A 57671-nucleotide genomic window follows, 5' to 3' on the forward strand; every position below is an offset into this window, starting at 1 on the left:
ACCAAATATGCTGAGGCAACAGGTACTCCGGTAACAAGCACTGCTGCTCAAGTACCTGATAAATATAAAAATGATCCATCTTTCTCTGTAGCTGAGCAGAAAAAAGGCTTGAATCCGGATTGGTCAGCCATGGCCCAAGGAGCTTCGGAGTGGAAAGACCTGTGGGATCGTCTGGTCAAAACAAAACTGCAATAATATCAGGCCATAGTTATAGGGAGGCTATTTGTGGCTAACCCACTAGGAGGGAATCTATCCATGTCCGGAGTTGAACACCAGATTGCGATTGAAGTACGGGATGTCGTGAAGAGGTTCGGCGATCATGCGGCCGTCAATCAGGTATCCTTTCGTGTGAGACAGGGGGAGTTCATTTCTTTGCTCGGTCCCAGCGGCTGCGGGAAAACAACGTTGTTGCGGATGTTGGGAGGACTTGAGATGCCCGATCAGGGTACTATTCTTCTCTCTGGAGCAGATGTGACCCGAATTCCGGCGTATGGACGAAATACGAACATGATTTTTCAGCAGCTTGCACTGTTTCCGCATATGGACGTATATAAAAACATTGCCTACGGCTTGAAAATGAAAGGAACATCAAAAGGTGAAATTCGGAAAAGTGTGGAGCGAGTTCTGGAATTAGTTCAGCTTCCCGGCTTCGGCACCCGCAAGGTTTCACAACTGTCCGGGGGGCAGGCCCAGCGTATAGCGATTGCACGCGCCTTGATCAACCAGCCCCAAGTGCTGCTGCTGGACGAGCCTCTGTCTGCGCTGGATGCGCAGCTACGACTGGACATGCAACGGGAGCTAAAGCGGATTCAGCGGGAGTCAGGGACCACCTTTATATTCGTGACCCACGATCAGGAGGAAGCCATGAACGTATCGGACCGGATCGGTGTTATGCGTGACGGGGTCATGCTGCAATATGGCACGCCGGACGAGATTTATGAGCGCCCCGCTGACCGATTTGTCGCTAAATTTATCGGTGATACCAATTTGTTGCCGTCCCGTGTGCTGGCGCATGAAGGAGACCTGACGATTGTTGAAACGGCAGGGGAAGCCATTACCGTCCACATCGGGCAGGGTCAACAACCGTCGTCGTTACGCGACCAGGGCCATATCTCGATCCGCTATGAATATGTGCGGATTGGTTCAGAGGCTGAGGGTCTGCGCAATCGGCTTACAGGCGTGATTCGGGATGTGCGTTATGGCGGCACGATGCTGCGCTACACTATAGAGCCGGACGGTGTGAGCGAATTCCCGCAATTAACAGCGCATGTCCCTCATTTTCCGGGAAAACCACGATTTTCTCCCGGTGAAACGGTAACTATCGGGTGGGAGCCGCAGGACGCTGTCTTTTTATCTGACCGGGGGGAGGGAGGCGTGTGAACCGACTGGCTCACCGTGTAGTCGACTGGATTTCGCCCAAGGGCAAATCATGGGTCACACCCCTATTGCTACTGCTGCCGTCCCTCCTGCTGATGGGATTCATATTTATCGGCTCGTTACTTATATTTGCCCGCTACAGCCTGGATTCATTTGAAGGTGGGCGGTTGCAATCCGCTTTTCAATGGACAGCGTATCGCACATTTTTAACCGATCCTTACTATTGGAAGGTCATCAGGGACACCTTTTGGTTGACGATCAGGGTGACACTCATAAGCCTGCTGCTTGCATATCCGCTGGCGTATTATACAGCACGTATTCGCAGTAGTGCCTGGAGGCAAACTGTGCTAATGATTATGTTCCTTCCCCTGCTGGTCAGTGCGGTGGTCAAGTCTTATGCGTGGCTTGTTCTTTTGTCCAGACAAGGGCTTTTGAACTGGTTGCTGATACGGACAGGCATTACAGAAACAGGGCTGGAAATGACCTTTAATGAGACAGGCGTCATCATTGCGCTCGTTCATATTTTTCTTCCTTTTATGGTTATACCGATTTTGAGTGTGCTGGTGCAACAGGATAGTATGCTCAAGGCAGCAGCTCATGATCTTGGCGCTGGAAGCTTGCGCACATTCCTGACGATTACGCTACCTTTGTCGGTACGTGGAATCGTATCCGGTGTGCAGATCGTATTTACGTTGTGTCTGACCGCTTTTACGACGCCGGCACTAATTGGAGGCGGGAGAGTAATGACCTTGCCTACCTTTATTTATCAGCGGACGCTGGATACTAATTGGCCGATTGCCGCAGTAGCAAGTCTGTTTCTGATTATCGCTTCGACTTTGGTTGTATGGCTGCTGAATCGGCTCGGAGACTTTCTTACGTTTCAACGCTCCGTAAAAGGAGGTGCTGCGGATGCGCCTTAAAGGTTTATCCTCACGCGGATATCATCTGATTCTGTTCGTCGTTGCAATGATCGTTTGCCTGTTTCTCGTGCTACCGCTCGTCATTGTGGTGATTACTTCACTCAATTCTACTGCCTACAGCGCTTTTCCGCCCAAAGGCTTGTCGTTGCGTTGGTATGAAAATTTGCTCTCGCAGCCCCAGTTTCTTCGTGCGTTCGGTAATAGTGTTTTTTCTTCCGCTTGCGCCACATTGCTTGCCTTAGTAGCGGGTACGCTGGCTGCTCTGGCCATTCAGCGCTTTGAGTTTCCCGGACGCAATCTGTTGCGGGCCTTATTCATGTCGCCGATGGTAGTGCCTAAAATCGCGCTGGGCGTTGCCTACTTGATTTTGTTTTCAAAGCTTCGGATTGCAGGCGGCTTGTTTGCCCTTATTTTAGGAGAAGCGGTCACGATTATGCCATTTGTATTGAGTATCATAGGCAGCACGCTGGCTAATGTACGCCGGGAGCATGAGGAGGCTGCCTCAGATTTGGGCGCGGGTCCGCTGCGCGTATTTTTTACGGTAACCTTGCCACAAATACGACTAGGGCTGCTAATGAGTGGGGCTATCGCTTTTATATTTACATTTGATCAGGTAGAGACGGCACTGCTCATTTTGCGACCTGAAAATAGTACCTTGCCCATTGAACTCTTCCTCTACATGGAAAAATGGCAGGACCCAACCATCGCGGTTGTTTCAACCCTCATGCTGTTAATTGCGCTGGCGCTGTTTTTTGGCTTAAAGCTAATTCTGCGCTCTGTGCCTGAGGTACAGCGGGTGCTGGAACGGAAAGAAAATTGAGTAACAGACGTATTATTCATATCTAAAATGAATTCCAAAGGAGGAAAAACGATGACCCACACGAACACGGTCAACCGTGAACGGGCCCAGCAGATTATGAAGCGGGAAGGTTTACAAGCCCTCGTGGCTACCACCCCTGAAAATATCTCCTACGTAATCGGCTCCCAACTGCGAACCACCAATTGGACTATGCAAATTTATGCTGTTTTACCACAACAGACGTCCGCCCGGGCACGTCTTATTTTGCCGACCAACCGACTGGGTGTGATCGCCCAAATGGGCTTGCCAGATGCGGATTTATACCTGTACAGTGATTTTTTTCTGGAAGGATCACCGGAAGGCAAAGCTTCGACCCCTGACATTGATCTATTTTACAATCTTCTCGGTCGTACACAGACTTATGCAGGACCTATTGAAGCGCTACAGGCAGCTTTGCATGATCTGGACATTTCCCAAGGCCCGTTGGGAGTGGATGAAATGCGTATTGCACCAGCGCTTTATGCACGTTTGAAGGAAGAACTGCCAAATGGGGTGATCAAGCCGGCCTATGCGCTGTTCAGAGAGGTTCGGCAAGTGAAAACAGCAGAAGAAATCAGACGGCTACGCCGGGTAGCTGAGCTGAACGAGCGTGTTGAGCTTGAAATGATCCGCAAAATCGCCGAAAATGTGCATGAAGAGGAACTGGCCGACTATTATCGTTTGGAGACGGTAAAAGCGGGTGCGATTCCGGCGATGGTTGCTGTGGGAGCTGGTCCACGCAGCGCGTTGCCATTAATAGAACGTTACTTTCACCGCGTACAGCCTGGAGAGCAGGTACGGTTTGATCTATGCTGTCACCTGGACGGCTATTGGGCGGATACCGGGCGCACAACTGTGCTGGGAGAACCGACAGACTGGCAGAAGCGTCATTTTTCAGCTATTCATAGCGGTTGGGAGCGAGCGTTGGAACGGGTACGTCCCGGAGCCAAAGCATCGGATATTTTCCAGGCTGCGGTTCAAGCCGTCCAACAAGAAGGTATTCCGCACTATCGTCGTCAGCATGTGGGACATGCCATCGGTTTGGAGCTGTATGATGATATTGTATTGGCTCCCGGAGATCACCGAACGATGGAGGAAGGCATGGTATTTTGTGTTGAGGTGCCTTATTATGAGCTAGGAGCAGGTGGTTTTCAAATCGAAGATACGGTAGTTGTAACCAAGGACGGGTATGAATTTTTAACTCATATGGAACGGAAACTATATCGGCAATAAAGAGGGATTCTTATGACATATATTCAAAAAGGGTCCCGTTCGTTTCACAAAACGAGCTTGGCTATGTTCGCGGGAGGATTCAGCACATTTGCCTTGTTATATTGCATGCAGCCGCTGATGCCCGAGTTTTCCAAAGATTTTGGTATTTCCCCCGCCACCGCCAGTTTGTCGCTGTCCATGTCAACTATCGCCATGGCGATAACGATGCTGTTCGTTGGTGTTTTATCGGATCAAAAAGGACGGAAAATCATCATGTGCTGCTCCTTAGTCGGAGCATCTGCTGTGGGGTTGCTGTTAGCGATTAGTCCGGGCTTTCTAACGCTGCTTATTCTGCGGATGATCCAAGGCATGATTCTCGCGGGTCTTCCCGCCATCGCCATGACCTACCTCAGTGAGGAAATAGATCCTGCCCATCTGGGCTATGCTATGGGATTGTACATCAGCGGGAATTCCATTGGCGGGATGGGCGGACGAATTCTGACCAGCACCTTAACGGATTTGGTGAACTGGAGAACTGCTTTGGGAATATTGGCCTTGCTTAGCATCGTATCCTCGGTACTGTTTTGGCAATGGCTTCCGGCTTCGCGTAACTTCAAGCGTCGAAAGGTCCGTTTTTCAGATACCATTCGTACACTTTTTGTTCCCTGTAAAGACCCGGCGCTACTGTGTCTGTATGGGCTGGGCTTTGTGTTTATGGGCAGCTTTGTTACGCTGTTTAACTACATTGGATATCGTCTTACTGCACCTCCTTATCTGCTTGGCTCCGGCCTGATTGGCTGGATTTTTGTTGTGTACATCATGGGAACGGTCAGCTCCACCTGGATGGGGAGACAGGCTGACAGATACGGCAGATATGCGGTTATGGGGGTTGCTATTGGAATTCTGCTGTTGGGTGCCTTGCTGACATTATCGGGCAGTCTGTGGGTGATGACTATCGGTATTGCGTTGTTTACGTTTGGTTTTTTCGGGGGACACTCGATTGCAAGCAGTTGGGTAGGCCTTCTGGCGGTTGAGCACAGGGCGCAGTCGTCTGCGCTCTATCTGTTTTTTTATTATGCCGGTTCCAGTATTAGCGGTACCTTGGGCGGTATATTTTATGCAAGTTTCGGATGGAACGGTGTTATTCTGATGATTACGGGATATATGACGGTTGGTTTGATACTGAATGTTGTTTTAAAACGCCGGGGAGCATCCAGAAATACAACAGGTAAACAGACCGATGCTAGGCATACAATATAAAAATGAACAAAGGCTGCCTGTCGAAGGTAGCTTTTGTTTTATATCATTTTATATATGAGAAGGGAAGACTCCTGACATCAAGGCCTGGGTTCAAAATGGATTTCAAGGGTCAGGCTGATCGGCAGCTTGACCCGCTAGATGGCATCAGGGATGTCCTCATGGGCAATACCATGTTTGTCCTACCCAGGGGAAACGTCGCGTAGGCTTTTTTTTCATGATGAGCTCACCTTTTCAATGAAAGTTTTTTGGTATTGCTGGACAGCATGCCCGATGGCATCAGCACGGATAATGGCAGCGGCGACTTGTTCAGCGGTAACTGCAAAAGACAAGTGATCCGCTGCGCCCTCACGTAAGGTCAGACCTTGAGCAATCCGAATGGCTGCCTTCTCTGGTTCACTTTGTCAAAGGTTCTATGCAACAATGCTCTATTTTGAGCGCGATTCTGCTGAGACAGGAATCATTGCTTCGTATAATATGGAAGTTTTTAATTTTAGTGTTGTAAGAAGTGGTGGTAAAAGATAGAATAACAAATGTATGATAATGAGAATCACTATCATTTTTAGATATATATACTTAAGGAGGACATCATCGTGCAACAAAGTAACAGGATAAAATGGGGCACCACACTGTGTCTCGTGGTTCTACTGACGGTTGTACTGGGGGCTTGTGGAAACGCAGATACTGGCAATCAGAACAATGGAAAGACCAGCATTAACAACTCTAACGGGCAATCCCAAACGGTTGCCATGCGTGAATATACAGATGCCACTGGCAACAAGATCAATATCCCTGTAAATCCGCATCGAGTTATTACGACGCAATATTTGGATGCCATACTGGCCTTGGGAGTTAAGCCGGTAGGTGCTGCTTCCCATTTGTTGGAGGGCGAATATTTAAAAGGTAAGATTGACGGAATTGCAGATATTGGGAACCCGACGAATGTAGAAAAGGTGCTGGAGCTACAGCCAGACCTGATCATAACAACAGAAGATACCACTCCCGAAGTGAAGGAGCAGCTGGAGAAAATTGCTCCAACCGTAGTCGTTTCTTTTGGAGCAGGGGATGTGTTCAAGCAATTTCGGGATGTTTCCGCTGTACTCGGTAAGGACAAGGAAGCTGAGCAGTGGATTGCTAACCTGGATAAAAAGGCTGCTGAAGGCCGGAAGAAGCTGGCTGGAAAATTTAAGAAAGGTGAAACGGTCACGATTTACATGACTTACGGTAAGGATGTGCTAAGAGTGTACGGGGCGCGGAATGTAGGACATGCCATTTACCGTTCACTGGAATTGAATCCTCCTGAGTACATACGCCAAAAGCTGGCGAAGGACCCGAACTTTAATTTCGTTTACGATAGCATTTCGATGGAAAAGCTGCCTGAACTGTCAGGGGACCGAATTATTATGCTGGTTTATGATGAAGAGACCAAGGATGGAATCCTCAAGGAAATCGAGCAAAGCGCACTGTGGAGAAATCTTCCTGCGGTTAAAAACCACAAAGTATATTTCATCAAAGCTGACCCATGGTTTACGTACTCACCGCTTGCGATTGACAAATCGCTGGATGAAGCGGTTAACATGCTTTCCTTCGATCCTAAATAATCACTTGAAATAAGAAAGGAGAAGTCATATACATGTTAAAACGTTTTTTTGAATATTACCGTCCTTACCGGACTTTGTTTATCATTGATTTCTCTTGCGCCTTGCTGGCTGCACTGCTGGAGCTGGCTTTCCCACTTGCCGTCAACCGGGTGGTCGATGATTTGCTGCCTAGCGGGAACTGGAAGTGGATTTTATATGCTTGTCTAGGACTGCTTGGTATTTATGTAGTCAGTGCCGGATTAAATTACGTGGTTACCTATTGGGGCCATAAGCTGGGGATTAACATTGAATCGGATATGCGTAAAAAGCTGTTTGATCGAATTCAAAAGCAATCCTTCCGTTTTTTTGATAATAACAAAACAGGGCATCTCGTCTCCCGTATGACCAACGATCTGATGGATATCGGGGAAATCGCCCACCACGGACCTGAAGATTTGTTTATCGCGTTGATGACACTGGGAGGGGCCTTCGGCATCATGCTCGGCATTAACTGGAAGCTGGCAGTGCTGACGTTCATTATTGTGCCGCTTATGATTTACTTGTCTTTGTATTTTAGCCGTAAAATGAATGCTGCTTTCCATCGCATGTTTTCGGATATCGCAGATTACAACGCACGCATCGAAAATAACGTCAGTGGTATCCGCGTCGTACAAGCATTTTCGAACGAAGAGCATGAAATGGAACGTTTTGCTGAAAACAACGGACGATTCCGTAAAACCAAGCTAATTGCTTACCGTATTATGGCTTGGAATTCTTCGATTAGTTTTGTTCTGATGAAACTGGTTTCGCTGTTTGTACTCGTGTGCGGTACATGGTTTGTGATTGAAGGGCAAATGACGTACGGGGAATTTATCGCGTTTGTGATGCTGTCCAACGTATTTCTCGCACCAATCAAGCAGATTAACTCCGTTATTGAAACGTATCCCAAAGGCATTGCCGGCTTCCGCCGATACCTAGATTTGTTGGAAAGTGAATCGGATGTAGAAGATCTGCCAGGGGCCAAGACCGTTACCCATCTCAATGGAGAGATCCAATTTGCAGGTGTAACATTTGGCTATGAAAACAAAGACAAGGTATTGCGTAAAGTGGACCTTTCCATTCATGCTGGAGAAACTGTAGCACTGGTCGGCCCTTCAGGAGCAGGTAAAACGACGCTTTGCAGTTTATTGCCACGCTTCTATGATGTGGAGGAAGGCAGCATTACCATTGATGGTATGGATATCCGTGAAATGAAGCTGGAATCGTTGCGCTCCATGATTGGGATCGTACAGCAGGATGTGTTCCTGTTCGATGGAACGGTTCGTGAAAATATTGCATATGGCAAGCTCGATGCTTCAGAAGAAGAAATTTGGGATGCCGCCCGACGGGCTCAGATTGAAGACCTTGTTCGTTCCTATCCGGAAGGTTTGGATACGATGATTGGTGAACGGGGCGTGAAGCTGTCCGGGGGCCAAAAGCAACGTTTGTCTATTGCTCGGATGTTCCTCAAAAATCCGCCTATTCTCATCTTGGATGAAGCGACATCCGCACTGGATACGGAGACGGAAGCCGCGATTCAGCAGGCGTTGACGGAGTTGTCGCAAGGACGCACAACGCTCGTTATTGCGCATCGTCTGGCAACGATCAAAAACGCCGACCGCATTATCGTAGTTGCCGATCAGGGCATCGCCGAGCAAGGTAGACATGAAGAATTGCTGGCGGTAAAAGGTCCATATAGCCGTCTGCATCAAGCCCAGTACGGTACCTAAATAGAATAGTATGAAAGGTAAGTAGAGAGAGGAATGAATGTTTTGAAAAAGAAAATGTGGATTGCAATGATGCTCCTGTCACTCATCCTGGTTCTGAACGCTTGTGGGGGAAAGACGGAGCAGGCTGACGGAAAGCAGAATCAAACTTCTACCGAGCAGAAGCCGGCGGCAACGAAAACAGTCAAAACGATTCACGGTGATATTACGATCCCAACTCATCCTCAACGGATCGTCGTAGATATGTATCAGAATAATTTATTAGCTCTTGGTATTAAACCTGTGGGGAGTGTGAAGTATTATTTGGACAATCCGTTTTCCAGGGATCTTGTACAAGGCATTACAAGCATTGGAGATCGCGATAGCGTGTCCTTTGAAAAGGTACTTACTCTGGAGCCGGATTTGATTCTGATTGGTTCCAAAGATGCTTCTCAATATGAGAATTACAGTAAGATTGCCCCGACCGTCGCTATTCCTTATGGCACGTATAAGGATGTGCATGAGGAATTAACTGCTTTTGGAGAGCTTCTTGGTAAAGAGCAGGAGGCTAAAGCGTGGCTAGCCCAATACGATCAGCGGATGCAGGCAGCACGCGACAAGTTAAAGGGAATCATTCAACCTGAGGATACCTTCACTGTCATGGAGGCTTCAACGAAGGAATATTATGTATATGGCGATAACTTTGGCAGAGGAGGACAGGCGGTATACAGAGGACTGGGTTTGACGCCCCCACCTTTTGTCCAAAAAGAACTATTAGGTGATACTCAATGGAAATCGGTATCGAAAGAAGTTATTAATCAGTATGCTGGCTCTTATATTTTTCTGACGGTTAACAAGGAAACCGCCGGTTATACAGGGGACAGTATATGGAAGTCACTGGATGCCGTTCGAAATGACAGGGTCTTTGAGTTACAGGAGGATCGCTATTGGTACTTTGACCCGATTGCCATTGTAGGACAAGCAGAAGAAATCGCAGACATGCTCGTCGAGCGGAATAAAGAGAAGGCTTCACAGAAGTAGTTACTCAGGTGTTGCTGGCAGCCCTTTGGTATTTATTTATGCCAAAGGGCTTTATTTTTTCACAAAATTGCAGGGCTTCACGGGTTCGTCGAAATTTACTATTGAAGCCATTGTCGCATTAATTTACAATAGTAAAGATTGCATGATAATAATTCTCATTATCAAATGCCTTCATGAGCACAGGTTTGTGTGATAGCCTACATACTATTCAACAAGTAAGGGTGAAAAATAGTCATGAAATTATCAGAATCATCGGAGAGTCCCGCCCAGAGTAACCATAGCCAGCCGCCGATTTCATTCCACTCACGGCCATGGGCGGCTTCACTCATCTTAACAGCCGGACTAGCCCTTTTGGCGTTCGGTATCGCTTTATCCCTATCTTTTGGTGCAGCTCCTATTAGGCTGTTTGAGGTATGGAATGCAGTCTTTCATTTTAATCCTGAAATACAAAATCATCAAATTATTTGGGAAATCAGACTACCACGGATTTTGGGTGGTGTGTTGATCGGAGTCTGCTTCGCTGTGGCGGGGGCGATTATGCAGGGGATGACCCGCAATCCGCTTGCTGACTCGGGTTTGCTTGGATTGAATTCGGGAGCCAGTTTGGCGATGGCGATTTGTTTTGCTCTTTTTCCCGGGTCATCCTTTTTACAACTGATGCTGTACTCCTTTGTTGGCGCGGCCTTAGCTGTTGTGATGGTATATGGTACAAGCTCCATATCCAAGGGTGGACTTACGCCAGTACGCCTTGTATTGGCGGGTGCAGCTGTAACGGCATTGCTGTCTGCCTTGGGTGACGCGATCAGCTTGTATTTTAATGTCGGACAGGATCTGGCCTTCTGGTATGCAGGGGGACTTAGCGGAACCAAGTGGGTGCAACTGGGGATTGTCTTGCCTTGGGTTGTGGCAGCCTTTATCGGCGCGCTTATGCTATCACGGTCTATTACGTTGCTCAGCCTCGGGGATGAAATTGCGCTCAGTCTCGGTCAGCGCACTGGCATTGTAAAGGTGCTTGGGATGATCCTGGTACTTATTCTGGCGGGGGCGGCAGTGTCGCTGGTAGGATCTATCGGCTTTGTAGGGCTGATTATTCCTCATATGACCCGCAAGCTGGTAGGTGTCGATTATCGCTGGATCATTCCTTGCTCGGCCATTATGGGGGCTTTACTCATCGTGTTTGCCGATCTGGCGGCTCGCATGATTAATGCACCGGAGGAAACACCAGTAGGCGTGCTTATTGCCCTGATTGGGGTGCCATTCTTCCTTTATCTGGCTCGTAAAGAAAGGAGAGCACTGTAAGATGAATAACATCACGACTGGAGCTATTGCCAAAGCAGGTCACCGTAAAAAAATCCATGATTGGATCGTTGTTATCGTTCTGCTCATTCTGCTCATTGTTGCATTCACCATTAGTGCGAATACAGGAACCATTCGACTTTCGCCAATGGAGCTTTTTAGAACCTTATTTGGGCAAGGGACTCCACAGCAGGAATTAATCTTGTTTGAATTCCGATTGCCACGAATGGTTATTTCCATTTTGATTGGTGCAGGTCTGGCGGTTTCTGGCTGTATCATGCAGGGAGTTTCACGTAATGGTTTGGCGGACCCTGGTATTTTGGGGATTAATGCCGGAGCCGGGCTGATGGTTATGCTGTTTGTATTGCTTTTCCCAACGATGCAAACAACGAATTCATTGTTTTTACTACCTGGCCTTGCACTGATTGGATCAGGAGCGGCTGCTATTCTGATCTACGCGCTTTCTTACAAAAAGGGTGAAGGGATTTCTCCGACAAGGTTACTGCTAAGCGGGATTGGTGTAGCGGCGGGGGTCAGTGCTGCGATGATCATCTTGACTCTCAAGCTTACGCCTGAAAGTTATACGTTTGTTGCCAGTTGGTTGGCAGGAAGTATATGGGGGTCCAACTGGAAATTTGTAATGGCACTGTTACCTTGGCTTGTGGTGTTGCTGCCTTTCGCATACTACAAGGCCAATGTGATGAATGTGCTTAATTTGGGAGATCAGACGGCATCCGGGTTAGGTACATCTATTGAAAAGGAACGCATCCTTCTGCTCGCTGCTGCGGTTGGATTGGCCAGTTCCAGCGTATCGGTTAGCGGTGGAATCGGCTTCGTCGGTTTAGTTGCTCCGCATTTGGCAAGAAAACTGGTGGGGCCAAAGCATAAGATGCTGTTAGTGGCCTGTGCATTGGTTGGGGCACTGTTAGTGCTTGTGGCGGATACAATTACACGATCCTTACCTTTACAGAAAGAAATCCCGACAGGTTTGATCGTGGCGATCATTGGTGCTCCATACTTCCTGTATCTGCTGAGTCGCTCCAAGGGATAACATCGCAAAGAAAACATAACTTATTCATTAAAAGCTATACACGACAAAATAACCTTCAACACCACTAAGGAAGTGGGGCTGAAGGTTATTTTGCATTTAAAAATTTAAGCATTCGTATTTTTTCATATCAACGGGAAGTATTCAAGGCGTGAGAAGTTTGATGAAGCTCTCTGATCATTTTGTGCAAAGTGTAATTTTCTTGACGCGTCACGCCGTGTTGATTTTCCTGAACCAGCAACTGATGGATGTTCCGTTTTAGAATTTCACTTCGACGTTCCAGCATTTCGGTACTCATAAATAAATGAACACTCCCTTTGTCATGAATAACTTACATTTTTGAAATGAACATAAGCTGAAAATAAGTTTGCCTTTCGACTTCTTTAAGTATAGCGTGCTGAAAGATGAAGGGAAAATGGAGCGAGACAGCAAAATTCTTTTTCACATCACCCATGTCCCGCCGACGGCTACTCACCCCATGGGTTCTTAGATATGCTTCCTAATGCTGGTGATAACAGGTGCTTAGGCGTAATTAGCTAAACGAATAGAATTTGACTGCCTATTATTTTTTTGATATGAACGGATTAAATACGTTAATCCATTTAAAATATTGATCCGTAAGGAGCGTCTATACATGAGTCCCTTATTGTCCCGGGAGAATTATTTCTTAAGTGTTATCAATCAATTGTATCAACATCAAGTTAAAATAGGAAGTCTGGAGCAGCAACTGCAAGAACTTATATTGGATACCGCTCAGGCTGTTCAGAACAAGCTAGTTCTTAACACCAAGTTAATACAAAGAATCAATCGTGTATTCAAAGAATATCAATCCATGCGGTTAAAAGTTGGTTTTGTTTCAGAAGACCAGCACATTTTGTTACATACAGAGTTTATAGATGAACCACACCAGTTAAGGCGAATGTAAATGGAATCACTCATAAGTTTGCTTGAAGCTATGGAGAGAGGCCCACTGGATTTGCAAAGGTGTATTCAATGCAATAATTGGTTTATTCCATATCAGCGTACTCAGGTTACCAAATTTTGCAGTTCTACATGTGGCGTCCTTCCTGTTGCTGGCGGACAGGATATGTCGCAAAAAAGAACCGCAAAAATGCGGTTCTTTTATTTGAAGATATAGAATTTTGAATTGCGCGCTAGACAAGGCTAAGGGCTTTATTTATACTTGAAAAGTGCCTAAAATAACTGCGTATAATATAAATTATACGCAGTTTAGGTTTAAATCGACTTTCATTAGCCCTCACGCACAAGATGTCGATCGAATTGTCGATAAAAAGTAGGCGAAAATGGACGTTTTACAGTATATTGGGAAGATGAATCGGAGCGGAGGTAAGCGGGATGAAAAAAGGGGTACGGCAAATGGAGCCGGATATGATAGATGATATTGATGAAGTGTATGCTGAGGAGCTGGAAGCTTTTTTGATCTGGATGAAAGATGCAGGTTATACGATACATACGCAAAAAAACTATACAGGGGATGTGAAGCAGTTCTTACGTACGCTGCGTGAAAAGCCACTTGATCAGGTGAAGAAAATTCATGTGATGTCGTATCTGTCTAAAGCGCGGGAAAGTGGGGCCGGAGATAGTACGCGGAACCGGAAGCATGCGGCGGTAAGTAGCTTTTACAAAGCGTTGCAGGAATTTGAATTGTGCAGCACAAATCCGGCATCTGGAATTAAAAAAGCAAAGACCGAGAAGAATCGTATGCCCGTCTATTTGGATGAAAAGGAAATTCAGCCGTTTTTGCTCGCAATAGAGGGGAAATATGCCAATCGCAACATGACTATTTTTCTGCTCATGGTATATATGGGATTGCGGGTGGGAGAGGTTCATTCTTTGAATGTCTCGGATTACAGCCGGGAGCGACGCACCTTAGATGTGTTCGGTAAAGGACGCAAGTGGCGTACGCTTCCGGTGCCGGAGGGTGTGTGTGATATTGTGGAACGTGCGTTGGAGGAAAGATTAACCCCGTGGAGGGGGAAGGAGGACGCGATGTTCGTGTCGCAAAAAGGCCGCCGTTTGGCGGTGCGCTCTATTCAGCAGATTGCTACGGAAACATTCGAGCGATTCCAGCAGGATAAGAATGCGGAACGTCGGGTATCTTACTCCAGCCATAAGCTGCGGCATACGTTTGCAACGATGCTTTTACGTAAGGGGGCTGATCTGCGTACTGTGCAGGAACTGCTAGGACACTCATCCATCCAGACGACCACTGTATATACGCATGTCACCGATCGAGAAAAAGAAAAAGCGATGGATAAGCTGGATATTCAGATACCAATAACGGGATTGTAAGTATATATCACGGGTTCATTTTGAAAATAAATACGTTTAGTTTACATAATAATTATTATGTAAACTAAAAAAGGAATTGCACCCTGACTTGGAAATCGCATCAACGACTTTGTATCATCAATATTGTGAACATTGTATCCTTTATCATAGTGCTTAGTCTTGTTTTTGATTGATTTGCTCCAAATGATGTTGCAAATGCTGAGTATAATCGTCAACTAGCCACTATAATGTTTCGGTAGACTGGTCATCTTTTTGAAATTTTTTTCTCAAAATCGAGTGATGTACATGAGTTTAACACATTTATGATTTGCTTATTTAATAGTTTCCATAGATGAATGACATCCACTTGGGAGAACGCTTCCTGATACTGATTAGCTGCAACCCAATCATTTTGCGCATATGCTTCAATTTTAACTGGGGATCTTGAATGCTTAATCATTATAAATCTTCGATGATTATTAGAAGCAGAGTCGCACAGATGCCCTAGTATTTCTTTTTTAGACCATTTTTCTGGAAAAGGTTTGGCATTAAATTCATGTTCTGAGATCGAAAAGAATTCTTTTTCATGATCCTCGATGAGCCTGGCGAGTTCTTCAACAGCATTCTTAATAGTTGAGCCTCCTTATTTTAGCGATTGTCATATGATAAACCTTAGAATAATTCAGAATAAGTTGGAAAGCAATGGTGAATTAAAAGCCAGTAAGGTATTGCCTTGACAAAGGTAATATTTTGCTGCAAAATTAGTGAAACCACTTTATAAATATGGTTTATGAAGTGGTTTCATGATTTTATAAAAGGAAGGTGCTATGTATGGAAAAAGCTAATACAAATTTAATTAAAGAAATAAATCTGAACCTGGTTCGCAAAGTATTGAAGCAGATCGGCAAGGCAACAAAACCCCAACTAGCCGCATTGACTGATTTAAGTGTGGTAACTATCAATACTCTTATGCAGGAATTGCTTAATAATGGAGAGATTTTTGAAGATGAAATCGTCCCTTCAAACGGAGGCAGACATGCGTTAACCTATCGTTTTAATTATGAGTTTAGTCTGGCACTGGTTATACATATTAATGAAAAACAAGGGATGGATGTAGTGTGTACCACGGTAGTTAATTTAAATGAGGACGTTCTGATGAAAGAAGAGCATCCCTTTCAAATTTTTAATGCTACACAATTTTATTCCACGATTCAAGACATCATTTCTCTCTATCCTTCCATTAAAGTTATTGGTATTGGAATCCCGGGACAATCTGTAGATGGAGAAATTACAGTTAGCAGCTATGAAAGGTTAAATGGAATTCGATTGGCAGAGGATGTGCAAAGCAAATTTGGTTTGCCGGTTATTCTGGAGAATGACGTAAATGCCGCAGTATGTGGATACGTCTATAGAGAACAGATAGATGAAGATCAATGTGTGCTGGCTATTTATTTTCCTGAGAATTCCCCCCCAGGGATGGGGATTTATTTACGGGATGGGGTTTTAAAGGGCAAACATGGATTGGCTGGTGAAATCAAATTCCTTCCGTCTATAGTTTGGGATGAAAGCAAAGGAACAGAAGTTTTTTTCAATAGTATATGTGAAATTATTCAAATATTACAATCCGTATTTGATCCTGATCAGATTGTAGTCTATAGAGAGAACATAGAAGAAGAGTCTTTCTTTCATTTTTTAGAATCCTACAAATCTAAGCATACGATGCCTTTGTATCCTGAAATTATTCTCTCGGATTTATTTTATGAAGATTTTAAAACAGGGTTGAGAGGGTTAACACTAAAAGAATTAGAACGCCCGATTATTGTCTTTAAATAATGTATATAGGTGTAACCTGCTTTTCTATAAATTATAACTTGACCTGAAACGCGTTTCATCAGCTAAAGTACATGTATAACCTAAAAGAGAAAGCGAGGGCACTCTATGATCTCACTGATTATACTTTGCTCAGTTATATGGGGTGGTACTTATTCGTGCTTAGTATTATCCGGGCAGCCTATGGAAGTAAAACCTTACCGCTCCTTTGATGATTTTTTTGAATGACTTTGTATATCCACTTAATAAAGGAACTTTTTTTACTCGCTTTATTAATATGTTTAATTAAATGATTTAATAGAAGATTTTAATAGAGACTTTGATGTTGATCCATGGAAAGAAAATAAAAAGACATAAATTAAACTTGACAGCTAAAGATTTTTATATATAAAGGGAGGATTTATTTATGTTTAAACTGGTGGTAAGTGATCTAGATGGTACTTTTCTGAATAATAGTAGCACTTTCGATGTCGAATTATTTAATCAGGTTTATGGAGAAATGCAAAAAAATAATATTTCCTTTGTTGCTTGTACAGGTAAACAGTGTGAAAGAGTAGAAGAATTATTTGGTGAGCATGGAAAAGGGATCTGGATCTTAGGGGACAGTGCTACTCGTATTAAAAAGGATGGAGTCGTCGTCAAAGAGTTTACGTTTGAACACAATTTAGCATTACAAGCGATAAGAGAAATTGAAGGTTTTTCCAATGATTTCATTATCATAGCATGTACAACGGAAGCAGCATTTGTCCATTCTCATATTCAAGAGGAATATTATAAAATTGTAAAAGGATCCTATAAGGAAGTTATTAAAATTGACTCATTTGATCAAATAAACAGCAGCTTTCTTAAAATAACCGTTTATGATCCATCTGGAAGAAGTTCCTTATTAAGAAAGCATGTTGAAAAGACTCTGCTGGATCAAATTTATATTGTTGATTCTGAAGCGAATTGGCTGGATATTACAGCACTTCATACCCATAAAGGGGAGACGGTAAGAAAACTCCAGGAGATATTGGGTGTTACTGAGGATGAAACCATGTCTTTTGGAGATGGAGAAAATGACGTGGAACTTATGAGTATAGCAAAATACAGTTTTGCTGTAAAAAATGCTTGTGAGAACACTAAAAATGCAGCTAGCTTTATCACCAAATCCAACGAAGAGAACGGTGTCTTACTAACGATAAAGAAAATGATGGATTTACAAAACCAATAAAATTAATTATCGTTATTGAGAGAACTACTCAAAACTGCTCAATGAAAGGACTATAGTAGTATGAAAAAGAAAATACTGGTTTTTGATATTGGCGGCTCTTTTATAAAATTCAGTTTGTATTTTCAAGGTGAATTTATCAGCAAGGGGAAAGTTAAAACTCCATTGGACTCACTTGAGAATCTGCTTGTAGCTTTAAAGCAAATTCATAATCAGTTTATAGATGATTGTGAAGGTATAGCCGTCAGCATGCCAGGCATTGTGAATTCAGCAAGCGGCCATATGGTGCATGGTGGTTCATTAAGATATATAAATGATATAAATATGATAGAAGTTTTTAAAAAATCGTTTCACAAACCCGTAGCGATTGAAAATGATGGAAAGTGTGCTGCTCTTGGAGAAGCATGGCGTGGTTCATTACAAGGAATTACCGATGGTGTTGTTCTGGTAGTTGGAACAGGGATGGGTGGTGGAATCATCTCTCAAGGGAAATTGCTGAAAGGCCACCATTTATCGGCTGGAGAATTCTCCTTCATCAGAACTAACAACGAGTATGCAGACAATAATGATTATCTGCTTGGTATGCAAGGGAGCAGTTTTGTTTTAACTAAAACCGTTGCGAAAGCTAAAGGACTTCCTGCAGATTCTATAACAGGTGAAAAAGTATTCAAGTTTATTGAAGAAGGTGATCGCACGGTCCAAACGATTTTTCAAGAATACTGTAGGAACATCGCAACACAAATCATTAATTTGCAATCAATTCTTGACCCTGAAAAGTTTGTTATTGGGGGAGGCATATCTGAAAATCCTTTACTGGTAATTACGATTAGGGAAGAGTTAGAGAAGCTTTATATGGATTCTATCTATAATTTTGTGCGTGCAGATATTGAACAAAGTAAATTAGGCAATGAAGCGAATTTGCTAGGTGCTATATATAACTACAAACAATCGTATCATCTTGAATGATGACACAAGTTATATTTCGACGAGTGCGGGATTGAGTAATACAAACCAATAAAATACCAACAAAAGAGCGTGCCTTTAACTTTGGACACGCCTTTTTTTGCATTACAGACGTTTGATATAGGAGGTTTATATGAAAAACATGGTTTTGGAATATATAGGAAATTTGGAGTGGAGAAATCAACAGGATTACATAATATATATTACGTTAATAAACTAGATTTATGAGTCCTATTAATGCATTCAAATGACAACAAGTAGAATCTGCAAGTGGATCACTCTTATCAAAGTGTCCGCTTGCAGATTAAAGTTTCACTGACATTCAAAAAAATCTTATTTTTCGATTGAGATAATGCATGTGCGTCTACATTTCTTTTTCTGGAGGAGATTCAATGATCAGACCTTGGATATGCTTGCGTCCCATAAGCTTCCGTTTTTTGCGGTTTTCCTTGGTTTCTAAAACAATATCCAGATCATAGTCGTCAGGATACAATTCAGTAGCAGCTATGTGAAGGACGAGCCTCTTTTTGTTCATGGTCAGCCTTTGGCCTTGGATCAAAATCCCCACATCCCCGCGTTCATCCTCGGTTTTATATATAATTCCAGTCCGATTCAGGTAGCCTACATAAACACTATCGCCAAGGGCAAACGGCGTCACTGAAGGGTCTAAAACTGCTCTTTTGGGGGAAGTTTTACTTGCAGCAACAGGCTTTTCATCATAAAGAGCAGGGGGGATAACAAATGAATCCTGTGTATTCCGAGATGCTCTACTTGCAGAAATGGCCTGAGAACGCTCGATAATACGATTCCACATCCCCAGCTTCAAGGCGATGGCGTATGCATAGCTTTCTCCTGCCTCACCAATTCGGAGACGGTATAATGGTTGCAGTGTTTCAGTATCAAATTCCATTCGAGCATTCTGGAATCCTGGCGTATTTTCGGCAAAATGCTTAATCTCACTAAAGTGTGTGGTAGCTACAACGGTTGTCTGGCGGCGGTGGAATTCTTCCAGCAGAGCGATAGAGAGGCCCACGCCTTCGCCCGGATCGGTTCCAGATGCCATTTCATCAATCAGGATCAGAGTGGAGTTTCCTGCTGTTTCCAAAATGCCGATCATGTTGCGGATATGTGCAGAAAAGGTGCTCAAGGCATGCTCAATGCTTTGTCCGTCCCCGATGTCCACCTCAATTCCCTCAAATACAGCCATTCGGCTGCCTTTCAAAACGGGTACCAGTAGTCCGGATTGCATCATCAGGGTTAACAGGCCGACACTTTTGAGGGCCATCGTTTTTCCACCTGTATTGGGTCCAGTAATGATGAGCGAGGAGTAGACTTCACCGATTGAGAAATCAAGTGGAACCATGGAATTTGCCATCAACGGGTGACGTGCACCTCGGATGTCTATAATCCCGTTAAGGTTAAGCTCCACAGGGACAGCATCTATAGTCATGGCATATTTGGCTTTTGCTAATAAAAAGTCGAGTATACCTACCGTCTCTGTGTTGATGCTCAGCTCCCGGTTGTATGACTCAGTGAGTGCCGTCAGGTCTCCCAGCACTTTCATTTCTTCTTTGGATTCTTCCGCCATGTTCGCACTCTGATCGAATTGCAGACTTACGATCTCGGCAGGCTCGATGTAAACCGTTTGACCGCTGCCCGATTCATCCAGCACATTGCCTTTCACCTGTTTTCGGAACTCTTTTTTGATTGGAAGCACATAACGTCCACCACGCTGACTAATCATATTTTCCTGCATGATGGATCGGTGACGGCTGGTGAGAGAATCAAGTTTCCTTTTGATCCGCTCTTCCGTGACCGCTATTTTTTTGCGGATTTTAGCCAGTTCTTTACTGGCGGTGTCCGTAACTTTTCCTGAATAAATACATCTTTCAATTTCAGACAGAAGGGGTTCCATACCATACATGGAAGAAGCATAGGCACTGACGCTTGAAGCGGCATTCGACTTGGAACCCATATATTTTATCAGTTGACCGCAACTTCTGATAAATTGGGCAATGTGAGAAAAATCGCGCTCGCTGAACAAATATCCGGTTCCCAGCAAGTGAAGAATGTGTTCCATCCCTTCCAGCGAGGGGATAGGAACACTTGCACCGTGGCGAATGAGCTGCAAGGCTTCGGTCGCTTCGTCAAGGCGGATCCTGATCGTACGGATATCTGTAATTGGTTGCATGGAAGCGGCATGGCGCTTACCAAGGTAAGAAAAAGCACATTCGGAAACTCTTGTTTTGATCCGGTCATATTCCAAACGCTGCATTGTGGTTTCATTCATGAATAAATCTCTCCTTTATTTGTATAGTGCCAGGATTTTTTGAACCTTTTCTGTAAAACAAAAAAAGAGCGGAGAATGAACAAATCGTTCATTCTCCGCCCTGAAGGAAAGAGGGAATTTATCGTCAAATAAGCCTATAATCCAGCTTTTGCAGCTCCAATTTATGCGTCCCCAAATCATCCATGAGTAAACCAATTTGTAAGCTAATTAGCCCATGAATAGGAGGTGTATAAAGGAAGTTCACAAAATCTGAAAACAAAAAAACCGCGCTGAACACAGCACGGAATAAGGCCTAGAAGAAAATAATCCCTGAGGCGATTTATGATATCCGCATGTTCTTAACTAATGTCAGGGTAAAAACATAGTAGCAAACAAACCTGTCCCCGGAGGGCGCAAGCGCCTGAATGGTCTTCCCTGAATATGAAGTTGCTTAGTTAAGAACGTTCACCGACATCAAAATCTCTCCCTTGATTACAGATATATCCACACTATACGATCAGTCAGCACCGAAGTCAAGCCAAGATCACTCGAAATCTTCAAAGCGGACAAAAGATAAACGGACATCATGGGGCTTCTTAATTCTGGTACAGCAGTGATAATAAGAAAATGTGGAATGTGAGCCACTTGGAAGAAATAAATCGTGTTACTTAAAAAGAGGATATATAGATTACGTAATATATATTATGTTAACCATAACATCTCCTAGTGAGTGAATGTAATCATATGGAATTTTAACTGGATTGGAGCCATCTATATAATCGAAGTATGGAAAGGAATCAAAAAGGTGGTCCGAAGTTGGCTACGCAAGACCACTTTGAAATAGAGGGCATTTTTTTGTCTTTCAAATGAGAATGATAATCATTATACTTGTGATTAAGAATAAAACACGCATGCACTGCGAATCCAGCTAAAGGGGGAAGCTATAACAAGATGAAAATACATACCTCTACGTCTACTTTTAATGATTACTACAATGAAATAGCCGATGCAAACTTTATGAGCTATGAAAAAGATCCCATTCAGGCGTCCGCGAAGCATGAGCAGATTTATCATATACCTGAGCAGTGGGGAGAGGGAGTGCATCATACGCATTTTTTGCGCCAAGGCTTCGAGCTTTCCCATAGTAACATGCTATTTCATGAGCCAGTCCAAATTGCAAGAAGGTTTGACACTCCTTATCTGGAGCTGGCGTTGAACCTCAACTATTCGGCTACCTGGTCCGTAGATGGTTTCCGTTCAGAGCGTGAGCATGGAGGGCATGTGCAGCTCATTTATATGAACGAAGTGAAGATCCATGCGGAAATGCCGGGAAGTAAAGCGATGAATCATATGGAGCTGCGTTTTAATCCTTCGCTGTGGGGCGAGCTGTTACAGGAGTTGGGTATCCGTCTGGAGCAACCGTTTGCTTGTATGGAGACAGTGATTACGCCCGGTATGCGAGCGATCGCTCAGGAACTGTTGTTTCATCCTTATCAGGGCATGACCCGACAGCTTTTTTTGGAGAGCAAGGCGCTGGAGCTAATGGCACTTTTTCTGCAAGAAATACGCAACCCAAAGCCTAAATCAACCATGACGATCAAACCCAATGATGTACAGTGTATTCACGAGGCGAAAGATATTTTGCTGCGTACACTGGTTCAGCCTCCGAGTCTGATTCGGCTGGCACAGATGGTACATATTAATGAACAAAAGCTCAAAAACGGCTTTAAAGAGCTATTCGGCACGACGGTATTTGGCTTTGTACGCGAACAAAGATTGGAAAGAGCGAAGCAACTGCTGGAAAAGGAGCAGATCACTGTCAGTGAAGCGTCAGCGATGGTGGGTTATAGCAACTTTAGTCATTTTGCCGCATTATTCCGTAAAACATATGGCTATAACCCGAGTGCCTACCGAAAAAATAACAATTTGTCTTCGTTATAAAATCCTCCATTTTAAAAAACTTCTCCCTCCAGTGTTGGTGATTCTCCGGGAATCGGCGGCGGAAAGCAGGACGAGAGCCGTACAATAGAACCAGGCTCAAAGCATTCTGCAACTGTCGTGATTTGAAAGGAGAAATGATTCATGCAACAAAAGGCGGGCATTGCCCGATTAGTGCAAATCGCCGGGGAAAAGCGTGGACTATTAGCTTTCTCTACGTTTTTTTCCGGTTTAAGCGCCATTCTGATGCTGGTGCCTTATGCATCTGTGTATTTTGTGCTCAAGGAGCTGCTCGAACACGCTGCACAGCCGACAACAGCGGATGGGCCGTTTATGATTCGCTGGGGGCTGATCGCGCTCGCAGGTTTATTGGCCAGCCTCATTACGATGTACATCGGTGGACTCATCTCCCATATCGCAGCCTTCCGTATTTTATACGGTCTGCGTGTCAAGCTGTCAGCTCATATTGGTAAGCTTCCATTGGGCTGGCTTAATGGTACTTCCACGGGTGCGGTTAAAAAGACACTGGAGCAGAACGTGGAAAAAGTAGAGACATTTGTCGCTCACCAGCTGCCGGATCTGGTGCAGGTCATCGTGACGGCGGTGGTGATGATTGTCGCTATGTTTAGCTTGAACGTGTGGCTGGCACTTGCTTGTGTTGTGCCCATTTTACTCGCTTTTACCGTCCAGATGACGCTGATAGGCGGCTCCAAGACGTGGGATAACGTCAGAGAGTATTACAATTCACTGGAGCGTCTGAACGGATCGGCTGTGCAATATGTACGGGGGATGCCTGCGATCAAGATATTCGGTCAGACGGTGCATTCGTTCCGTAAGTTTTACTCCGATATGGTGCATTACCGCGAGTATTGCGTGAAATTCACTGATCAATTCCAAACCGGCTTTCTCGTGTTTAAGGTAATTATTAGCTCATTCGCCGCTTTTGTACTGCCTGTGGGTGTTTATTTGCTGAGTGGTAATCCGGGGAATGTTGCTTTTGCCTCGGTTCTGCTGTTTTTCCTGGTGATGGCTCCCGGGGTTTCAGCTCCGATGTTTAAAATTATGCACCTCATGTCGTCCATGCGAGATATTAATGAAGGTGTTGATCGGATCGATCGTATTTTTAATGAGCCTGCAATGCAGGAGCCTGCACATCCGCAGAAGCCGACTACCTATGATGTGCAGTTTGAGCAGGTTTCCTTTTCCTATGGCAGCACAGAAGAGGTTAAGGAGCCTCAAGACGGCGGGGACGCTCAACCGACTCGCGTATTGTTCGATATTTCTTTTACTGCAAGACAGGGGGAAATGACCGCATTAGTGGGACCTTCCGGCTCTGGGAAATCCACGATCGCCAATCTGGTGCCACGCTTTTGGGATGTGCAGGAGGGGGCGATTCGTATTGGTGGCGCAGATATCCGACAGATGAGTACGTCCAACCTGATGGATACGGTCGCTTTTGTATTTCAGGAAACCTTTTTGTTCTTTGACTCTGTGTTCAACAATATTGCAGTTGGCGATACAGGTGCTTCCATGGAGCAGGTTATTGCGGCGGCAAAGGCGACGCAGTGCCATGAGTTCATCTCCAAACTGCCGAACGGGTATGATACGCTCATCGGGGAAGGCGGAGTGTATTTATCGGGTGGTGAAGAGCAGCGGCTTGCGGTAGCACGCGCCATTCTCAAAAATGCGCCTATTCTGGTGCTGGATGAAGCCACGGCATTTGCTGACCCTGAAAATGAATACGAGATGCAGCTAGCCTTGATGGAGCTGATGAAGAATAAGACGGTGATCGTTATCGCACACCGGTTGTCCACTATTCAGCATGCAAATCAAATTCTGGTGCTTCAGGAAGGTCATATTGCTGAGCGGGGACAGCATAGAGAGCTACTTCGTGCAGATGGTCTGTATGCCCGCTTGTGGCAAGCGTATACGGATGCGGGACAATGGCAGATTGGGGCGCCGGGAGAGGAGGCGGCTAAACGATGAGTATGCTGCAAAATATAACGGCGGGTAATCCGCGGGTACTGTTAAAGCCGGTATTGTACACAACTCTGGCTAATGTTGCGGGGCTGATTCCATTTGCGTTGCTGGTAGGGGCGGCCCGTCTTATTTTCGAGCCTTTCATTCATCCGGGAGCTTCGCTCCAATCGGCTGGCTTGTGGTGGATAAGTGGAGGGCTGCTAATATCGTTGATCCTGCTCTACCTGTGTGAAGTTCCGGCTTATCGTTCCCAGTACCGGGGAGCCTATGACGCTTCGGTAACCGGGAGATCGCGTTTGGCTGAGCATTTGCGCAAGCTGTCGCTCGGTTTTCTGAACAAGCGTGATCCGGGTGATTTGGCGAATATGATGATGGGTGATTTCACAATGGTGGAGCATGGGATTTCCCATTTGGTCCCGCAAATGATCGGGGCGGTGACGATGCCGCTGCTGGCGTTGATTGGCTTATCCTTTTTGGATTGGCGCATGGCGCTGGCACTGTTCGCCGCTTTTCCGGTAGCGATTTTGCTGGTATTGCTCACTTCCCGTATACAGCGGCGGCTGGGAGCTAATCACATGCGGGCTAAAATTAACGCGGCTAATCGCCTACAGGAGTATTTGAACGGTATTCGGGTAATTAAGGCTTATCAGCTAACCGGAGAGCGCTTTGTGCGTCTGGAGTTTGCGTTCAAGGAGCTGATGTGTCACAGTATCCGAATTGAAGGGCTGTTGGGGCCGATTGTATTAGCTGCTATTGCTTTTATACGCTCTGGCTTGACGTGGATGGTTATGATCGGGGTATATCTATTATTGGCTGGGCAGTTGGATGTGATCGCTTTTGTCTCCTTTTTAATCGTAGGAACACGTATTTATGACCCTCTGACCACTGCGCTTGTTAATTTCGCCGAGTTTCGTTATCACGAGCAGGCAGGGGAGCGTATTGTCCAGTTGCTGAACGAGCCTGTCATGCCCGGGGATCAGATACCTTCGCAAAGGCATGATATCGAGTTGAGACACGTAAGCTTCCGCTATGGTGAGCAACCCGTACTTGAGGATGTAAGTATGTCTATGCCGTTCCGTTCCTTTACGGCGCTCGTAGGGCCTTCTGGTAGCGGGAAAAGTACGGTATTGCGTATGATCGCACGTTTTTATGACCCGAATCAGGGCAGTGTACTGCTGGGTGGCGATGATATGCGGCAGATGGACCCTGAGGCGCTGCTGCGCAAGGTATCTATGGTGTTTCAGGACGTGTATCTGTTTCAGGATAGCATTGGGAACAATATTCGATTCGGTAAAAGTGATGCGACGCAGGCAGAGATCGAAGCTGCCGCTCGTCAAGCTTGCTGTCACGATTTTATCTCCAAGCTGCCGAACGGGTATGACACCTGGGTAGGCGAGGGCGGCAGTACATTGTCGGGTGGGGAAAAGCAACGAATTTCTATCGCCCGTGCTATTCTCAAGGATTCGCCGATCGTATTGCTGGATGAGGCCACCTCTTCGCTTGATCCTGAGAATGAAAAGGATATTCAGCAGGCGATTGATCGCCTTGTACAAGGCCGAACCGTTATCGCGATTGCTCATCGACTCAAAACAGTACGAAATGCGGACCGCATCGTTGTACTGGACAAAGGCAGGGTTGTAGAGCAGGGACGACATGATGAACTGCTGGATGACAACGGTCTGTATGCACGATTGTGGAAAAGACAGCATGAAGGAAGAGAGTCTTAGGACGCATGAAATTATGAAATAATGATGAGATCATAAAAAAACTGATCCTTAGCGGATGGCAGGATACACCTCCATTCCAATAAGGATCGGTTTTTTGCGTTATTTAGATTCCCCGGATACAACAGCTTGCACAAAATATTACATAATAAATATTATGTTAACTAAAATGTATATCTGAACGATGAGGATTTGTATCCGATGTACGTTTTAAATCCATAGTGATATAATTACGCGTACATGCCTGAAAAGGAGCGTATGGAACACAAATGAACTTTCAAGTGGACTTTTTATCTTTTTTTGTAATTCAGGTAGACGGAAAAGAAGGACAGGGTGGTAAGTCCTACAAGCATTACGCTACGATGGATGACTATGATTATGACGAAAGCGATGTTAAAAAATTTCTGGATGGGGAATTTGCCCGCATTAGCAAGCGGAAGGTCGAGAAAAATCCGAGCACAGAGCAGGCACCGACCAAAATTGGCCGCTTTATCGTTGAACCGGAGCATGAACTGAGCAGTAATCCGAATTTCAATATGTTCGCCCGGCTGCGGGGAGCAGAGGATAAGGAAGATTTTAAAAATGCCTGCGACGATCTGGTGCGGATGTATCTGGATACGAGCGCGGTACGCGGCGGAGCGTTGATCATTGTACAGGCTACCTTGAATACACACTCCGATGATCCGTTTATTTTTGTGCTCAAATGTGATTTTGAACCTAAAATTGCTCGGATTACCGAAAGCAGTCTGGTCAGTGAGGTCGAAATGGCCATTTCAGCCCGTAATATGAAATCCATCATGTATCCTTACATGCTGGAGGAGGGGATGAACGATGAGTGGGAGCTTAAAATTCACCAGTCCTCGCATGCCCGGTATTTTGAGGATTTTCTGAAATTTGTGACCTACGAGCAATCCATGCCAGAAATCGTTAATGAGCATGTCATGGGCTTCGTCCAGAACTATGTAGAGACGAAATGGCCAGATGCTTCCAATGAGGAAAGACAGCAAGAGGAACGTGATCTGGAGCTGTGGGCGGCCAGTGAAAAACGGGATTTGCAAGGAAAATGGGAACCCCTTCAGGTCGTAGAGGCTGCACAGCATATTGTTGAGCTAAAACCGGAAATTGAAGTTCGCTTCAAGCTGGATGATACGGCTGTGCGTGGACTGCTGTCCGACTTTGGGGCCAAGCTGCATATTACGAAGCTGCATGATAGATACGCGCTTATCATTGAAGGCGACGCATTTACGTTTGAAAAAGGTTTTTCACCGATTGAGCTGCTTCAACCTGAATCGTTCGAAACGGTGGCTGAGCGCTTGAAAGAGAAACGCCAGCAAGAAGACGAGTTTGCCGATGGCGATACACCGCCTTGGTAATCTGAATAAACTGTTTACGATAAGCCGAACTCCTTATATAAAATAATCAAAGGGCCTCTCAACGGTATTTTCGCCGCTGTGGAGGCCCTTTTTGTCTACAATTTCAGTTTGTTCATCTACAAGTTGAGTTTACTGATTTGATCTTTCAGCTTGTTCGCAGATTGATGCAGCCCTTGACGTTCCTTGTCATTCAGTGGAAGATCTAAAATTTCGCGTACCCCGTTGTGATCTACGATACTCGGGACACCCAGATAAACGTCAGACACTCCGTTATAATCTTCCAGCAAAGTGGACACATTAAGTACCGACCCTTCGTCCCCCAGAATGGCTGCTACGATCCGGTCGAGAGCCAGCCCGATGGCGTAAGAGGTCGCGCCTTTGGCATCTATAATTTCATAGGCTGCATTTTTGGTACTTTCAAAAATCTCATTTTTCGTTTCTTCGCCCAGCTCCAATGGAGTTCCTGCGATGTTGGCCGTGCTCCATACAGGCAGCTCGGAATCGCCATGTTCTCCAATAATATGGGCGTGGATGCTGCGAGGATCAATGCCCTTTTGCTTACCGATCAAATAACGGAAGCGTGCGCTGTCCAGCAGCGTACCCGAACCGATAACTCTGCTCGAAGGCCAGCCACTACGTTTCCAGGAGATGTAGGAGAGAATGTCCACTGGATTGGTTGCGATCAGCAAAATGCCGTGTGTGTTTACCTTGACGATATTATCAATAATGCTTTCAAAAATTTCGGCATTACGCTTGAGCAGATCAATGCGTGTTTCTCCCGGTTTTTGTGATGCGCCCGCTGTAACAATGATGATATCCGCATCACGGCAGTCTTCATAATCACCCGCCCACACTTTGACACCGCCGAGAAAGGGAAGCCCGTGATTCATGTCGAGCATTTCCCCCTGCGCCTTTTTGACATTAACATCAATAAAGACAAGTTCTGACATGCGTTGGCGTAGCAGGAGGGTGTAACCGGTCGTTGTACCGACCGCTCCCATGCCGACAATGGCCACTCTGCTTCGTTTGTAAGGTTTTAAGCTCATAAAATCCTCATCTCCTTTTCGGGTTGAATACCTTTTCATTTTTTAATAATACAAAATTTATCTTTCCTACTTAGTTTACCGTATATGTGCCCTCCACTGCAAAGAAATATGACATTTCTCCTTGACTTCAAACAGGGACTCGCCAATAATTAATCGAATGACAGAAACACACACTAAAGCGTTGCAGTAGCAATATTGGCGTAGGACATTATGGAAAGAGGATTATGATTATGGACTTATTTCGAAAAAAGACAGGGATGCTCCCGCATGGGGAAAACGGAACGACGGGTCATTTGAAGAGAACGATGGGCGCCTTCGATCTGACTATGCTGGGTGTAGGATGTATCATCGGTACCGGGATTTTTGTGATCACAGGCAAGGCAGCAGCGGAAAATGCGGGTCCTGGCCTGATGATCTCCTTTGTTATTGCAGGAATTGCCTGCGTGCTGGCAGCCTTGTGCTATGCAGAGCTTTCATCTACGGTTCCCGCTGCCGGCAGCGCTTATGCGTATAGCTATATTGTGTTTGGGGAAATTCTGGCCTGGGTGCTGGGTTGGGACTTAATTCTGGAATACGGGGTGGCGGCCGCCTCAGTGAGCAGTGGCTGGTCTGCTTATTTTCAAGGCTTGCTGGCCGGCTTCGATATACATTTACCACTGGCTTTAACCGCAGCCTTTGATTCAGCCAAGGGAACCATTATTGACCTGCCTGCTGTGTGTATTATTATGTTGATCACACTGTTGCTGAGTCTCGGAGCCAAGGAAACGGTCCGATTTAATTTCATTATGGTTTGTGTCAAAGTGGGCGTTGTGCTGCTGTTTATCGGAATCGGAATTTTTTATGTTAAGCCTGCGAACTGGACACCGTTTCTCCCCTATGGTTTTTCCGGTGTTTTGAGTGCCGCGGCAATCGTATTTTTTGCTTACTTGGGTTTCGATGCCATTTCAACGGCAGCAGAGGAGGTACGTAATCCGCAGCGAAATATGCCAATTGGTATTATTTCCTCGCTTGCGATTTGTACGGTGCTGTATATAGCGGTTTCGGTTGTACTTACCGGAATGGTGCCTTATACGCAGTTAGGGGTAAATGATCCTGTTGCGTTTGCTTTGCGCTTTATCCATCAGGATTTTGCGGCAGGATTGATTTCTGTCGGTGCGATTGCCGGGATGACCACGGTTTTACTCGTACTGTTGTATGGTCAAACACGGTTAATTTTCTCGATGTCGCGTGACGGTTTGTTACCGGTATTTTTATCTAAAATCAATCCCAAAACTCAAACACCAATCCGAAGCACTTGGCTGGTCGGAAGCATCATCGCATCGGCTAGTGGATTTTTTCCATTACATGCTCTGACGAACCTGACGAGTATCGGAACCCTGTTCGCTTTTGCCGTTGTATCGGTTGGGGTGATCGTTCTGCGTAAGAAACGTCCCGATCTGAAAAGAGGCTTTACCGTTCCTTGGGTCCCGTTACTCCCGCTTTTGAGTGCCCTGGTTTGCGTCGGTTTGATGCTTCAGCTTCATATCAGCACGTGGATTGGATTTATCGTTTGGCTTCTGCTGGGTCTACTGATTTATTTCTTCTATGGATATCACAAAAGTTTGTTAAACCGTAAATCCTAATTTGTCTGAATGTTAAAAAGCCGGCATCCTGCACTTATGTGGAGGGTGCCGGTTTTTTTGTATGAGTGCGCGAAAAGTGTCACATAAGGTCGTTTATGGTATAATTCTGTTTCAGATAAGCTTGTGGCACGGGATTACCGCATGCCATCTAGGGAGGATCTTTATATGAAACTGCGCTGGCGTGCGCTCCTGGGGGGAGTATTGCTGCTGACAGGTATCCTGCTGGCTGGCTGTTCTTCCGAACCCGCAGAAACCGTAACCAAACCTCCGGTTGAGGAACCGGATGACCAGGGACAAACGATAACTATTAATCCACCATTGACGCCGAAGGTGGGCGATCCCGATGCCAAATATGTAGTTCAGACACGAATAGCTGATTTCCATCTGATTGATAATACCAAAGGTTTCGTTTGGGGAGTTACTCGTAATGAGCTTCGGCTCTATTATACGCATGATGGTGGAAATACCTGGAATAATATTTCTCCTTCCGAAAACGTTCAATTTCAAGACAAGCTTGAATATGGGAAGGATATTAGCTTTACCGATTCCCGGCATGGATGGGTTGTCCGTCAAAATCTGGACAAAACCGCAACCGTCATCCTCAGAACCGCTGATGGGGGACAAAGCTGGGATATTTCAGCGCTCCCAAGCGGGGAGCATGTGAGCGCGATACAATATGTAAATCCGTCTACCGGATGGATTATGGCGTCTACAAACCTGAATGAGCAGGATCAACAAAAGTTGTTGTATCATACCACTGATGGAGGGGCTACATGGAAGAAGGTTGCGCAAAGTTCTGGCATGTCATCCAATGAGTCAAGCTCGGGCCTGCCCGATCAGGGCAGCATGGCGGGAATGAGCTTTGATGGCAACAAGCAGGGTTTTGTTGCGATTAATTTGGATAGCAGTGTTAAGCTTTATAAGACTTCGAATCAAGGGAAGACTTGGACGCCGGTAGCCAGCAAGATGCAGGGTTGTCCTCAAGCCGAAGCCGAAGCTCCGCAGTCTTTTAAAGGAAATAGTTCCTCGTATTGGATTCCTGTTCTCTGTTATTTAGACAGCGGTACAAAGTATAGCGGACTGTTTACTGCTGATGCAGGCATGCAATGGAACCATGTGTCTTTGGGGCTGACCAGTAAAAGAAACTCCGTTATTCCCGGCCGCACTTTTCTAAATGATAAGGAAGGGTGGATCGTAACCCCAACCAGAATGAAGCGAACGATGGACGGGGGCAAGACATGGACAACCCTTACTGGCAGCAAAGTATTGCCATCGAAGCTTAAGGATTACCCGCGATCGGTCAAGCTCCGTTTCGCTTCTTCTACGGTAGCGTGGCTGCTTCTGGAACGATTGGACGACAAGAAATCACTGTTACTTAAAACGACGGATGGCGGTGCCAGCTGGAGGATCCTATAACCTTTCATCAGAGCGATTGCCCTGTGCTTTTCCCCCTCATTTTGCACGTCCTCAAAAGGCCATGCAGATACAGGGAAGAGGCACAGGGCGTTTTATTTTTAAAAAACTTAAATTTTATACGACAATATGTGAAAAAAATCACAATCTATCGGATGAGCCGCTGTTATACTGAACCTGTAAACAACGATAGGAGTGATAATCATGAGAGCGAATCAGGATCATATGTTAACCCAATACTACCTTCAATTTTGTTACACTTGCCAAGATGCCTACGGTTGCACGACTGAAGAGGATTGTAAGCAGTGTGCAGAACGTTACGCCGAAACAGAAGAAAATGAAGTTCTGGATGAGACACAACGTTATCTCCAGCTTGTACATGTATAAACAGATGCATCATTCTGATATCGCCATATGTTGAGCCTCCCGGATCATTCCGTGGAGGCTCTTGGCGTTCTTGAGGGTTGCTATCAAATTTGGGCAGGAACGTACATATACTATTACAGAAAGCTTAGGTCATGTGAGGATGCCCGGCCGTTTCCCTGTGGAATGCCTGGCGGAGAGGAGTGCGGTGCATGGGATTTGAGTCATTATGGATGTTCGATTGGCTGGGTACGGTACTGCCCGTATTTTTCGTAGTCGTGTTGGGTATTGTCGTACTGTCTGCGGGCAAGGAAGTCATGGAATGGAGCCGGAATAAAAGGCAGCCTGTATTGACGGTCGGTTCCCGAATTACGGCCAGAAGGACACATCTCCAACAGAGGCGGCAGGAGGAACAAGGGACTCGTACCTATACTTTCTATTATGTAACCTTCGAGGTGGAGAGTGGCGACCGGATGGAGTTTAAGGTGAGCGGGGAAGAATATGGTCAATGTGCCGAGGGAGATGAGGGGCGGCTTACCTTTCAGGGTACACGGTACATCGGGTTCCAGCGTCTCAATCGCTATAGCTTGGAACAGGTAAAAATGTAGACAGCAGCTTATTCTCCCATTCATTCATGGGCAGCCTCCTGCGGTGAAACAGGCCAGGGGGCTGTTCTTGTTTCTTGTGCAGCACATTTTGGTACATATATACTAGGGAAGTGTATAGAGGAGGAATAAGCCATGTCATTTGAGGGACAAGTTGTTATCGTAACAGGAGCGGCACATGGAATCGGAAGAGAGGTCGCTTTGGCCTACGCTGGCAAGGGTGCCAAGGTCGTATTTGCCGATCACAATGAGGAAAAAGGGGCTGCTGTTGCGGCTGCGGCACGGAATGAAGGACATCAGGCGATCTTTGTTCCCTGTGATGTGCGTAAGGAAGAAGATATTGTTGCGCTGATCCGTGCTACGGAAGAGGAATATGGCACCATTCATACGCTGATTAACAATGCGGGCGTGTCCAAATGGAAATCTCCATATGAGTTAACGGTTGCGGAATGGGATGACATTTTGAATACGAATGTACGCAGCTGCTTTATTGCAACACGAGAAGCGGCCAAGGTAATGAAACGCAATCCGGAAGGCGGTTCGGTGGTCAACATGACTTCGACACGGGCTTTCATGTCAGAACCGGATACAGAAGCCTATGCGGCGTCCAAAGGAGCCATTGCAGCCCTTACACACGCGATGGCCATATCGCTAGGAAAGGATGGAATCCGGGTCAACTGTATTAGTCCGGGTTGGATTGAGACAGGGGATTACGGGCAACTACGCCCCGAAGACCATCAGCAGCATCCATCCGGTCGAGTGGGAATTCCTGCCGACATCGCGCGGGCGTGTCTGTATTTGACCCAGTCCGGCAACGACTTTGTTACAGGCACGAATCTGGTTGTAGATGGCGGCATGACGCGAAAAATGATTTATGAGCCCTGAAAATTAGGCTGAACTGGGCGAACTTAATTTTTATATAAGGATACGTTACTGCAGGATAGTCCCGAATTTCGGGGCTATTTTTTTCGTTGTCGCTGTCACCCATTGGGCATTTGTACCATACGATACGATATATGATTGAGCAGTAAGGAGGGGAGACGTTGGCTGTTATTAATGTCAACTTAGAGGATGTAAGGACACTGGCCCGGCTTATGCGAGCAGAGGCCGAAGGAGAAGGGGAGCAGGGAATGCTCATGGTCGGCAATGTCGGTGTTAATCGGATTTTGGCCAATTGTCTGGATTTTCAGGGAATTCGCCTCATGAATGACATGGTGTTTCAAAGTCCCGGCGGATTTGAAGCTACCCAAAAGGGGTACTTTTACCAAAGAGCCCGTGACCGTGACATTCGTCTTGCCCGGCGTGTCATTAATGGGGAAAAGATTCGCCCGGCTTCGAATGCATTGTGGTTTTTCAGACCTTCCGGGGACTGTCCGGATACCTGGTATAACCAGACTAACACCGGCCGTTACAAGGCCCATTGCTTCTTTAGTCCAACTGCACAGGATTGCCCTGCCGTCTATTAACGCGTAACAACATGAGTGTGGATGATTTAAAACCATTTTAGGAGGAATTAAAATGATTTCACAGCAAGCTTACCGTCCTGTCTCTTATCCTGCTGGCGGCGGGTTTCCCGAATGGCCTAGGTTGGCCCCAATGGGAACCATGCAGCCCATGAGCGGCTTTCCCCCTCAAGTCAATAGTGGTAGCGCAATGACACCGACTGGCACAGTGGTACAGACTCAGACTCCACAATATGAGCAATCTTATATTGAAAATATTTTGCGTCTGAATCTGGGCAAAACGGGTACTTTTTATATGACCTATGAAAATAACCGGGAATGGAACGCGAAAATTTTCAAGGGCATTTTGGAAGCGGCGGGTCGTGACCACATTATTATCAGTGATCCTTCTACTGGAAGACGCACCATTCTGTTGATGGTGAATCTGGACTATGCGACTTTTGATGAGCCGCTGTTGTACCAATATCCTGGCGTCATGGGTAATCCGGGCTCGTCCCCGGTTCGCTGATGTCTTCATATATATAGTTTATCCCCCAATCCTCTGCCTTACGGCGGGGGATTTATTTTATTTATATTCTTTCTCAAATATAGTAGCTTCCCTTGTGGTAAGAGGCGGAAAATGGCGATTTTCGGTCATAATGACCGCGTTAGCCGATTTTTCTGACATACCTTGCGGATTGACTGTGTAGTGTATAGCTATATAATTGAATATAAGCTGATGAATGGCTTCGTCATTCATGCGAAAATATGGCTTGTAAAAGCCGGAAGGAGTGAATGTGTTGGGAAGTTGACGCTGCTTATGATGTGTTATCGTTCTGTCTATGATGAAACTATCCGAAGGAGGTGCGCCTGTCTGCCGTAATGACGGCTGACGGGGAGCATATTGAGTGACCCTTTACCGAGTATGTTCAACTTATTTATTGTTTTTGCATTAGTATTATTAAACGGTTTTTTTGTATCTGCAGAATTTGCAATGGTGAAAGTCAGAAGCAGCCGTATTGAAGCATTGGTAGAGGCGGGTAACAAAAAAGCCGTATATGCCGCGAATATGTTACACAATTTGGACGCTTATCTGTCTGCCTGCCAGTTGGGCATTACACTGGCTTCGCTGGGACTGGGGTGGATCGGAGAGCCGGCCATTGCACATTTGATCGAACCTGTATTTACCGCCGCCGGGCTAGGACCGGTATATGTACACGGTACTGCCGTGGTCATTGCATTTATTGTGATTACGATTCTGCATATTGTGCTGGGGGAATTGGCGCCCAAAACGATAGCCATTCGTAAATCTGAAACCATTACGCTGTATTCGGCCATGCTGATGACTTGGTTTTACAAGCTGATGTATCCATTCATATGGGCGTTGAATGGCATGGCGAACAGCCTGCTGCGTTTATTCCGTCTGGAGCCGGTATCTGAATATGACGATTCCGCGCATACGGGGGATGAAATACGCATTCTGATGAAAGAAAGCAATAAGAGCGGACTAATTGATAATACGGAATTGGCGCTTGTTGATAATATATTTGATTTTACCGACACGACCGCCAGGGAAATCATGATTCCGCGTACCGAGATGATCTGTTTGTACAGCAATGAGTCCACAGAGGAAAATCTCGCGATTGCGACGGAAAGCATGAGAACGCGTTATCCAATCTGTGCCGAGGACAAGGACCATATTATCGGCTTTATCCATATTAAGGATCTTCTGCGGGCAAACAAACTGGATACCCGTATGATGATCCGCCCGATTCTTGCCGTTCCTGAATCTACGCAAATTAGCGATTTGCTCAAACGCATGCAGCGTAGCAAGACACAAATTGCGATTCTGATTGATGAATACGGTGGTACCTCGGGTATGGTGACGCTGGAGGATATTATGGAAGAGATCGTTGGTGAAATTCAGGATGAGTTCGATCAGGAGCGTCCGGGTTATGAGCAGATTAATGACGAGGAATTTTCCATTGACGGTATGCTGTTAATTGATGAAGTGAATGATCGCTTTGGACTGAATCTGGATCATGAGGATTATGATACAGTAGGGGGCTGGCTGTACTCGCATGTTGAGGTCATCCCGCCACAGCCGGGTCAGTCTGTAGAATTTGAAGGTTGTCAGTTCGTTGTAGAAGAAATCGAGAACAAGCGGATTTCACGTATTCGGCTGTTGAAGCAGCCAATCCTTATGGAGGAAGCCGGAGTCTCGTAAATCAGGATTCACCAGACAAAAGAGTAGACATTCTATAATTGAATAATCCTTGAAGCGACCCTTGAACGATAAAGGGTCGCTTTTTTTGATTTTAGCTTCTTTACACATAGAACATGAATTGATATGATGTCTGTACAATTGTAAACCTATTATAAATTTATATGGTTGACAATTAAGAAGGTAATTTATCCTGAGAAACTTATCTGTTTACATGCTCATTTAAATTAGGGAGGTACAAAGTATGAAATGGTCCAATGAGGTTACGGATTGGTACTCGCTGGCAGAAAAAGCGATCCACGGCAGCAATTTGACGCTGGTAGAAGGATTGGCGGTGCTGGAAGCGGACAATGAGGAAATCTTACCGATTATGCAAGCTGCATTTCATGTGCGTCATCATTTTTACGGTAAAAAGGTAAAGCTCAACATGATTATGAATGCCAAAAGCGGCCTGTGTCCGGAGGATTGCGGCTATTGTTCACAATCTATCGTATCCACGGCACCTGTCAGCAAATACAGTATGCTGGACAAGGAGTCTCTGCTGGCCGGAGCCCGTGAAGCGTTAGCAAGGAAAGCAGGTACATATTGTATCGTCGCTTCCGGCAAGGGCCCAACGAATCGAGAGCTGGATCAGGTAATTGAGGCGGTACAGGAAATTACCAGTACGATGCCACTTAAAATTTGTGCGTGCCTGGGGATTCTCAAAGGAGATCAGGCACGCCGGTTGGCAGAGGCGGGAGTCCATCGTTACAATCACAATTTAAATACGAGCAAGGCCAACTATCCGTCCATTACAACCACACATACATACGACCAACGTGTCGAAACGGTTAAAATGGCTCAATCTCACGGGATGTCACCCTGCTCTGGCGTGATTATCGGAATGGGGGAAACGAATGAGGAAATTGTCCAAATGGGTTATGCTTTACGAGAACTTGGTGGCGACTCCATTCCGGTTAACTTCCTGAATCCGATTCCCGGAACCCCGCTGGAAGGAACAAAGCGCACATCTCCGATCAGAGCATTAAAGGTACTGGCGCTGTTGCGGTTCATTTGTCCATCCAAGGAAATTCGTGTCGCAGGCGGTCGGGAGCTGAATTTGGGGACACTGCAACCCTTATCCCTGTATGCAGCCAATTCGATTTTCGTAGGAGATTATTTAACGACAGATGGACAAGAAGTCACAGCCGATCATCAAATGATTGAAGATCTGGGGTTTGAAATTGAGATGTGTGCCCTTTCAGCCGTATAATAGGAATTGTACAAACTTGGAAGGGAGAGTTGAACGATGAGTGAAAAGGTATTTGTTAGTCCGGGTAAATATGTGCAAGGGAAAAATGTGATCGATAAAACGGGTGAATATGTCAAGCCATTAGGTCATACTGCTCTGGTTATTGCCGACAAGCTGGTATGGGGTATCGCAGCCGACCGGGTAGTGAAAAGTCTGGAACAAGCGGGGCTTGCTTCGGTAAAGGTGGAGTTTCAAGGAGAAGCGTCCAAAAATGAAGTGAACCGTATTGCTGATCAGGGACGAAGCGGGCATGTCGATATTGTCATTGGTGTAGGCGGCGGCAAGACGCTGGATACCGCCAAGGCGGTTAATGAGGTGCTAGGTTCCTCGGTTGTGATTATTCCAACGACAGCCTCTACGGATGCTCCGACCAGTGCGCTATCTGTCTTGTACACGGATGAGGGTGCATTTGATACGTATTCTTTTTTCAGTAAAAATCCAAGCTTGATCCTGGTCGACACGAAGGTTATTTCCCAAGCACCGCCATTGTTCCTCTCTTCTGGCATTGCGGATGCGATGGCAACATGGATTGAAGCTCGTGCGGTTATCGAGGCTCGGGCTACAACGATGGCTGGTGGCTTGCCAACCTTGGCAGCCGAAGCGATTGCGGCCAAGTGCGAAGAGGTTCTATTCGATTACGGACTGCAAGCTTATGAATCCGTGAAGCGCAAAGTGGTTACACCTGCGCTTGAAGCAGTGGTGGAAGCTAATACGCTGCTGAGTGGCCTGGGATTCGAAAGTGGTGGCTTGGCAGGCGCACATGCGATACACAACGGTTTTACCGTGCTGGAAGGGGATATTCATCATCTGACGCATGGTCAGAAGGTCGCTTTTGGTACCTTGGTACAGCTTGCGTTGGAAAAAAGATCTTTGGCTGAGGTGGAACGGTATATCGATTTTTATCTGAAGCTGGATCTGCCCGTCACACTGGAGGACGTAAAGCTCCAGGAAGCCTCCCGCGAGGATTTGTACCGGGTAGCTCAGGCAGCGACGAAAGAAGGAGAAACCGCTCACAACCTGCCATTTGCAGTAACGGCGGACGATGTGCTGGATGCGATTTTGGCAGCTGACCAGTATTCCCTTGCTTACAAAGCTAAAATTGGGCATAAGAATTAACACCAATACAATATGAAATACACGAAGAGGTCGCTAATAAGCGGCCTTTTTCCATTATTTAACTTGCAGCCTATGTTATGATTTTTACAGTACATAAATGAGCATTTTGCAACAATCCCAAGAGCGATTTCAAATCAGCAATATATAGATCGAAACGGTTTAGTTCGTCTATTATTGTACTTTCAAGCGTTGGGAATCGAATGATGCAAAATGCTGAATTAGGAAATGTCGAAAGTATATCTACGGCTAGCCTAAAACTTGAGAGGAGTAGAGCAATGGCAAAATGGAATGTAGAAGATAATGGGACTCAGTATGAAATTGAGTACAAGCGTAGCCTCGGCGGCGGGAAAATTATTGTGAATGGAAGCGTACAGAAGGTTAAAAGCCAGAATGCTTTTTTGAATTTGGTCGATTTCCCCATCAGATTGACGAATAAAGCTGTAAATGTTGTCGTCATTGGCAACAAAGCGGATCTGGCCGTGAATGGCGTATATCTGGGTTCCAATCAGCCTTACGTGCCTGTGGCTAAAGTTCCCGGCTGGAGTTGGGCTTTTGTAGTGGTGAGCTTGGTCATAGGCTGGCTGTTTGCAGGTATCTTTGGTTTGTGTTTTGGGATATTGGGCAGCATGTTTTATGTAAAATCTTCATTATCCATGCACCAATCCACGAATAGAAGAATCGTAAGCTGCCTTATTGTCTTTTTAATCATCAGCGTGGTACAAATTATTTTTGGAATTACAGTAAATCAGTGGCTTCGTAATTTGTAAAATATCTGTGACATAACCCGTGAATGAAGAAAAAAGGCTCCTCCGCATGAAAGCGGCGAGAGCCTTTTTTGTCATTTAGATCGCCCAATTTCCTTTGCGGAAGATGGGCTCCTCAGTACCGTCCTCGGTGACGCCGTTAATGTCCATTTCACCTGAGCCGATCATAAAATCGACGTGCGTCAGACTGGAATTCAGGCCGTTGGCAGCCAACTGCTCCTGAGTCATGTCCTTGCCGCCTTTGAGGTTAAATGCATAGGCATTACCGATGGCCAGATGATTGGAGGCATTTTCATCAAACAATGTATTATAGAACAAAATGTTTTTATCCGAAATCGGGGACTGGTGAGGCACAAGAGCGACTTCACCCAAGTAGTGGGAGCCTTCATCCATTTCAACGAGATGCAGAAGAGTCTCCAAGCCTGTTTCAGCCTGCACATCTACAATGCGCCCGTTTTCAAAGGTCAATGTAAAGTTGTCGATAATATTTCCGCTGTAGCTGAGCGGCTTGGTGCTGCTTACTTTGCCGTTCACTCCGGTTTTGAGCGGGGCAGTAAACACTTCCTCGGTAGGCATATTGGCTACGAAGGAATGTCCCTGCTGATTGACGCTTTCGGCTGCAACCCACAGGTGTTCTTTTGCCAATTCGATGGTCAGATCGGTGCCTGGAGCCAGATAATGCAGCTTTTTATAACGTTTGCCATTCAAAATGTCTGATTTGCTGGAGAGTGTCTTCAAATGCTCTTTCCATGCTTCTACCGGGTTGTCGAGATCCACACGTACGGTGTTGAAAATGGCCTCCCACAGCTTATCCATTTGTTCAGAAGCTGGCAGATTCGGGAATACTTTGGCAGCCCACTCTTCAGAAGGGTAAGCAATCAAAGCCCAACTGAATTTGTCGGCCATTTGAAGTTCACGGTATTGGAGTAATTCATGTGAACGCACACGCTGAGCCGCAGTAATGCGGCTGGACGGGATACCTTGAAGCAAATCCGGATTTTCTGCTAAGATATGCAGTACTGCTGCGCCGTTCTCGACCTCTTCGGTCATTTCGGCCGCATACCATTTGGGAGGAATATTAAAAGTCTCATCAGGAGCCAGTTCATACTGTAGGCGAGTAATGGTTTCGTCGCTCCATTTTACCTTAACCAGCTTGGCTCCGACGGTATACGCGGATTTGACAATTAGCCGCACAAGTTCAGCGGACAGGATGGGAGCATGAATGATGAGTGTTTGCCCGGGCTGGACATTAGCCCCCACCCGAACGGCTAAATCGGCATATTTTTGCAATTTTTGTTGAAAATCTGACATGTAACTTTCCTCCATTTCACGAAAAGGCCCTTTACAGGGCTTGGGGTTGCCTGCGCAGTTTTCTTGCAAATTCCACACACGGCTTATATATTGTACAATGTAACGAAGAGGTTCACAAATTAGTTTTGGTACATTTTGGCGAAAATGAAAGGGCGGATAGATAAATGACTGATCAAAATGCATCTCAGGATGTAAAGGAAGTACATATTCAACAGGCACAAATGACTAGAGATGAGAATGGTGCATACTTGGGTCAGGTCGTGTTTGGAGTAGATGGACAGACTTCTGTATACGAAATTACGTTCCATAGCAAAAGGGGCAAGGAGTGGGATTACAGTCTTCATTTTGCAGGCGAGCCACGCGTAGAGGAAGAGATGCTGCGTATGGATGCCTGGATTGAAGAGAATGATGATTTGTTTGATTATTTGCTTGATGCGGCATGGAGTAAATTACCCGAGTAATGTAAACATGGTCTATTTTCGTGACAAGCGGATTATATTTAGCAGTGTCCGCATAATGCATAATCTGCCGACATGGGGGAAGCCTATAGGTCGATAATGACAGCAAATTCCATGTGAATGGGGAGGATGACAGTTTGGCAAATCATCTGTTCACCGAAGGAATGACGGCAAATGAAGAGGCTGCTCCCGATCTTCTGAGCTTACGGACGCTGTTTGTAAATGTGTGTTTTATCGGGGAGCCGGGAAGTCGATCCTGGGTACTGGTGGATACGGGGATGGCGGGGTTTACAGACTCGATTATTCGCTTGGCTGAGGAACGGTTCGCTGGCCCTCCCGTTGCTATTGTGCTCACTCATGGGCATTTTGATCATGTGGGATCGGTCATTGAGCTGGTTCAGCATTGGGGTACCCCTGTGTATGCGCACCCGCTGGAGCTTCCTTACTTGACAGGGATGAAGGATTACCAACAACCTGATCCCAGTGTGGGTGGAGGTCTGCTGTCGAGCGTTTCCTTTTTATATCCCAATGATGCCATTGATCTGGATGATCGCATCACCCGTCTGCCAGAGGATGGCAGTGTGCCCGGTGCGCCTGGTTGGAAGTGGCTGCATACACCTGGACATACGCCGGGTCATATATCGCTTTTTCATGAACGCAGACGGTTGCTGGTAGCCGGAGATGCTTTTATTACCGTAAAACAGGAATCGGCGCTGGCGGTTATTTTACAGGAAAAAGAAATACACGGTCCGCCTGCATATTTTACGACAGATTGGCAGGCTGCGCAGCGGTCAGTAGAACTGCTGTCCGGTTTAAAGCCGGAGATCGCCGTTACGGGACACGGTCACTACATGCAGGGAAATGAGCTGACGAGCCAGTTGGAACGACTTGTGGAGGATTTTGAGCACACGGCTGTACCCAATCAGGGGCGCTATGTGTAGCGATCTGGAAAGGACGATGCCTTACGGGGTATCGTTTTTTTGTGTTGGCATGGAATTTTTTTGCTCAGCATGGTATAGTCAAGCCAAAAGCTAAACGCTTTCATTTATCATCGTCATTCATCAAGGAGGATTTTTGATGACACATCAGCATGCTGCAATTGGTGACCTTTATTATGGAATACCAGCGATTCGCCTTAAATTCGGGCGTTATGAAGCGGTAGCCCTGCCGGGAAACGGCGCAAATCTGATTTCTTTTCGTGACAATGAGACGGGATATTCTTTTCTTCGTGAGCCGGAAGCTGACAGCATAGAGGCTTTTAAACAAAGTCCGTCAGTCTATGGGATTCCTTTCCTGTATCCTCCGAATCGGTATGAGGATGGCAAATTCCTGTGGAATGGAGTTACATATGAACTGCCCATCAATGAAACGGCCACCCACAACCATTTGCACGGTTTTTTACACACCGTCCGGTGGGAGGTTGAGGACTACGGATCTGGAGAACAGGGCAGCTATGTAGTAATGAATCAGCATGTGAGGGAAGGACATCCCATGTTCCGCTATTTGCCGTTCACCTTTACCATCAAGCTGACGTACAGCCTGGACGAATTTGGACTGCATCAGCGTTATGTGATCCACAACGAGGGTGATCAGCCGATTCCAAACCTGTTTGCCTTTCACACGGCTATTCGGGTTCCGTTCGTACCGGATAGTTCGCCGGAAGACTACAAAATTAAGGTTACTATCGGTGAGCGTAGGGAGCTGACAGAGCGGTTGTTAGCCACAGGACAGTTCCAGCCATTGTCGCCGGAAGAGGAACTGCTGAAGACAACGGGAGTAAGTCCTTATTTTGCCTCCATGGATAATCATTACACGGCAGCTCCGCAAAATGGACGCAACTATATGGAGCTGACACACAGTAAGACAGGCGCTACTCTCGTATACGATGTAGGCACGGCCTATAAGCATTGGATGATCTGGAATAACAAAGCGAACAAGGAATTCATCTGTCCTGAGCCGCAAATGAACATGATCAATGCACCGAATCGTCCGGACTTGCCTGCAGAGGAGATCGGGTTGATTGCACTTGCTCCAGGCCATATTTTTGAAGCAACCAGCCGTTTATATTGTGTCATACCTGCACAATCGAAATCCTAGTCTTAGTCTATATTTTATCGGAATAAGCCTGTATCGTGTCCAACGGTGCGGGCTTTATTTTGTTGATAGGAGAGGTGGAGAAGACAAGTATTACAGGCAGAAGCCTAATGAGGTGAGGAAGGGAACATATGAAAAACAGGTTGCAGGATGGCAAGCCGCTATAGTATGATACGAAACAGGAGATGATCAGATGAATCAGGAAATGGTGCCTTTTCAAGCCGTCAAACGCAAGCAAATCGCCGATGAAGTGGCTGAACAGCTGCAACGAAAAATAGCTACTAATGAATGGGATGTGGGTACAAAAATTCCGACAGAGCCTGAGCTGATGAAGCTTTTTGGAGTAGGGCGTTCCACGGTGCGTGAAGCGGTCAGCGTTCTCGTACATGCCGGTCTATTAGAGAAAAAACAAGGACACGGAACCTTTGTCTGCCAACCGACGACTTCCCAGGAGCCTCTGGATTACCGACTGAGTCGCGCTGAAATAATTGAAGTCTATGAGGTGCGGAGTGTGTTGGAGCTGGAAATTGCCAGACTGGCTGCTTTACGACGTAAGGATGAAGATTTACGCTTGATGCGCGAGGCACTGGACCGTCGTGCCGTGACATTGGCCGCTGGAGATTTGAACGGGTATCTGGATGCGGATATCACTTTTCACTTGGCTGTTGCAGGGGCTACACGTAATAAAGTGCTTACAGATGTGTATCGCAGCTTTGTAGAGGCGATTCGGAAGGCGCTGAAAAATCTCGTAACCGACCCGGCGATGCAAAATCCTTTTACACTTCAGCATGAGAAAATATATGAAGCGATCCGGGATCAGGATGCCAAAGCTGCCGAGCTGTACAGTATTCAGCATTTGGATGGCACCAAGCTGGAGCTGCAAAAGCACATGGGAAATTCATAATTTTTTTTAATCTTAAACATCAGATGATCATATGAATAAAATGATTCGTAAATCTTTTATATCGAGCATCTCCTAAAATAAAACCAAAGGTGGGTTCTGTATGCGCAAAATATGGGTGTTGGACACAACGTTAAGAGATGGAGAACAAGCACCAGGAGTAAGCCTGACCAGCACAGAAAAGGTGGAAATTGCCCTTCAACTGCAAAAATTGGGCGTAGATCGGATTGAAACTGGTTTTCCGGCTACCTCGCCAGGTGAGATATTCAGCATGCAGGAGATTGCCAAACAGGTTACTAATTCAACCTTGGTTGGTTTTGCTCGGTCGAAAGAGCAGGATATAGATGCGGTTAGAGATGCGCTGAGGGGAGCGGAGGACGCTTGTCTTCATCTTTTTCTGGCTACCTCACCCATTCACCGCCAGCACAAGCTGCGAATGGACAAGACGAAGGTACTGGAGACCGCAGCCGCAGCTATTCGTTATGGGCGCAAGTATTTTGACAAGGTAGAATTTTCGGCAGAGGATGCCAGCCGTACCGAGCTGGACTTTATTTGCGAGGTCGTGGATATGGCGATCCGCGCTGGAGCAACAGTCGTCAATCTGCCGGACACAGTGGGTTATGCTTCGCCGGATCAGTTCGGTGAAATGTTCAGAATCGTAAAAGCCCAAGTGCCCGGCATCGAAAAAATACAGCTCAGCACCCACTGTCATGATGATCTCGGCATGGCAACAGCTAACACACTCGCGGCCATCCGTAATGGTGTAGACCAATTTGAAGGCACAATCAATGGCATCGGGGAACGTGCCGGAAATACACCAGTGGAGGAGGTCGCGTTGGCTCTTGATACCAGAACCGAGCTTTATGATGCGCAAACCAGTCTGGTTCTGGAGGAATTGTATGCCACCAGTCGCTTGGTGAGCAAACGCACAGGGATGCCAGTACCGGGGAACAAGGCTATAGTTGGAGCCAATGCTTTTGCCCACGAGTCCGGTATACACCAGGACGGGATGCTAAAGGAGCGTACAACGTATGAGATCGTGCTCCCCGAGCGCATCGGCTTGAAGACAAGTAAGCTTGTACTTGGCAAGCATTCGGGTCGGCATGCGTTCAAGGAAAAGCTGGCGGACATGGGGTTTGATGCTTTGACAGAGGAGCAGCTTCAGGAGGCGTTCCGAAAATTCAAAGCCTTGACGGACAAGAAAAAACAGGTGCTGGATGAAGATCTGCTCGTCCTGATGGATGAGAGTCGCAGTGCCTTGCCTCAAATTTACACGCTGGATTCCATCCAGGTATCCTATGGCAATCAGTCGGTTCCGGTAGCGTCTATTCGACTGATTAAACAGGATGGAACAGCTATTGATGAAGTGGCGATGGGAAACGGCTCCATCGATGCAATTTTTCATGCTATAGACAAGGCCAGTAGTGAAGAAGTGGAATTGGAGGATTATTCGATCCAATCTGTAACGTACGGTAAGGATGCACTGGGTGAAGTGCATGCTGTTCTGAGACAAGGAGAGTACACCGCCCGCGGAAGAGGCGCGAGTACAGATATTTTGGAAGCCAGCGCCAAAGCTTACATCGACGCGCTGAATAAACTACTCGGCAGAAAAGAAGTTCGCACTAAAGGCAATATCACCATTAGCTGAACCGACCTCCCCGGTTTGTAGCTGACGATACATTCCTCCTCCGGCCTAATCGTAAAAAAGCGCTTGCAATATATATGATAACCTTTGAAATTTAATGTATAATAGGCAAGGAAGTCACCATATTTTGTCTGAATTACATAGGCCAAGAGGAGGAAATGAATTGAACTACCGCATCGAAAAAGATACGTTGGGTGAAATCAAAGTACCGGCAGATCGTCTGTGGGGAGCGCAAACACAGCGCAGCAAGGAAAATTTCCCTATTGGCTCGGAGAAAATGCCATTAGAGGTTATTCAGGCTTTCGCCGTGCTCAAGAAGAGTGCAGCGATCAGCAATTATAAGTTGGGCAAGCTGTCACAGGAGAAGCAGGACGCCATTATTTATGCGGCGGACGAAATTCTTGCTGGACGGGTCGATGACCATTTCCCATTGGTCGTATGGCAGACAGGAAGCGGTACGCAATCCAATATGAATGTGAACGAAGTGATTGCTCATCTCGGAAGTCAATGGCTGCAAGAGCAGGGACAGGATGCAAAGCTGCATCCCAATGACGATGTGAACATGTCGCAAAGCTCGAATGATACATTTCCGACGGCGCTTCATGTAGCGGGTGTCATTGCAGTGGAGGATCACTTGCTGCCTGCTATTGATAAGCTGAAAGAAACCTTCCAGCAGAAGTCAGAGCAATTTAAGGATATTATTAAAATTGGACGTACCCACTTACAGGATGCCACGCCGCTTACACTGGGTCAGGAAATCAGCGGCTGGTATGCCATGCTGGATAAAAGCAAGCGAATCATCATCGACACGGTGCAATATATGAAGGAGCTTGCGATTGGCGGTACAGCCGTGGGTACGGGTATTAACGCTCATCCGGAGTTCGGTGACCGAACCTCTGCGGAAATTTCCAGCTTCACTGATAAAACGTTCACGTCCGCACCAAACAAATTCCATGCGCTGACGAGTCATGATGAAGTGGTTGCCGTACACGGAGCCGTTAAAGCGCTTGCTGCTGATTTGATGAAAATCGCCAATGATGTTCGCTGGCTGGCAAGTGGCCCGCGTAGCGGCTTGGGTGAAATCACGATTCCTGCTAACGAGCCGGGCAGCTCGATCATGCCGGGTAAGGTCAACCCGACCCAGAGCGAGGCACTTACAATGGTCGTTACGCAGGTCATGGGTAATGATGCAGCTATCGGCTTTGCTGCGAGCCAGGGCAATTTTGAGTTGAACGTGTTCAAGCCGGTCATTATTTATAATTTCCTGCAATCCGTGAATCTGCTAGCGGATTCAATTGTAGCCTTTAATGACAACTGTGCGGTTGGCATTGAGCCGGATCTCACTAAAATTGAGCATAATTTGAACAATTCGCTGATGCTGGTGACAGCATTAAATCCGTATATCGGATATGAAAATGCGGCTAAAATCGCCAAACTTGCGCATGCGGAAGGGCTGTCTCTCAAAGAAGCGGCTCTGCGTAGTGGATTGTTGACCGAGGAACAGTTCGATCAGTATGTCGTACCAGCGAATATGATTCAGCCCAAAGCATAAAGCGCGACACTTTTCGTAGTTTAAGCCTATAGAAAAAACCAGCTGATAATTTAAAACAAAGTTTGACAAAGATCTGTTAATGTAAAATTAAGGAAAAAAGGAGGAGGAATTTAAATGGACTATCATCCCATTAATCTAAACGAAAAGTTGTCGAAATTTACTGAGCATTGGTCTCCCAAAGTCATTGGTGAAATGAATGACTATCAGTTTAAGCTAGTCAAGATTCAAGGGGATTTTGTATGGCATAAACATAACGAGACTGATGAGGTATGTATAGTACTTGACGGGGAGATGGCCATTGAATTTCGTGATGGAGAGGTCAAACTATCAAAAGGAGAAATGTATGTGATACCAAAAGGTGTGGAGCATAAGACCTATGCTGAAAAGGAATCCCATATAAAGCTGGTGGAACCAAGAGGTGTTGTCAATACTGGTGAAACAGAAGGCGAATTGACTGCTGAAAACGATGTATGGATTTAAACCGATAAGTTAGTAGTTTTCGAAAAGATTTGGGACCCCGCAAATTGATCTTTAAGAAAAGGCACAATTTGTGGTGCAACACAGGTAGAAAGAATCAATCTTTTGATCAAAATTTATTCAAAAGCAACACCAGCTCATGAAGTGCTATTCTAGCACAGACCGTGAGCTGTTTTTTTTAATTTTTTTTATCTAAGATTAGTATTCTGTGTGATTTGAGGGTATATAGATAAAAGGCGAAAAAATGAACATCTATTTTCAAGATAGGAGAAGCCGTCGTATGGAACAGACAACTATTATTAATTTTATTGTGCTTTTGCTGTCTGGCTTGCTACTGGTTGGCGTACTGACTACCAAATTTTCCAGTCGTTTCGGCATGCCTGCGCTCGTATTGTTTATTGCCGTCGGCATGGTGCTCAGTCAGTTTATTTATTTTGATAATGCGTTTATTACGCAGTTGGTGGGCATTCTCGCGCTCATCGTTATTTTGTTTGAAGGCGGGATGCAAACGAAATTTGCAGATGTTAAGCCTGTCATTCGGCCTGCGATGTCACTATCGACGCTTGGCGTCATTATTACAACTGTGGTCATTGGCGTTTGCGCCAAGTTTATTTTAGGCGTGAGTTGGATGGAATCCATGCTGTTCGGAGCTATTGTAGGATCGACGGATGCGGCAGCAGTGTTTTCCGTTTTAGGTGGTAAAAATATCAAGAAACGAATTACGTCCACGCTGGAAGCGGAATCTGGAAGTAATGATCCGATGGCCGTTTTTCTCACGGTAACGTTGATTGAGCTGATACATCATCCTGAGCAATCCATTTGGGTACATATTTTGCTTTTTTTATGGGAAATGGGTTTTGGTCTGGTCGTTGGTTTTGTGCTCGGACGCATAGCTGTATTTGCCATTAATAAAATGAATTTTGATTCATCCGGTCTGTATCCTGTGATGGCGCTGGCATTTGCGGTCTTAACGTATGCGGCCGCATCCTTACTGGAGGCAAGCGGCTTGCTGGCGGTATATGTCATGGCCATCGTGCTGGGTAATTCGGACCTGACCTACAAGCGGTCTATTATTCATTTTAACAACGGCTTCGCCTGGATGGTGCAGATCATGATGTTCGTCCTGCTCGGACTGTTGGTTTTTCCCGATCAGCTGCTCGGCATTGTGTGGCAAAGCTTGGCGCTTTCCTTCATCCTGATGCTCGTAGCCCGTCCGATTGGCGTGTTCCTGAGCCTGCTTTTTTCCAGGTACTCTATACGCGAAAAGACACTGTTATCCTGGGCAGGATTAAGGGGAGCGGTACCGATTGTACTGGCTACCTATCCACTGCTGGATGAAATGGATGTGGGGCCGCTGTTTTTCAATGTCGTATTCTTCGTCGTGCTTACCTCGGCCATTATACAAGGTACGACCATTTCGTGGCTGGCGGTGAAACTCGGCTTAATGGACCCTAACGAAACGTCATCACCCTCGCTTTTGGAATTGGTATCTCTAGGGAAAACCACCTCGGAGATCAATCACATTCAGGTGCAGGAGGGGATGTCTATTGTGGACAAAGCGATTCAGGATATGCAGCTTCCCGATGACATTTTGTTCACCGCTATTATTCGAGAGGAGCAGATTATAGCTCCGAGAGGCACGACGGTGATTAAGCCGGGGGATACCTTGTATGTGCTTAGTCCGAAGCTCAAGCGCCAGCAAATGAAAGAACTGTTCATGCTGCTTGAACCGGAGGCCGCACCGTAAAAGGGATTGCAACGGCAACTAAACGGGTTCCGAGCAAGCGTGAAATTTAACGTAATTTTCCAAGCAGTCCTTCACATTAATGTGGAGGGCTGTTTTATTGTATTCTTTTTCGGTATGATGAATCTGTTAAAAAATTGACACTATCATTCTACAAAATTAGTTTATGATATTGTCGTTAGATGTCGCTGCCGATATGTTACCCTCTGAGGATCAGAATCAGCAGCATGGCTGTCCTGAACAACAAACCCTATCAGCCTCATAGAGAACGGGGTTATATTCAAGACAGAAGTCAGCATACAGGAGAGATGACGAATGAAACCGGAAGTCTTGCCACAGCGTGCAACAGCCCGCAGGCAGAATAACAAAAAAAAGAAACGAAAAGGAAAATTCGGTCGCTTTATGGCGCGGCTTTTTATTGTACTACTGCTAGCAGGAGTCGGGGGCGGTGCGTGGCTGTTTTTAACGCCATCTGGCAAGGACTTGCGCTACTTGGCGGCGGATACGCTGATCACAACACAACATCGTCACTGGGCAAAATATTTTATTGGTGAGGCGGAGGCGCAGAAGCGAGTGGCCGAATATTCGGCCCGTTTCGAGCAGATGGGCGAGGAGAAGGACAGACATACGATCAAGCTGCCTGATCTGACACCGACCAAGATCCAGCAAACGCCGCTGGTTGAAGTAGAAGAGGTATCCGGTCGTAATTATCACGGCTATGTGATGACGGTGCATGACCCCACTAAAATCAGACTCGGGATTCCTGCCAAGGTAGGCAAAGGAGAAAGAGTATCCAGTATGGTAGAGCGCCTGGGAGCTGTTGCAGGCGTAAATGGCGGCGGCTTTGCCGATCCCAACTGGAATGGGAATGGCTTTAAGCCGATCGGCGTTGTTATTTCACAGGGCCAGTTATATTACAATGATATGGGAAAAAACGCTTCTGCCCAAATCGTAGGGATTGATAAGCAGGGGAAAATGGTGGCCGGGCATTATTCACTGTCCGAGTTATCCAAAATGAATGTGCAAGAAGCGGTTACCTTCCAGCCACGCTTGATCGTGAATGGTAAAGGTCTTATTCGCAATGCAAGCGAAGGATGGGGAATTGCTCCCCGTACGGCAATGGGGCAAAGAGCAGACGGCGCGATTATTTTTGTGACCATCGACGGTCGTCAGCCGGGTTACAGCATCGGTGCCAATTTGTATGATATGCAAAACATTTTACTTAAACACGGAGCGGTTATCGGTGCTAATCTGGATGGTGGATCATCGACCGTGCTCGTCAAGGATCATGCCATTGTAAATAAACCTTCTTCTGAATACGGCGAGCGGTATTTACCGACAGCATTCCTCGTATTTGAGCATCCAGAGAACATAAGTATCCCTAACATTTGGGAAGGTATGAATCCTGGAGACATTGACGCAGCCAAGAAAAGATAGAGTTGGAATATAAAAAGCGCGTACCGCAGAAGTGAAAAATGACTTCCCGGTACGCGCTTTTTTTTGATTCTATTAAGCGTCATTCTCTGCTTCGAGAAATACGGAGATCAGAATACGTGCGTTGTTTTCTCCAATGTTTTTGGCATAATGCGGAATGGCTGCTCTCCAGCTAAAGGAATCTCCTGCTTCGAGGGTAGCCGAATCCTCACCTTGCTCCACATATACCGTGCCTTCCATAACAAAATGAATCTCATCGCCCGCATGAGCATGCTCTTCTTCCGTGGATGAGCCTGGCGGCATGTCCACCAGCATCATTTTGACGTTACCCTGGCCCCCCAAATGGTCAACCTGAAGCTTATTTTTGCCATAGACCGTTTTGCGTCGTTCGTCCTTGCGAATCACCTGCATCCGTTCCTCTTCTTTGAGCAGCAGAAAAGCGAGGGGCACCTTAAGTGCATTAGCGATGCTGTCCAATGTAGCAATGGAAGGGGATGTTTTATTGTTTTCGACTTGACTCATAAAACCTTGAGATAATCCGGTTCGTTCGCATATTTGCTGGATGGATAAATTTTTACGTTTACGTGCGGCGCGTATGTTGCATCCTATACCCATAGAAGGTTCCTCCTTTAAGAAAATATAATGTATACTAATTTATTATTTATCATACCAAATATTTTGTTGACAGACTATAGTTTCTTATGATAAATTCACATTACAAAATAATTATTCCTATTACTAATAATTTGAGTTTGACTCATACTTATATAAGTTACAGTTTAGTGCAAGATCATTTTATTTTTTTAACCAAATTATTAGTAATATAAAATAATTATTAATATGTGCTCATACGGGTACGAAAAAAATATTCAGAATGGAGAGATAAATATGAGTTCAGCAAGCAGAAACATTTCTACAATTATGCGGGTGGCGTTGGGTATCTTGTTTTTGGCGCACGGAATTGCTAAATTTCAAATGGGGCTGGGTAATGTAGCTGGCTGGTTTTCCAGTATTGGTGTTCCGGGATTTTTAGGTTATGCCGTTGCAGTAATTGAGTTAGTCGGAGGAATTGCTTTAATTCTTGGATTGCTTACCCGTTATGTATCTGGACTTTTTGTAATTGTATTAATCGGTGCGATTTTCACAGCAAAATTGTCCGGCGGTCTTATGGGTAATGGTCAGGGAGCAGGTTATGAGCTGGATATTTCCTTTATTCTGGTAGCTCTGCATTTGGTATTTGCGCCGCCGACTCGTTTGTCTCTGGATTCTTTGTTCAGCCGTCGTACTTCAACAGAACAGTAATTTATAATTAACGTAGTCCTCCAATCCATGTAGAAAGAGGGAAATCTCATGACAGCACATATCCATGACAACACCAGAATCGGGCAGGTTTCATTAAAGGTTAGTAACATGGAGCGCTCTATTCAATTTTATACCGAGGTCGTTGGTTTTCAACTGCTGCGTCAAACGGCGGACACCGCTGAATTGACAGTCGATGGAAAGCAACCGCTGCTAACCCTTAAGTTTATTGAAAATGCAGTTATTCTCCCGCGCCAATCCGCAGCCGGATTGTATCACTTTGCTATTCTTGTACCGAACCGCGTTGCTCTGGGCCTGTCTCTACGTAATCTGCTTGTTCATGAGATTGAAATCGGACAGGGGGACCATGATGTAAGTGAAGCTCTGTATATCCATGATCCGGATAATAACGGGATTGAGATCTATGCGGATCGTCCTCGTGATCAGTGGAAGAAAGATGCAAATGGGTATTACATTATGGGTACAGATCCTGTGGATGCAGAAGGCTTGGTCGCAATTTCCGAAAATTCACCATGGCAGGGGCTGCCCGAAGGAACGGTAATTGGACACGTTCACTTCCATGTGTCTAATTTGCTCAAGGCACAGCAATTTTATTGCGATGTGCTCGGTTTTGATATTACATGCCGCTATGGCTCGTCTGCTTTGTTCGTATCCGCAGGTGGTTACCATCACCACATGGGCTTGAATATATGGGCAGGGGAAGGAGCGCTCCCAGCTCCCGAGCATGCTGCAGGCCTGGATTATTTTGAACTGATTGTGCCGAATCAAAAGGAACTGGAGGCCGTTGTCGTCCGTTTGACTGCGGCAGGATATGTAGTGGAGGAACGCGATGGTGCCAAATACGTAGCTGATCCGTTCCGCATTCATATCAAACTGGTTACCGACGGCCAAACCGTTTAACATATCAGGAAAGTAAAATAAGAGGGTATTCCCGTAAGCCACATAGGCTGGGAATACCCTCTTCTTCGTGAACTAAAACAAGCTCCAATCCAAATCCCGCGACATGGTCTCCAGCAAGTGTACACCCGCTGTACTGTTGCCCATGCGGTTTAGAGAAGGTCCGACCAGTCCAATGCCATATCGTCCGGGCACCATCGTCATAATGCTGCCAGACACGCCACTCTTGGCGGGCAGCCCGACCTGAATGGCAAATTCTCCGGATGCGTCATACATGCCGCATGTGGTCATAAAGGTTTTGGCAATCTGCACATAACGGCGGGGAATCAGTGGTACACCCGTGACCGGATCACGTCCATTATAGGCTAATACGAGCCCCATACGCGCCAAATCCGTACAGTTCAATTTTACAGCGCAATGCCTGAAGTAAACCTCCAGCACATCCTCAACATGTCCGCGCAGAATTCCCTTTTCCATCAAGAAATAGGCAAGGGAACGGTTCAAATGGCCTGTTGCAGATTCCGAATCGTAGACATCCTGATCATATTCCAGCTTGTCATTACGGGTAAGCAGACGGAAAAATTGCAGGACACGGGCGAACTTCTCTTCGGGACTGTTCCCACGAATCAAAGAGGACACGGCGATGGCTCCGGCATTAATAAGCGGGTTAAACGGGATGCCCGGCTCGACCAGCTCCAGCTTCAGCATGGAATTAAAACGGTCTCCGGTAGGCTCCATACCGACCTTGGAGAAGACAACATCCTCACCATTATCCATCAAGGCCAAAATAAGCGTGAATACCTTCGAGATGCTTTGCATCGTAAAGCTTATTTCGGTATCTCCGGCTACCACGGTCTCGCCGGTTCCGTTCATCACAACAACACCCAGCGCGTCGGCAGGGGCTTTGGACAATTCGGGAATATACGCTGCCACCTTGCCATGGATATACTGATGACGGCTTTGTTCCACCCATTCCGGCAGTTTGGTCTGTATTCTCTGCCACTCCGATGTCATTTCTTTTCCTCCAGTCGAGTAACCATCCTGTGGTATTGTTATTGTGGAGCAAGATGTGATAGCTATACGCCTATTCTAAAGATATTTCTGGTCGAAAGACAAGATATTATTGAACACAGTGAAAGGAGGCAGTTGACTTGTCATCTAACAATGTACACCTGCTGTTCTCTCAGTCCGCTGCTGGCTCGATGAAGGTAGGCCTTTCGGGAGCAGGATTGCGTTATGAGAGTGAAGTACTGTCTTTTAATGACCTATTTTCCATAGGGCCGTTGTGGAAGCTGGAAACACCAGAAGGACAAGAGAACCGTCACAACTGGTTGGCTGAACGGATCGTGGATTATGAATTTTTCCATTACGCAAATTGGGAGCACCGCATTGAACAGATGACGGCTACTCTTACTGCAATTTCTGATGATAAGTCGATCACGATCTGGTGCGGCTCTAATGCTCACGAGCAGATCGGATTACGTTTTGCATTATACCTTTTGCGGAACAGAACTGCTCCTATCGGGGTCGTAAATGTAACAGATTCCATGGAACGGGAACCGAGTGATCCTCTATTCATGGAAAGTAAGTTTCCTCTATCCATGAACGTGGTGTATTCGAAAGAAATTGCACGGTTCATAACGCAAAATAAAGATAAAATTCATGCTTTAAGCATGGAAGATCGACAGCGACATGAACAAGATTGGCTGGAGCTTAGTGAACAGGAAAGTGTGCTGAGATTATGGGAAAATGACCATATCGATCATGTGCCAGAAGATTACTTTGATCAGGCTTTACTGGATTTGATCGGTCAACTGAGGGTAGAGGATAATCGGCAATATGTACACGCGGGAAAAATAATAGGTGAGGCTTTAACACAATGGCCACAGCTGAGAAGCGACACCTTTTTAGAGTATCGGATTCAATATTTAATTGCTCATGACAGACTTGAATTTCTGGAAATGCCGGAAATATCGGGAATGCAATATCGCTATGCTGTGAAACTAAAGGCGTAAAATGAAGGGAAAAGTATACTATTCTGTAACCTGATGTCATTTATTCATCTCCAGCTAAATTCCCATTTTAATGTAAAGTTGTGATTATAGTTTATCCATAAACGACTTCTACGTTCCATACATACTCTTTTTTTGGTATAAGCTTATACAAAATATTCTAATTTTTCGCTGCATTCCCTATCAGGTAGCTTCGAAAAAGATGCTTGTAGAGCAAACCTTAAATCGTATGAACGTTAATGGGAGAAGGAGATGAGGCAGAGCATGTTAAACAGTACGTTAGCGGATTACCCGCGGGATACAACGATTCATCAGTTGTTTGAGGGGGAGGCTGAGCGCACACCGGAGCAAGTGGCCGTTGTATTGGGAGACAAGCACTTGACGTATGCTGATCTGAACAAACAGGCTAATCAGCTTGCCCGGGTTCTGCGGAACAAAGGCGTAAATAAAGGCGACCCCGTCGGGATTATGGCCGAATGCTCATTGGAAATGATCGTCGGTATTTTCGGAATTTTAAAAGCCGGGGGAGCCTATGTGCCGATTGACCCGGAATACCCCAAGGAACGTATACGCTATATGCTGAAAGATTCTGGCGCAAAGCTCCTGCTAACCCGGTTACCAATTGAGCAACAAGTGGAGCTCAACGTTCCTGTACTGGATTTGTCGGACAAGCGAAATAACAGGGAAGAAACAGGGAATCTCACCTCCATTCATGGCTCAGGTGCACTAGCCTGCATTATGTATACGTCAGGCTCTACGGGCGAACCGAAGGGAAACCTGACGATGCACTACAATATTACACGTGTTGTCAAAGAGACAAATTACATCCGATTCGCGGCAAAAGATCGAATCTTGCAATTGGCCAGTTTTTCGTTCGATGGTTCTACATTTGGCATTTACGGGGCACTGCTCAACGGAGCCACCCTCGTTTTGACCCCACAAGCCCAAATCATGAATGCACGTGAGCTATCGAGTGTACTGCGCACACAACAGATTACAAAATGCTTCATCACGACAGCACTTTTTAATGCATTGGTGGATATTGATCCGGAATGCTTTGCCACACTTGAAACCTTGCTATTCGGTGGTGAAAAGGTGTCGGTCAGCCATGTGCGCAAAGCATTTGCCCGTCTGGGCTCTGGCCGTTTAATTCATGTCTACGGACCGACAGAGAGTACGGTATTTGCAACGTTTTACCGGATCGATCATTTGGATGAAGCTGCAAATACCGTACCGATCGGTAAACCCATCAGCAATACGTCGGTTTACATCATGGATCATGACCAGCATCCTTTGCCACAAGGAGTTGCAGGTGAACTGTACATCGCCGGCGATGGATTAGTGAAAGGTTATTTGAACCGTCCAGAGCTGACAGAGGAAAGGTTTATTCCGTTTCCAGGGGTACCGGGGGGCAGGTTGTACCGAACCGGAGATTGGGTAAAAGAGCAAGCGGACGGAAACATTGAATATATCGGCCGGATTGACGATCAAGTGAAAATACGGGGCTACCGAATTGAGCCAGGGGAAATTGAGGCACAGCTATTGAAAATAAAGGATATACAAGCAGCCGTTGTTATCGTGCGTGAAGCTGGGAACGGACAGAAGCAGCTGGGAGCGTACTTTAGGGCAAGCCAAAGGCTGACGACAGATGAAATTAAAAACACGCTTTCTGCAAAGCTGCCGAATTACATGATTCCCTCTTTTTTTATGCAATTAGAGCAGATGCCACTGACACGGAATGGAAAGCTGGATCGCAAGATACTGTTGTCCTTTGAAGACAATGGACATACCGTGGCAGCAGCATACGTATCCCCTGAGTCAGGGCTGGAAGCCAGGCTGATGGAAATCTGGCAGGATGTATTAGGGATTCAGCAGTTCAGTGTTGTAGACAGCTTCTTCGACCTTGGCGGACATTCTATTCATGCGCTTACGTTAATGTCACGGATGGAGGTGGCTGGATATCATACCACTTTGACAGATATTTACCACTATAAGACGATCCGTGCACTCGCTGCTTATCTTCAATCGGCTCAAGATAGTGAAAGAG

At 45.9% G+C, this 57671-nt stretch carries 51 protein-coding genes (2 of these 51 cut by a window edge); 44 read left to right on the forward strand and 7 right to left on the reverse strand.

Annotated elements, in window-relative coordinates:
- From ABH897_RS13470 to ABH897_RS13520, 11 genes are all read left to right on the forward strand, one after another.
- Positions 1 to 195, forward strand: the final stretch of a protein-coding gene (locus tag ABH897_RS13470) for an ABC transporter substrate-binding protein (protein WP_404520164.1). The gene continues 933 nt to the left of window position 1, outside the view; only the last 195 of its 1128 coding nucleotides appear in the window; its start codon lies off the left edge, out of view; the stop codon is at positions 193 to 195.
- A 60-nt stretch (positions 196 to 255) separates the two neighbouring features.
- Positions 256 to 1380 carry an ABC transporter ATP-binding protein gene (locus tag ABH897_RS13475; protein ID WP_404520163.1) on the forward strand — a complete coding sequence of 375 codons (1125 nt, stop codon included), beginning with the start codon at positions 256 to 258 and terminating at the stop codon, positions 1378 to 1380.
- Positions 1377 to 2297, forward strand: coding sequence for an ABC transporter permease (locus ABH897_RS13480; RefSeq protein WP_404520161.1), 921 nt, complete (start codon positions 1377 to 1379; stop codon positions 2295 to 2297). Before ABH897_RS13475 ends, ABH897_RS13480 begins: the two co-directional genes overlap by 4 nt.
- On the forward strand, positions 2287 to 3117 hold the full coding sequence (locus ABH897_RS13485; RefSeq protein WP_404592189.1) for an ABC transporter permease: 831 nt from the start codon (positions 2287 to 2289) through the stop codon (positions 3115 to 3117). The genes ABH897_RS13480 and ABH897_RS13485 overlap by 11 nt, the downstream gene beginning before the upstream one ends.
- A gap of 51 nt (positions 3118 to 3168) precedes the next feature.
- Positions 3169 to 4368 carry a M24 family metallopeptidase gene (locus ABH897_RS13490; protein ID WP_283656132.1) on the forward strand — a complete coding sequence of 400 codons (1200 nt, stop codon included), beginning with the start codon at positions 3169 to 3171 and terminating at the stop codon, positions 4366 to 4368.
- A 12-nt stretch (positions 4369 to 4380) separates the two neighbouring features.
- Positions 4381 to 5607: an MFS transporter gene (locus ABH897_RS13495; RefSeq protein WP_283656131.1), complete on the forward strand. Its 1227-nt coding sequence runs from the start codon at positions 4381 to 4383 to the stop codon at positions 5605 to 5607.
- Positions 5608 to 6197: 590 nt separating this feature from the next.
- A complete protein-coding gene (locus ABH897_RS13500; RefSeq protein ID WP_404592191.1) occupies positions 6198 to 7205 on the forward strand; it encodes an ABC transporter substrate-binding protein in 1008 nt (335 codons plus the stop codon).
- 32 nt (positions 7206 to 7237) lie between these two features.
- Entirely contained in the window at positions 7238 to 8953 is a 1716-nt protein-coding gene (locus tag ABH897_RS13505; RefSeq protein ID WP_404592193.1) for an ABC transporter ATP-binding protein, read from the forward strand.
- A 33-nt stretch (positions 8954 to 8986) separates the two neighbouring features.
- Positions 8987 to 9970 carry an ABC transporter substrate-binding protein gene (locus ABH897_RS13510; RefSeq protein WP_404592195.1) on the forward strand — a complete coding sequence of 328 codons (984 nt, stop codon included), beginning with the start codon at positions 8987 to 8989 and terminating at the stop codon, positions 9968 to 9970.
- Positions 9971 to 10204: 234 nt separating this feature from the next.
- Complete coding sequence (locus tag ABH897_RS13515; protein ID WP_283656127.1) at positions 10205 to 11269, forward strand: FecCD family ABC transporter permease; 1065 nt, start codon at positions 10205 to 10207, stop codon at positions 11267 to 11269.
- 1 nt (position 11270) lies between these two features.
- Positions 11271 to 12317 carry a FecCD family ABC transporter permease gene (locus tag ABH897_RS13520; RefSeq protein WP_283656126.1) on the forward strand — a complete coding sequence of 349 codons (1047 nt, stop codon included), beginning with the start codon at positions 11271 to 11273 and terminating at the stop codon, positions 12315 to 12317.
- 127 nt (positions 12318 to 12444) lie between these two features.
- Here the strand turns inward: ABH897_RS13520 and ABH897_RS13525 are convergent, their stop codons facing one another.
- Positions 12445 to 12612: a hypothetical protein gene (locus tag ABH897_RS13525; RefSeq protein ID WP_007432475.1), complete on the reverse strand. Its 168-nt coding sequence runs from the start codon at positions 12610 to 12612 to the stop codon at positions 12445 to 12447.
- Positions 12613 to 12948: 336 nt separating this feature from the next.
- On the opposite strand from ABH897_RS13525, the gene ABH897_RS13530 reads away from it, so the two are divergent.
- The 5 genes from ABH897_RS13530 (at position 12949) to ABH897_RS13550 (ending at position 18612) form a co-directional block, all read left to right on the forward strand.
- On the forward strand, positions 12949 to 13239 hold the full coding sequence (locus tag ABH897_RS13530; RefSeq protein ID WP_404592197.1) for a hypothetical protein: 291 nt from the start codon (positions 12949 to 12951) through the stop codon (positions 13237 to 13239).
- 431 nt (positions 13240 to 13670) lie between these two features.
- Positions 13671 to 14627: a tyrosine-type recombinase/integrase gene (locus tag ABH897_RS13535; RefSeq protein ID WP_283656124.1), complete on the forward strand. Its 957-nt coding sequence runs from the start codon at positions 13671 to 13673 to the stop codon at positions 14625 to 14627.
- 810 nt (positions 14628 to 15437) lie between these two features.
- Positions 15438 to 16439, forward strand: coding sequence for an ROK family protein (locus tag ABH897_RS13540; RefSeq protein ID WP_283656123.1), 1002 nt, complete (start codon positions 15438 to 15440; stop codon positions 16437 to 16439).
- A gap of 403 nt (positions 16440 to 16842) precedes the next feature.
- Positions 16843 to 17649, forward strand: a complete 807-nt coding sequence (locus ABH897_RS13545; protein WP_283656122.1) for an HAD-IIB family hydrolase — start codon at positions 16843 to 16845, stop codon at positions 17647 to 17649.
- A gap of 60 nt (positions 17650 to 17709) precedes the next feature.
- Entirely contained in the window at positions 17710 to 18612 is a 903-nt protein-coding gene (locus tag ABH897_RS13550) for an ROK family protein (RefSeq protein WP_283656121.1), read from the forward strand.
- 361 nt (positions 18613 to 18973) lie between these two features.
- On the opposite strand, the gene ABH897_RS13555 is transcribed toward ABH897_RS13550, so the two are convergent.
- Entirely contained in the window at positions 18974 to 20899 is a 1926-nt protein-coding gene (locus tag ABH897_RS13555; protein ID WP_283656120.1) for an endonuclease MutS2, read from the reverse strand.
- A gap of 930 nt (positions 20900 to 21829) precedes the next feature.
- On the opposite strand from ABH897_RS13555, the gene ABH897_RS13560 reads away from it, so the two are divergent.
- The 4 genes from ABH897_RS13560 (at position 21830) to ABH897_RS13575 (ending at position 27893) form a co-directional block, all read left to right on the forward strand.
- Complete coding sequence (locus tag ABH897_RS13560; RefSeq protein WP_283656119.1) at positions 21830 to 22819, forward strand: helix-turn-helix transcriptional regulator; 990 nt, start codon at positions 21830 to 21832, stop codon at positions 22817 to 22819.
- Between the two features lie 141 nt (positions 22820 to 22960).
- Positions 22961 to 24802 carry an ABC transporter ATP-binding protein gene (locus ABH897_RS13565; RefSeq protein ID WP_283656118.1) on the forward strand — a complete coding sequence of 614 codons (1842 nt, stop codon included), beginning with the start codon at positions 22961 to 22963 and terminating at the stop codon, positions 24800 to 24802.
- The gene (locus ABH897_RS13570; protein WP_283656117.1) at positions 24799 to 26523 is read left to right on the forward strand and encodes an ABC transporter ATP-binding protein; all 1725 of its coding nucleotides are present in this window, start codon (positions 24799 to 24801) and stop codon (positions 26521 to 26523) included. The genes ABH897_RS13565 and ABH897_RS13570 overlap by 4 nt, the downstream gene beginning before the upstream one ends.
- 266 nt (positions 26524 to 26789) lie before the next feature.
- Entirely contained in the window at positions 26790 to 27893 is a 1104-nt protein-coding gene (locus tag ABH897_RS13575) for a DUF3900 domain-containing protein (RefSeq protein WP_283656116.1), read from the forward strand.
- Positions 27894 to 28009: 116 nt separating this feature from the next.
- Here ABH897_RS13575 and ABH897_RS13580 read toward each other — a convergent pair whose 3' ends face one another.
- Positions 28010 to 28939, reverse strand: a complete 930-nt coding sequence (locus tag ABH897_RS13580) for an L-lactate dehydrogenase (RefSeq protein WP_283656115.1) — start codon at positions 28937 to 28939, stop codon at positions 28010 to 28012.
- Positions 28940 to 29169: 230 nt separating this feature from the next.
- Between ABH897_RS13580 and bcaP the strand changes: the two genes are divergently transcribed.
- The 7 genes from bcaP to gerQ all read left to right on the forward strand — a co-directional run bounded on the left by bcaP (position 29170) and on the right by gerQ (position 34913).
- A complete protein-coding gene (bcaP, locus tag ABH897_RS13585) occupies positions 29170 to 30561 on the forward strand; it encodes a branched-chain amino acid transporter BcaP (RefSeq protein ID WP_283656114.1) in 1392 nt (463 codons plus the stop codon).
- Between the two features lie 165 nt (positions 30562 to 30726).
- Positions 30727 to 31977 (forward strand): WD40/YVTN/BNR-like repeat-containing protein, encoded by a 1251-nt coding sequence (locus ABH897_RS13590; protein ID WP_283656113.1) that lies wholly within the window; start codon positions 30727 to 30729, stop codon positions 31975 to 31977.
- 201 nt (positions 31978 to 32178) lie between these two features.
- Positions 32179 to 32361: a hypothetical protein gene (locus ABH897_RS13595; RefSeq protein ID WP_014281573.1), complete on the forward strand. Its 183-nt coding sequence runs from the start codon at positions 32179 to 32181 to the stop codon at positions 32359 to 32361.
- A gap of 188 nt (positions 32362 to 32549) precedes the next feature.
- The gene (locus ABH897_RS13600; RefSeq protein ID WP_014281575.1) at positions 32550 to 32945 is read left to right on the forward strand and encodes a DUF2500 domain-containing protein; all 396 of its coding nucleotides are present in this window, start codon (positions 32550 to 32552) and stop codon (positions 32943 to 32945) included.
- 132 nt (positions 32946 to 33077) lie between these two features.
- The gene (locus ABH897_RS13605) at positions 33078 to 33827 is read left to right on the forward strand and encodes an SDR family NAD(P)-dependent oxidoreductase (protein WP_404520153.1); all 750 of its coding nucleotides are present in this window, start codon (positions 33078 to 33080) and stop codon (positions 33825 to 33827) included.
- Positions 33828 to 33985: 158 nt separating this feature from the next.
- Positions 33986 to 34408 carry a cell wall hydrolase gene (locus ABH897_RS13610; RefSeq protein WP_404520151.1) on the forward strand — a complete coding sequence of 141 codons (423 nt, stop codon included), beginning with the start codon at positions 33986 to 33988 and terminating at the stop codon, positions 34406 to 34408.
- Between the two features lie 52 nt (positions 34409 to 34460).
- Positions 34461 to 34913 (forward strand): spore coat protein GerQ, encoded by a 453-nt coding sequence (gerQ, locus tag ABH897_RS13615; RefSeq protein WP_283656111.1) that lies wholly within the window; start codon positions 34461 to 34463, stop codon positions 34911 to 34913.
- Positions 34914 to 34970: 57 nt separating this feature from the next.
- Here gerQ and ABH897_RS13620 read toward each other — a convergent pair whose 3' ends face one another.
- Positions 34971 to 35144, reverse strand: a complete 174-nt coding sequence (locus tag ABH897_RS13620) for a hypothetical protein (RefSeq protein ID WP_404592200.1) — start codon at positions 35142 to 35144, stop codon at positions 34971 to 34973.
- 165 nt (positions 35145 to 35309) lie between these two features.
- On the opposite strand from ABH897_RS13620, the gene ABH897_RS13625 reads away from it, so the two are divergent.
- From ABH897_RS13625 to ABH897_RS13640, 4 genes are all read left to right on the forward strand, one after another.
- Complete coding sequence (locus ABH897_RS13625; protein WP_283656273.1) at positions 35310 to 36611, forward strand: hemolysin family protein; 1302 nt, start codon at positions 35310 to 35312, stop codon at positions 36609 to 36611.
- 241 nt (positions 36612 to 36852) lie between these two features.
- Positions 36853 to 37860: a biotin synthase BioB gene (gene bioB, locus ABH897_RS13630; protein WP_404520150.1), complete on the forward strand. Its 1008-nt coding sequence runs from the start codon at positions 36853 to 36855 to the stop codon at positions 37858 to 37860.
- Positions 37861 to 37896: 36 nt separating this feature from the next.
- Positions 37897 to 39015 carry a glycerol dehydrogenase gene (locus tag ABH897_RS13635; protein WP_283656109.1) on the forward strand — a complete coding sequence of 373 codons (1119 nt, stop codon included), beginning with the start codon at positions 37897 to 37899 and terminating at the stop codon, positions 39013 to 39015.
- Between the two features lie 275 nt (positions 39016 to 39290).
- A complete protein-coding gene (locus tag ABH897_RS13640; RefSeq protein ID WP_404592202.1) occupies positions 39291 to 39782 on the forward strand; it encodes a hypothetical protein in 492 nt (163 codons plus the stop codon).
- 75 nt (positions 39783 to 39857) lie between these two features.
- Here ABH897_RS13640 and ABH897_RS13645 read toward each other — a convergent pair whose 3' ends face one another.
- Positions 39858 to 41090, reverse strand: coding sequence for an aminopeptidase (locus ABH897_RS13645; RefSeq protein ID WP_404592204.1), 1233 nt, complete (start codon positions 41088 to 41090; stop codon positions 39858 to 39860).
- A 164-nt stretch (positions 41091 to 41254) separates the two neighbouring features.
- Here ABH897_RS13645 and ABH897_RS13650 point away from each other — a divergent pair, with 164 nt between their 5' ends.
- From ABH897_RS13650 to ABH897_RS13690, 9 genes are all read left to right on the forward strand, one after another.
- The gene (locus tag ABH897_RS13650) at positions 41255 to 41551 is read left to right on the forward strand and encodes a hypothetical protein (RefSeq protein ID WP_283656106.1); all 297 of its coding nucleotides are present in this window, start codon (positions 41255 to 41257) and stop codon (positions 41549 to 41551) included.
- A gap of 134 nt (positions 41552 to 41685) precedes the next feature.
- Positions 41686 to 42489 (forward strand): MBL fold metallo-hydrolase, encoded by an 804-nt coding sequence (locus ABH897_RS13655; RefSeq protein WP_404520148.1) that lies wholly within the window; start codon positions 41686 to 41688, stop codon positions 42487 to 42489.
- 136 nt (positions 42490 to 42625) lie between these two features.
- Entirely contained in the window at positions 42626 to 43645 is a 1020-nt protein-coding gene (locus ABH897_RS13660) for an aldose 1-epimerase (protein WP_283656104.1), read from the forward strand.
- 190 nt (positions 43646 to 43835) lie between these two features.
- Positions 43836 to 44546, forward strand: coding sequence for a FadR/GntR family transcriptional regulator (locus tag ABH897_RS13665; protein WP_404520147.1), 711 nt, complete (start codon positions 43836 to 43838; stop codon positions 44544 to 44546).
- A gap of 100 nt (positions 44547 to 44646) precedes the next feature.
- Entirely contained in the window at positions 44647 to 46191 is a 1545-nt protein-coding gene (locus ABH897_RS13670; protein ID WP_404520146.1) for a 2-isopropylmalate synthase, read from the forward strand.
- 160 nt (positions 46192 to 46351) lie between these two features.
- Positions 46352 to 47740 carry a class II fumarate hydratase gene (fumC, locus tag ABH897_RS13675; protein WP_404592206.1) on the forward strand — a complete coding sequence of 463 codons (1389 nt, stop codon included), beginning with the start codon at positions 46352 to 46354 and terminating at the stop codon, positions 47738 to 47740.
- 114 nt (positions 47741 to 47854) lie between these two features.
- A complete protein-coding gene (locus ABH897_RS13680) occupies positions 47855 to 48220 on the forward strand; it encodes a cupin domain-containing protein (RefSeq protein ID WP_404592208.1) in 366 nt (121 codons plus the stop codon).
- Between the two features lie 277 nt (positions 48221 to 48497).
- On the forward strand, positions 48498 to 49964 hold the full coding sequence (locus ABH897_RS13685) for a potassium/proton antiporter (RefSeq protein ID WP_404592210.1): 1467 nt from the start codon (positions 48498 to 48500) through the stop codon (positions 49962 to 49964).
- Positions 49965 to 50276: 312 nt separating this feature from the next.
- On the forward strand, positions 50277 to 51398 hold the full coding sequence (locus ABH897_RS13690; protein ID WP_404592212.1) for a phosphodiester glycosidase family protein: 1122 nt from the start codon (positions 50277 to 50279) through the stop codon (positions 51396 to 51398).
- A 72-nt stretch (positions 51399 to 51470) separates the two neighbouring features.
- Here ABH897_RS13690 and ABH897_RS13695 read toward each other — a convergent pair whose 3' ends face one another.
- Entirely contained in the window at positions 51471 to 52010 is a 540-nt protein-coding gene (locus ABH897_RS13695; RefSeq protein ID WP_134914680.1) for a helix-turn-helix domain-containing protein, read from the reverse strand.
- A gap of 273 nt (positions 52011 to 52283) precedes the next feature.
- On the opposite strand from ABH897_RS13695, the gene ABH897_RS13700 reads away from it, so the two are divergent.
- Both ABH897_RS13700 and ABH897_RS13705 read left to right on the forward strand, forming a co-directional pair.
- A complete protein-coding gene (locus tag ABH897_RS13700) occupies positions 52284 to 52697 on the forward strand; it encodes a DoxX family protein (RefSeq protein ID WP_404580379.1) in 414 nt (137 codons plus the stop codon).
- Positions 52698 to 52745: 48 nt separating this feature from the next.
- Positions 52746 to 53615, forward strand: coding sequence for a VOC family protein (locus tag ABH897_RS13705; RefSeq protein ID WP_404592214.1), 870 nt, complete (start codon positions 52746 to 52748; stop codon positions 53613 to 53615).
- Between the two features lie 72 nt (positions 53616 to 53687).
- Here the strand turns inward: ABH897_RS13705 and glsA are convergent, their stop codons facing one another.
- A complete protein-coding gene (glsA, locus tag ABH897_RS13710; RefSeq protein ID WP_283656097.1) occupies positions 53688 to 54626 on the reverse strand; it encodes a glutaminase A in 939 nt (312 codons plus the stop codon).
- A 137-nt stretch (positions 54627 to 54763) separates the two neighbouring features.
- Here glsA and ABH897_RS13715 point away from each other — a divergent pair, with 137 nt between their 5' ends.
- Together ABH897_RS13715 and ABH897_RS13720 are read left to right on the forward strand one after the other, a co-directional pair.
- Positions 54764 to 55627 (forward strand): DUF1835 domain-containing protein, encoded by an 864-nt coding sequence (locus tag ABH897_RS13715; RefSeq protein WP_404580375.1) that lies wholly within the window; start codon positions 54764 to 54766, stop codon positions 55625 to 55627.
- A gap of 261 nt (positions 55628 to 55888) precedes the next feature.
- On the forward strand, positions 55889 to 57671 hold the 5' portion of the coding sequence (locus ABH897_RS13720) for a non-ribosomal peptide synthetase (protein ID WP_404592216.1). It continues 1649 nt past the right edge of the window; only the first 1783 of its 3432 coding nucleotides appear in the window; the start codon lies at positions 55889 to 55891; its stop codon lies off the right edge, out of view.

The organism is Paenibacillus sp. RC73, assembly GCF_044908085.1.
GTDB lineage: Bacteria > Bacillota > Bacilli > Paenibacillales > Paenibacillaceae > Paenibacillus > Paenibacillus terrae_A.

Coding starts and splice junctions, on each gene's coding strand:
- ABH897_RS13475 (WP_404520163.1), top strand. CDS start 256: ATGTCCGGAGTTGAACACCAGATTGCGATTGAAGTACGGGATGTCGTG.
- ABH897_RS13485 (WP_404592189.1), top strand. CDS start 2,287: ATGCGCCTTAAAGGTTTATCCTCACGCGGATATCATCTGATTCTGTTC.
- ABH897_RS13490 (WP_283656132.1), top strand. CDS start 3,169: ATGACCCACACGAACACGGTCAACCGTGAACGGGCCCAGCAGATTATG.
- ABH897_RS13495 (WP_283656131.1), top strand. CDS start 4,381: ATGACATATATTCAAAAAGGGTCCCGTTCGTTTCACAAAACGAGCTTG.
- ABH897_RS13505 (WP_404592193.1), top strand. CDS start 7,238: ATGTTAAAACGTTTTTTTGAATATTACCGTCCTTACCGGACTTTGTTT.
- ABH897_RS13510 (WP_404592195.1), top strand. CDS start 8,987: ATGAATGTTTTGAAAAAGAAAATGTGGATTGCAATGATGCTCCTGTCA.
- ABH897_RS13515 (WP_283656127.1), top strand. CDS start 10,205: ATGAAATTATCAGAATCATCGGAGAGTCCCGCCCAGAGTAACCATAGC.
- ABH897_RS13520 (WP_283656126.1), top strand. CDS start 11,271: ATGAATAACATCACGACTGGAGCTATTGCCAAAGCAGGTCACCGTAAA.
- ABH897_RS13525 (WP_007432475.1), bottom strand. CDS start 12,612: ATGAGTACCGAAATGCTGGAACGTCGAAGTGAAATTCTAAAACGGAAC.
- ABH897_RS13530 (WP_404592197.1), top strand. CDS start 12,949: ATGAGTCCCTTATTGTCCCGGGAGAATTATTTCTTAAGTGTTATCAAT.
- ABH897_RS13535 (WP_283656124.1), top strand. CDS start 13,671: ATGAAAAAAGGGGTACGGCAAATGGAGCCGGATATGATAGATGATATT.
- ABH897_RS13540 (WP_283656123.1), top strand. CDS start 15,438: ATGGAAAAAGCTAATACAAATTTAATTAAAGAAATAAATCTGAACCTG.
- ABH897_RS13545 (WP_283656122.1), top strand. CDS start 16,843: ATGTTTAAACTGGTGGTAAGTGATCTAGATGGTACTTTTCTGAATAAT.
- ABH897_RS13550 (WP_283656121.1), top strand. CDS start 17,710: ATGAAAAAGAAAATACTGGTTTTTGATATTGGCGGCTCTTTTATAAAA.
- ABH897_RS13555 (WP_283656120.1), bottom strand. CDS start 20,899: ATGAATGAAACCACAATGCAGCGTTTGGAATATGACCGGATCAAAACA.
- ABH897_RS13560 (WP_283656119.1), top strand. CDS start 21,830: ATGAAAATACATACCTCTACGTCTACTTTTAATGATTACTACAATGAA.
- ABH897_RS13565 (WP_283656118.1), top strand. CDS start 22,961: ATGCAACAAAAGGCGGGCATTGCCCGATTAGTGCAAATCGCCGGGGAA.
- ABH897_RS13570 (WP_283656117.1), top strand. CDS start 24,799: ATGAGTATGCTGCAAAATATAACGGCGGGTAATCCGCGGGTACTGTTA.
- ABH897_RS13575 (WP_283656116.1), top strand. CDS start 26,790: ATGAACTTTCAAGTGGACTTTTTATCTTTTTTTGTAATTCAGGTAGAC.
- ABH897_RS13580 (WP_283656115.1), bottom strand. CDS start 28,939: ATGAGCTTAAAACCTTACAAACGAAGCAGAGTGGCCATTGTCGGCATG.
- bcaP (WP_283656114.1), top strand. CDS start 29,170: ATGGACTTATTTCGAAAAAAGACAGGGATGCTCCCGCATGGGGAAAAC.
- ABH897_RS13590 (WP_283656113.1), top strand. CDS start 30,727: ATGAAACTGCGCTGGCGTGCGCTCCTGGGGGGAGTATTGCTGCTGACA.
- ABH897_RS13595 (WP_014281573.1), top strand. CDS start 32,179: ATGAGAGCGAATCAGGATCATATGTTAACCCAATACTACCTTCAATTT.
- ABH897_RS13600 (WP_014281575.1), top strand. CDS start 32,550: ATGGGATTTGAGTCATTATGGATGTTCGATTGGCTGGGTACGGTACTG.
- ABH897_RS13605 (WP_404520153.1), top strand. CDS start 33,078: ATGTCATTTGAGGGACAAGTTGTTATCGTAACAGGAGCGGCACATGGA.
- gerQ (WP_283656111.1), top strand. CDS start 34,461: ATGATTTCACAGCAAGCTTACCGTCCTGTCTCTTATCCTGCTGGCGGC.
- ABH897_RS13620 (WP_404592200.1), bottom strand. CDS start 35,144: ATGAATGACGAAGCCATTCATCAGCTTATATTCAATTATATAGCTATA.
- ABH897_RS13625 (WP_283656273.1), top strand. CDS start 35,310: ATGTTCAACTTATTTATTGTTTTTGCATTAGTATTATTAAACGGTTTT.
- bioB (WP_404520150.1), top strand. CDS start 36,853: ATGAAATGGTCCAATGAGGTTACGGATTGGTACTCGCTGGCAGAAAAA.
- ABH897_RS13635 (WP_283656109.1), top strand. CDS start 37,897: ATGAGTGAAAAGGTATTTGTTAGTCCGGGTAAATATGTGCAAGGGAAA.
- ABH897_RS13640 (WP_404592202.1), top strand. CDS start 39,291: ATGGCAAAATGGAATGTAGAAGATAATGGGACTCAGTATGAAATTGAG.
- ABH897_RS13645 (WP_404592204.1), bottom strand. CDS start 41,090: ATGTCAGATTTTCAACAAAAATTGCAAAAATATGCCGATTTAGCCGTT.
- ABH897_RS13650 (WP_283656106.1), top strand. CDS start 41,255: ATGACTGATCAAAATGCATCTCAGGATGTAAAGGAAGTACATATTCAA.
- ABH897_RS13660 (WP_283656104.1), top strand. CDS start 42,626: ATGACACATCAGCATGCTGCAATTGGTGACCTTTATTATGGAATACCA.
- ABH897_RS13665 (WP_404520147.1), top strand. CDS start 43,836: ATGAATCAGGAAATGGTGCCTTTTCAAGCCGTCAAACGCAAGCAAATC.
- ABH897_RS13670 (WP_404520146.1), top strand. CDS start 44,647: ATGCGCAAAATATGGGTGTTGGACACAACGTTAAGAGATGGAGAACAA.
- ABH897_RS13680 (WP_404592208.1), top strand. CDS start 47,855: ATGGACTATCATCCCATTAATCTAAACGAAAAGTTGTCGAAATTTACT.
- ABH897_RS13685 (WP_404592210.1), top strand. CDS start 48,498: ATGGAACAGACAACTATTATTAATTTTATTGTGCTTTTGCTGTCTGGC.
- ABH897_RS13690 (WP_404592212.1), top strand. CDS start 50,277: ATGAAACCGGAAGTCTTGCCACAGCGTGCAACAGCCCGCAGGCAGAAT.
- ABH897_RS13695 (WP_134914680.1), bottom strand. CDS start 52,010: ATGGGTATAGGATGCAACATACGCGCCGCACGTAAACGTAAAAATTTA.
- ABH897_RS13700 (WP_404580379.1), top strand. CDS start 52,284: ATGAGTTCAGCAAGCAGAAACATTTCTACAATTATGCGGGTGGCGTTG.
- ABH897_RS13705 (WP_404592214.1), top strand. CDS start 52,746: ATGACAGCACATATCCATGACAACACCAGAATCGGGCAGGTTTCATTA.
- glsA (WP_283656097.1), bottom strand. CDS start 54,626: ATGACATCGGAGTGGCAGAGAATACAGACCAAACTGCCGGAATGGGTG.